This window comes from Bacillus sp. FG16, from assembly GCF_057809515.1.
Map to the genome: position 1 here is coordinate 1 of NZ_JBMDKC010000030.1, position 57,142 is coordinate 57,142.

The 57,142-nt window shown below is 36.5% G+C and carries 61 protein-coding genes, 3 pseudogenes and 1 other annotated feature (1 of these 65 cut by a window edge); of the genes and pseudogenes, 44 read left to right on the forward strand and 20 right to left on the reverse strand.

Going from position 1 to position 57,142, the window contains the following annotated elements:
• The 9 genes and pseudogenes from ACODS7_RS13230 to ACODS7_RS13270 all read left to right on the forward strand — a co-directional run.
• A pseudogene (locus ACODS7_RS13230) lies at positions 1-1,804 on the forward strand (DNA translocase FtsK); the annotation flags it as partial.
• Positions 1,805-1,865: 61 nt separating this feature from the next.
• Positions 1,866-2,984, forward strand: coding sequence for a nicotinate phosphoribosyltransferase (locus ACODS7_RS13235; protein ID WP_016080041.1), 1,119 nt, complete (start codon positions 1,866-1,868; stop codon positions 2,982-2,984).
• Positions 2,985-3,236: 252 nt separating this feature from the next.
• Entirely contained in the window at positions 3,237-4,547 is a 1,311-nt protein-coding gene (gene murC / locus ACODS7_RS13240; RefSeq protein ID WP_029443433.1) for a UDP-N-acetylmuramate--L-alanine ligase, read from the forward strand.
• 170 nt (positions 4,548-4,717) lie between these two features.
• Positions 4,718-5,131, forward strand: a complete 414-nt coding sequence (locus ACODS7_RS13245; RefSeq protein WP_000276601.1) for a MerR family transcriptional regulator — start codon at positions 4,718-4,720, stop codon at positions 5,129-5,131.
• Positions 5,121-6,026: a DMT family transporter gene (locus tag ACODS7_RS13250; RefSeq protein WP_243168325.1), complete on the forward strand. Its 906-nt coding sequence runs from the start codon at positions 5,121-5,123 to the stop codon at positions 6,024-6,026. The genes ACODS7_RS13245 and ACODS7_RS13250 overlap by 11 nt, the downstream gene beginning before the upstream one ends.
• Before the next feature lie 57 nt (positions 6,027-6,083).
• A complete protein-coding gene (locus tag ACODS7_RS13255) occupies positions 6,084-6,632 on the forward strand; it encodes a GNAT family N-acetyltransferase (RefSeq protein ID WP_243168326.1) in 549 nt (182 codons plus the stop codon).
• Positions 6,629-7,120 carry a GNAT family N-acetyltransferase gene (locus ACODS7_RS13260; protein WP_243168327.1) on the forward strand — a complete coding sequence of 164 codons (492 nt, stop codon included), beginning with the start codon at positions 6,629-6,631 and terminating at the stop codon, positions 7,118-7,120. The genes ACODS7_RS13255 and ACODS7_RS13260 overlap by 4 nt, the downstream gene beginning before the upstream one ends.
• 76 nt (positions 7,121-7,196) lie before the next feature.
• Positions 7,197-7,601: a PH domain-containing protein gene (locus ACODS7_RS13265; RefSeq protein WP_016080047.1), complete on the forward strand. Its 405-nt coding sequence runs from the start codon at positions 7,197-7,199 to the stop codon at positions 7,599-7,601.
• Positions 7,598-7,780 carry a hypothetical protein gene (locus tag ACODS7_RS13270; protein WP_048563696.1) on the forward strand — a complete coding sequence of 61 codons (183 nt, stop codon included), beginning with the start codon at positions 7,598-7,600 and terminating at the stop codon, positions 7,778-7,780. Before ACODS7_RS13265 ends, ACODS7_RS13270 begins: the two co-directional genes overlap by 4 nt.
• A 48-nt stretch (positions 7,781-7,828) precedes the next feature.
• Here ACODS7_RS13270 and ACODS7_RS13275 read toward each other — a convergent pair whose 3' ends face one another.
• On the reverse strand, positions 7,829-8,944 hold the full coding sequence (locus tag ACODS7_RS13275; protein ID WP_000654729.1) for an aminopeptidase: 1,116 nt from the start codon (positions 8,942-8,944) through the stop codon (positions 7,829-7,831).
• A gap of 187 nt (positions 8,945-9,131) precedes the next feature.
• Between ACODS7_RS13275 and ACODS7_RS13280 the strand changes: the two genes are divergently transcribed.
• The 5 genes and pseudogenes from ACODS7_RS13280 (at position 9,132) to ccpA (ending at position 13,721) form a co-directional block, all read left to right on the forward strand.
• Positions 9,132-9,644 carry a DUF948 domain-containing protein gene (locus tag ACODS7_RS13280; RefSeq protein ID WP_001197721.1) on the forward strand — a complete coding sequence of 171 codons (513 nt, stop codon included), beginning with the start codon at positions 9,132-9,134 and terminating at the stop codon, positions 9,642-9,644.
• Positions 9,644-9,970 carry a bacillithiol system redox-active protein YtxJ gene (gene ytxJ, locus ACODS7_RS13285; protein WP_001057469.1) on the forward strand — a complete coding sequence of 109 codons (327 nt, stop codon included), beginning with the start codon at positions 9,644-9,646 and terminating at the stop codon, positions 9,968-9,970. The genes ACODS7_RS13280 and ytxJ overlap by 1 nt, the downstream gene beginning before the upstream one ends.
• A 117-nt stretch (positions 9,971-10,087) precedes the next feature.
• Positions 10,088-11,110: a CamS family sex pheromone protein gene (locus tag ACODS7_RS13290; protein ID WP_016080048.1), complete on the forward strand. Its 1,023-nt coding sequence runs from the start codon at positions 10,088-10,090 to the stop codon at positions 11,108-11,110.
• Positions 11,111-11,275: 165 nt separating this feature from the next.
• Positions 11,276-12,230: pseudogene (locus tag ACODS7_RS13295) on the forward strand (bifunctional 3-deoxy-7-phosphoheptulonate synthase/chorismate mutase).
• A 492-nt stretch (positions 12,231-12,722) separates the two neighbouring features.
• On the forward strand, positions 12,723-13,721 hold the full coding sequence (gene ccpA / locus ACODS7_RS13300; RefSeq protein ID WP_001103303.1) for a catabolite control protein A: 999 nt from the start codon (positions 12,723-12,725) through the stop codon (positions 13,719-13,721).
• Between the two features lie 34 nt (positions 13,722-13,755).
• Here the strand turns inward: ccpA and ACODS7_RS13305 are convergent, their stop codons facing one another.
• The 3 genes from ACODS7_RS13305 to dhp61 all read right to left on the reverse strand — a co-directional run bounded on the left by ACODS7_RS13305 (position 13,756) and on the right by dhp61 (position 14,725).
• Complete coding sequence (locus tag ACODS7_RS13305) at positions 13,756-14,118, reverse strand: DUF4288 domain-containing protein (RefSeq protein ID WP_029443429.1); 363 nt, start codon at positions 14,116-14,118, stop codon at positions 13,756-13,758.
• A gap of 1 nt (position 14,119) precedes the next feature.
• Entirely contained in the window at positions 14,120-14,356 is a 237-nt protein-coding gene (locus ACODS7_RS13310; RefSeq protein ID WP_000637902.1) for a DUF3949 domain-containing protein, read from the reverse strand.
• An 81-nt stretch (positions 14,357-14,437) separates the two neighbouring features.
• Positions 14,438-14,725: a protein Dhp61 gene (dhp61, locus tag ACODS7_RS13315; protein WP_088114657.1), complete on the reverse strand. Its 288-nt coding sequence runs from the start codon at positions 14,723-14,725 to the stop codon at positions 14,438-14,440.
• 148 nt (positions 14,726-14,873) lie between these two features.
• On the opposite strand from dhp61, the gene ACODS7_RS13320 reads away from it, so the two are divergent.
• A complete protein-coding gene (locus tag ACODS7_RS13320) occupies positions 14,874-15,146 on the forward strand; it encodes a DUF3917 domain-containing protein (protein ID WP_000636589.1) in 273 nt (90 codons plus the stop codon).
• Between the two features lie 48 nt (positions 15,147-15,194).
• Here ACODS7_RS13320 and mscL read toward each other — a convergent pair whose 3' ends face one another.
• The 3 genes from mscL to ACODS7_RS13335 form a co-directional block, all read right to left on the reverse strand.
• The gene (gene mscL / locus ACODS7_RS13325) at positions 15,195-15,593 is read right to left on the reverse strand and encodes a large conductance mechanosensitive channel protein MscL (protein ID WP_000267015.1); all 399 of its coding nucleotides are present in this window, start codon (positions 15,591-15,593) and stop codon (positions 15,195-15,197) included.
• Positions 15,594-15,721: 128 nt separating this feature from the next.
• The gene (locus ACODS7_RS13330; protein ID WP_243168328.1) at positions 15,722-16,648 is read right to left on the reverse strand and encodes a Gfo/Idh/MocA family protein; all 927 of its coding nucleotides are present in this window, start codon (positions 16,646-16,648) and stop codon (positions 15,722-15,724) included.
• 79 nt (positions 16,649-16,727) lie between these two features.
• Entirely contained in the window at positions 16,728-17,408 is a 681-nt protein-coding gene (locus tag ACODS7_RS13335; protein ID WP_050844588.1) for an ankyrin repeat domain-containing protein, read from the reverse strand.
• Between the two features lie 149 nt (positions 17,409-17,557).
• Between ACODS7_RS13335 and ACODS7_RS13340 the strand changes: the two genes are divergently transcribed.
• From ACODS7_RS13340 to ACODS7_RS13350, 3 genes are all read left to right on the forward strand, one after another.
• Positions 17,558-19,012: a HAMP domain-containing sensor histidine kinase gene (locus ACODS7_RS13340; RefSeq protein WP_243168329.1), complete on the forward strand. Its 1,455-nt coding sequence runs from the start codon at positions 17,558-17,560 to the stop codon at positions 19,010-19,012.
• Between the two features lies 1 nt (position 19,013).
• Complete coding sequence (locus ACODS7_RS13345; RefSeq protein WP_003280338.1) at positions 19,014-19,703, forward strand: response regulator transcription factor; 690 nt, start codon at positions 19,014-19,016, stop codon at positions 19,701-19,703.
• Between the two features lie 120 nt (positions 19,704-19,823).
• Complete coding sequence (locus ACODS7_RS13350) at positions 19,824-20,111, forward strand: hypothetical protein (protein WP_000502928.1); 288 nt, start codon at positions 19,824-19,826, stop codon at positions 20,109-20,111.
• A gap of 66 nt (positions 20,112-20,177) precedes the next feature.
• Here ACODS7_RS13350 and ACODS7_RS13355 read toward each other — a convergent pair whose 3' ends face one another.
• From ACODS7_RS13355 to acuA, 4 genes are all read right to left on the reverse strand, one after another.
• Complete coding sequence (locus ACODS7_RS13355; RefSeq protein ID WP_141542549.1) at positions 20,178-21,053, reverse strand: alpha/beta fold hydrolase; 876 nt, start codon at positions 21,051-21,053, stop codon at positions 20,178-20,180.
• 122 nt (positions 21,054-21,175) lie between these two features.
• Positions 21,176-22,342, reverse strand: coding sequence for an acetoin utilization protein AcuC (acuC, locus tag ACODS7_RS13360; protein ID WP_080990846.1), 1,167 nt, complete (start codon positions 22,340-22,342; stop codon positions 21,176-21,178).
• Positions 22,339-22,983: an acetoin utilization AcuB family protein gene (locus tag ACODS7_RS13365; RefSeq protein ID WP_016080058.1), complete on the reverse strand. Its 645-nt coding sequence runs from the start codon at positions 22,981-22,983 to the stop codon at positions 22,339-22,341. The genes acuC and ACODS7_RS13365 overlap by 4 nt, the downstream gene beginning before the upstream one ends.
• Before the next feature lie 17 nt (positions 22,984-23,000).
• On the reverse strand, positions 23,001-23,633 hold the full coding sequence (acuA, locus tag ACODS7_RS13370; RefSeq protein ID WP_000581388.1) for an acetoin utilization protein acetyltransferase AcuA: 633 nt from the start codon (positions 23,631-23,633) through the stop codon (positions 23,001-23,003).
• Between the two features lie 176 nt (positions 23,634-23,809).
• Between acuA and acsA the strand changes: the two genes are divergently transcribed.
• From acsA to ACODS7_RS13400, 6 genes and pseudogenes are all read left to right on the forward strand, one after another.
• On the forward strand, positions 23,810-25,528 hold the full coding sequence (gene acsA, locus ACODS7_RS13375) for an acetate--CoA ligase (protein WP_000862047.1): 1,719 nt from the start codon (positions 23,810-23,812) through the stop codon (positions 25,526-25,528).
• A gap of 80 nt (positions 25,529-25,608) precedes the next feature.
• Complete coding sequence (locus ACODS7_RS13380) at positions 25,609-26,169, forward strand: maltose acetyltransferase domain-containing protein (RefSeq protein WP_029443422.1); 561 nt, start codon at positions 25,609-25,611, stop codon at positions 26,167-26,169.
• A gap of 16 nt (positions 26,170-26,185) precedes the next feature.
• Positions 26,186-26,362, forward strand: a pseudogene (locus ACODS7_RS13385) (RNA polymerase sigma factor); the annotation flags it as partial.
• Complete coding sequence (locus ACODS7_RS13390) at positions 26,343-26,588, forward strand: hypothetical protein (RefSeq protein ID WP_029443419.1); 246 nt, start codon at positions 26,343-26,345, stop codon at positions 26,586-26,588. The pseudogene ACODS7_RS13385 and the gene ACODS7_RS13390, both read left to right, overlap by 20 nt.
• Positions 26,589-26,665: 77 nt before the next feature.
• Positions 26,666-26,894: a binding site (T-box leader), on the forward strand.
• 70 nt (positions 26,895-26,964) lie between these two features.
• The gene (tyrS, locus tag ACODS7_RS13395) at positions 26,965-28,221 is read left to right on the forward strand and encodes a tyrosine--tRNA ligase (RefSeq protein WP_000512075.1); all 1,257 of its coding nucleotides are present in this window, start codon (positions 26,965-26,967) and stop codon (positions 28,219-28,221) included.
• Positions 28,222-28,348: 127 nt separating this feature from the next.
• A complete protein-coding gene (locus tag ACODS7_RS13400) occupies positions 28,349-28,477 on the forward strand; it encodes a hypothetical protein (RefSeq protein WP_000050940.1) in 129 nt (42 codons plus the stop codon).
• A gap of 87 nt (positions 28,478-28,564) precedes the next feature.
• Here the strand turns inward: ACODS7_RS13400 and ACODS7_RS13405 are convergent, their stop codons facing one another.
• Entirely contained in the window at positions 28,565-29,713 is a 1,149-nt protein-coding gene (locus ACODS7_RS13405; protein ID WP_029443418.1) for a type I restriction endonuclease, read from the reverse strand.
• 212 nt (positions 29,714-29,925) lie between these two features.
• Positions 29,926-30,528 carry a 30S ribosomal protein S4 gene (gene rpsD, locus ACODS7_RS13410; protein WP_000135320.1) on the reverse strand — a complete coding sequence of 201 codons (603 nt, stop codon included), beginning with the start codon at positions 30,526-30,528 and terminating at the stop codon, positions 29,926-29,928.
• Between the two features lie 400 nt (positions 30,529-30,928).
• Between rpsD and megL the strand changes: the two genes are divergently transcribed.
• The gene (megL, locus tag ACODS7_RS13415; protein WP_029443417.1) at positions 30,929-32,104 is read left to right on the forward strand and encodes a methionine gamma-lyase; all 1,176 of its coding nucleotides are present in this window, start codon (positions 30,929-30,931) and stop codon (positions 32,102-32,104) included.
• A 62-nt stretch (positions 32,105-32,166) separates the two neighbouring features.
• Here the strand turns inward: megL and ACODS7_RS13420 are convergent, their stop codons facing one another.
• Positions 32,167-32,646, reverse strand: a complete 480-nt coding sequence (locus tag ACODS7_RS13420) for a GAF domain-containing protein (RefSeq protein WP_000494340.1) — start codon at positions 32,644-32,646, stop codon at positions 32,167-32,169.
• Positions 32,647-32,793: 147 nt separating this feature from the next.
• Here ACODS7_RS13420 and refZ point away from each other — a divergent pair, with 147 nt between their 5' ends.
• Positions 32,794-33,432, forward strand: coding sequence for a forespore capture DNA-binding protein RefZ (gene refZ, locus ACODS7_RS13425; RefSeq protein ID WP_016080064.1), 639 nt, complete (start codon positions 32,794-32,796; stop codon positions 33,430-33,432).
• Between the two features lie 11 nt (positions 33,433-33,443).
• Here refZ and ACODS7_RS13430 read toward each other — a convergent pair whose 3' ends face one another.
• Positions 33,444-34,388 carry a DMT family transporter gene (locus tag ACODS7_RS13430; RefSeq protein WP_029443416.1) on the reverse strand — a complete coding sequence of 315 codons (945 nt, stop codon included), beginning with the start codon at positions 34,386-34,388 and terminating at the stop codon, positions 33,444-33,446.
• Positions 34,389-34,512: 124 nt separating this feature from the next.
• Here ACODS7_RS13430 and ACODS7_RS13435 point away from each other — a divergent pair, with 124 nt between their 5' ends.
• From ACODS7_RS13435 to ACODS7_RS13470, 8 genes are all read left to right on the forward strand, one after another.
• The gene (locus ACODS7_RS13435) at positions 34,513-35,352 is read left to right on the forward strand and encodes a LysR family transcriptional regulator (RefSeq protein ID WP_048563689.1); all 840 of its coding nucleotides are present in this window, start codon (positions 34,513-34,515) and stop codon (positions 35,350-35,352) included.
• A 210-nt stretch (positions 35,353-35,562) separates the two neighbouring features.
• The gene (gene ezrA / locus ACODS7_RS13440) at positions 35,563-37,275 is read left to right on the forward strand and encodes a septation ring formation regulator EzrA (protein ID WP_016080067.1); all 1,713 of its coding nucleotides are present in this window, start codon (positions 35,563-35,565) and stop codon (positions 37,273-37,275) included.
• A 378-nt stretch (positions 37,276-37,653) separates the two neighbouring features.
• On the forward strand, positions 37,654-38,796 hold the full coding sequence (locus ACODS7_RS13445) for a cysteine desulfurase family protein (RefSeq protein WP_043935397.1): 1,143 nt from the start codon (positions 37,654-37,656) through the stop codon (positions 38,794-38,796).
• A gap of 6 nt (positions 38,797-38,802) precedes the next feature.
• On the forward strand, positions 38,803-40,017 hold the full coding sequence (gene thiI / locus ACODS7_RS13450; protein ID WP_016080068.1) for a tRNA uracil 4-sulfurtransferase ThiI: 1,215 nt from the start codon (positions 38,803-38,805) through the stop codon (positions 40,015-40,017).
• Between the two features lie 80 nt (positions 40,018-40,097).
• Positions 40,098-40,292, forward strand: coding sequence for an alpha/beta-type small acid-soluble spore protein (locus ACODS7_RS13455; protein ID WP_000168890.1), 195 nt, complete (start codon positions 40,098-40,100; stop codon positions 40,290-40,292).
• Between the two features lie 175 nt (positions 40,293-40,467).
• Positions 40,468-42,054 carry an acyl-CoA synthetase MbcS gene (gene mbcS, locus ACODS7_RS13460; RefSeq protein ID WP_000817726.1) on the forward strand — a complete coding sequence of 529 codons (1,587 nt, stop codon included), beginning with the start codon at positions 40,468-40,470 and terminating at the stop codon, positions 42,052-42,054.
• A gap of 102 nt (positions 42,055-42,156) precedes the next feature.
• On the forward strand, positions 42,157-42,588 hold the full coding sequence (locus tag ACODS7_RS13465) for a VOC family protein (RefSeq protein ID WP_016080070.1): 432 nt from the start codon (positions 42,157-42,159) through the stop codon (positions 42,586-42,588).
• Between the two features lie 69 nt (positions 42,589-42,657).
• Complete coding sequence (locus tag ACODS7_RS13470) at positions 42,658-44,226, forward strand: amidohydrolase (RefSeq protein WP_098138641.1); 1,569 nt, start codon at positions 42,658-42,660, stop codon at positions 44,224-44,226.
• A gap of 152 nt (positions 44,227-44,378) precedes the next feature.
• On the opposite strand, the gene ACODS7_RS13475 is transcribed toward ACODS7_RS13470, so the two are convergent.
• Positions 44,379-45,182 (reverse strand): NAD kinase, encoded by an 804-nt coding sequence (locus ACODS7_RS13475; protein ID WP_098138643.1) that lies wholly within the window; start codon positions 45,180-45,182, stop codon positions 44,379-44,381.
• Between the two features lie 205 nt (positions 45,183-45,387).
• Here ACODS7_RS13475 and ACODS7_RS13480 point away from each other — a divergent pair, with 205 nt between their 5' ends.
• The 5 genes from ACODS7_RS13480 to ackA all read left to right on the forward strand — a co-directional run bounded on the left by ACODS7_RS13480 (position 45,388) and on the right by ackA (position 49,748).
• Positions 45,388-46,026 (forward strand): DUF2953 domain-containing protein, encoded by a 639-nt coding sequence (locus tag ACODS7_RS13480; protein WP_029443410.1) that lies wholly within the window; start codon positions 45,388-45,390, stop codon positions 46,024-46,026.
• A gap of 12 nt (positions 46,027-46,038) precedes the next feature.
• A complete protein-coding gene (gene ytfJ / locus ACODS7_RS13485; RefSeq protein ID WP_000350007.1) occupies positions 46,039-46,434 on the forward strand; it encodes a GerW family sporulation protein in 396 nt (131 codons plus the stop codon).
• A gap of 134 nt (positions 46,435-46,568) precedes the next feature.
• Positions 46,569-47,069 carry a thiol peroxidase gene (gene tpx, locus ACODS7_RS13490; protein ID WP_000024527.1) on the forward strand — a complete coding sequence of 167 codons (501 nt, stop codon included), beginning with the start codon at positions 46,569-46,571 and terminating at the stop codon, positions 47,067-47,069.
• 199 nt (positions 47,070-47,268) lie between these two features.
• Positions 47,269-48,255 carry a class I SAM-dependent methyltransferase gene (locus ACODS7_RS13495; protein ID WP_000084365.1) on the forward strand — a complete coding sequence of 329 codons (987 nt, stop codon included), beginning with the start codon at positions 47,269-47,271 and terminating at the stop codon, positions 48,253-48,255.
• Between the two features lie 299 nt (positions 48,256-48,554).
• Positions 48,555-49,748 (forward strand): acetate kinase, encoded by a 1,194-nt coding sequence (gene ackA, locus ACODS7_RS13500; RefSeq protein WP_243168990.1) that lies wholly within the window; start codon positions 48,555-48,557, stop codon positions 49,746-49,748.
• Between the two features lie 23 nt (positions 49,749-49,771).
• Here ackA and ACODS7_RS13505 read toward each other — a convergent pair whose 3' ends face one another.
• A complete protein-coding gene (locus ACODS7_RS13505; RefSeq protein WP_029443409.1) occupies positions 49,772-50,206 on the reverse strand; it encodes an NUDIX hydrolase in 435 nt (144 codons plus the stop codon).
• Between the two features lie 70 nt (positions 50,207-50,276).
• Entirely contained in the window at positions 50,277-50,912 is a 636-nt protein-coding gene (locus ACODS7_RS13510) for a DUF1796 family putative cysteine peptidase (RefSeq protein WP_029443408.1), read from the reverse strand.
• Between the two features lie 137 nt (positions 50,913-51,049).
• On the opposite strand from ACODS7_RS13510, the gene ACODS7_RS13515 reads away from it, so the two are divergent.
• Entirely contained in the window at positions 51,050-51,883 is an 834-nt protein-coding gene (locus ACODS7_RS13515) for an EcsC family protein (RefSeq protein ID WP_001256853.1), read from the forward strand.
• A gap of 32 nt (positions 51,884-51,915) precedes the next feature.
• On the opposite strand, the gene ACODS7_RS13520 is transcribed toward ACODS7_RS13515, so the two are convergent.
• Entirely contained in the window at positions 51,916-52,578 is a 663-nt protein-coding gene (locus ACODS7_RS13520) for a YitT family protein (RefSeq protein ID WP_001244515.1), read from the reverse strand.
• 853 nt (positions 52,579-53,431) lie between these two features.
• Between ACODS7_RS13520 and ACODS7_RS13525 the strand changes: the two genes are divergently transcribed.
• A complete protein-coding gene (locus tag ACODS7_RS13525) occupies positions 53,432-53,626 on the forward strand; it encodes a hypothetical protein (RefSeq protein WP_000910273.1) in 195 nt (64 codons plus the stop codon).
• 28 nt (positions 53,627-53,654) lie between these two features.
• On the opposite strand, the gene ACODS7_RS13530 is transcribed toward ACODS7_RS13525, so the two are convergent.
• Positions 53,655-53,972, reverse strand: a complete 318-nt coding sequence (locus ACODS7_RS13530; RefSeq protein ID WP_243168989.1) for a radical SAM protein — start codon at positions 53,970-53,972, stop codon at positions 53,655-53,657.
• Between the two features lie 166 nt (positions 53,973-54,138).
• Between ACODS7_RS13530 and ACODS7_RS13535 the strand changes: the two genes are divergently transcribed.
• The 3 genes from ACODS7_RS13535 to ACODS7_RS13545 form a co-directional block, all read left to right on the forward strand.
• Entirely contained in the window at positions 54,139-55,344 is a 1,206-nt protein-coding gene (locus ACODS7_RS13535) for an argininosuccinate synthase (protein ID WP_000412315.1), read from the forward strand.
• Positions 55,341-56,729, forward strand: a complete 1,389-nt coding sequence (gene argH, locus ACODS7_RS13540; protein WP_050844579.1) for an argininosuccinate lyase — start codon at positions 55,341-55,343, stop codon at positions 56,727-56,729. The genes ACODS7_RS13535 and argH overlap by 4 nt, the downstream gene beginning before the upstream one ends.
• Before the next feature lie 98 nt (positions 56,730-56,827).
• On the forward strand, positions 56,828-57,142 hold the 5' portion of the coding sequence (locus ACODS7_RS13545) for a DUF3139 domain-containing protein (RefSeq protein WP_016080084.1). Its footprint extends 39 nt past the window's final position; 315 of the gene's 354 nt are visible here — the first part of the coding sequence; it begins with the start codon at positions 56,828-56,830; its stop codon lies off the right edge, out of view.

Genomic DNA, 57,142 nt, shown 5'->3' on the forward strand with positions numbered 1-57,142 from the left:
AGAGCAACCAATGCAACAGGTGGTAGTAGAATCACAAGTGGAAGAGCAACCAATGCAGCAAGTGATAGTAGAACCACAAGTGGAAGAGCAATCAATGCAGCAAGTGGTAGTAGAACCACAAGTGGAAGAGCAACCAATGCAGCAAGTGGTAGTAGAATCACAAGTGGAAGAGCAACCAATGCAACAGGTGGTAGTAGAATCACAAGTGGAAGAGCAACCAATGTAGCAAGTGGTAGTAGAACCACAAGTGGAAGAGCAACCAATGCAGCAAGTAGTGGTAGAGCAAGTACAAAAGCCAATTTCAAGTACAGAACCAAAAGAGAAAGCATATGTTGTCAATCAAAGAGAGAACGATATGCGAAATGTATTGCACACACCACCGACATATACTGTTCCGCCATTAGCGTTGTTGTCAATTCCACAGCAATCAACACTAGATAATACAGAGTGGTTAGATGAGCAAAAAGAATTATTAGATACAACGTTTAATAATTTTCATGTTGGAGCACATGTTATTAATGTATCGCAAGGGCCAGCAGTAACTCGTTTTGAAGTACAACCAGACCCAGGCGTGAAAGTAAATAAAATTACAAATTTAAGTGATGATATTAAGTTAAGTTTAGCTGCGAAAGATATTCGTATTGAAGCGCCGATTCCAGGAAAGAGTGCGATTGGAATTGAAGTTCCAAATAAAGAAAGTAAGCCGGTATTTCTTCGTGAGATTTTAAGAAGTCCTGTATTCACAAAGAGTGAATCGCCACTTACTGTTGCGCTTGGACTTGATATTTCAGGTGATCCAATTGTAACGGATATTCGGAAAATGCCGCACGGACTTATTGCGGGTGCAACGGGTTCAGGTAAAAGTGTGTGTATTAACGCGATTTTAACGAGTATTTTATATAAAGCGAAACCACATGAAGTAAAGTTAATGTTAATTGATCCGAAGATGGTTGAGCTTGCGCCATACAATTCTGTTCCGCATCTTGTAGCACCTGTTATTACGGATGTAAAAGCAGCGACAGCTGCGTTAAAGTGGGCAGTTGATGAAATGGAGCGTCGTTATGAATTGTTTGCTCATGCTGGTGCTCGTGATTTAACTCGCTATAATACAATTGTAAGCGAGCGAGATATTCCAGGTGAGACATTACCTTATATCGTTATCGTTATTGATGAGTTAGCCGATTTAATGATGGTAGCACCGGGTGATGTTGAGGAAGCGATTTGTCGTATTGCGCAAAAAGCACGTGCTTGTGGCATTCATTTATTAGTTGCGACGCAGCGTCCATCTGTAGATGTTATTACAGGTTTAATTAAATCAAATATTCCAACGCGTATTGCGTTTACTGTATCATCTCAAGTTGATTCACGTACGATTATCGATATTGGGGGCGCGGAAAAATTACTTGGCCGTGGTGATATGTTATTTTTAGGGAACGGCACATCTAAGCCAGTTCGTGTACAAGGTGTATATGTATCGGATGATGAGATTGAAAAAACAGTTGATCATGTGAGAAAGCAAATGAAGCCGAATTACTTATTTAAGCAAGAGGATTTATTAGCGAAAACAGAACAGGCTGAGTCGGAAGATGAGCTGTTCTTTGATGCATGTCAATTTGTTGTAGAACAAGGGGGAGCGTCCACATCTTCTGTACAGCGAAAATTCCGTATTGGTTATAATCGCGCAGCACGTCTCATTGAAGAGATGGAATCGCAAGGGATTATTTCTGAAGCGAGAGGAACTAAGCCGAGAGATGTCCTTATTTCTGAGGATGAATTTGCTGCTATGCAGGAAACGAATGTATAGTCCACGGTTTTGCTGTATACTAATAGAAAATGTTGGATAGTAAAGTAGGGAGTAAAGCGACATGAAAGAAATTGAATTAAAATTAAAAGGTGAAATAAATCGACTAACAAATAAAACATTTAAATTTGACGAACGCGTTGGGGAAGGTTGGTTCTCCGCCGTTTACTTTTTAAAAACTAGAGAAATTATTGAAGAATTTCGCCCGAAAAGTGTTGTAACGATGCAATTTTTCCAAAAAGAAAATGCAGTCCTTTGCGGAACAGATGAAGTGATTGCATTGCTGCAAACATTCGCTAAAAATCCTGAGGAACTTGAGATTCACTCTTTAAAAGATGGCGATAAAATTAGTCCATTTGAAACAGTGTTAACAATTCATGGTCCTTATGAGAATTTCGGATTTTTAGAAGGTGTAATTGATGGGATTTTAGCTCGTCGTACATCGGTTGCAACAAACGTATATAATGTTGTCCAAGCTGCACGTAGTGTAGATAAAGAAAAACCAGTTATTTTCATGGGAGATCGTGACGATCATTATACACAACAAGCTGGTGATGGTTATGCAGCATACATCGGAGGTATGAGCGCACAAGCGACGCATGCGATGAATGAATGGTGGGGCAGAAGTGGTATGGGAACAATGCCTCACGCATTAATTCAAATGTTTAATGGTGATGTTGTAGAAGCGGCAAAAGCATATCATAAGAAATTCCCAGAAGATGAATTAGTTGTACTCATTGATTACAATAATGATGTTATTACAGATGCACTTCGTGTAGCGCGTGAATTTGGATCAACATTAAAAGGTGTGCGTGTAGATACGTCTCGCACAATGATTGATCAATACTTTATTCGCCACCCAGAAGTACTTGGAACATTTGATCCACGTGGTGTAAACCCATCGCTTGTATTTGCACTTCGCAAGGCGCTTGATGAAGAAGGATTCCAGCATGTAGACATCGTTGTAACTGGTGGATTTGATGAAAAGCGTATTCGTGAATTTGAAGCTCAAAAGGTACCTGTTGACATATACGGGGTAGGAAGTAGCTTGTTAAAAATGAATATTGGCTTTACTGGTGATAATGTAGAGTTAAATGGGAAACCAGAAGCAAAAGCTGGTCGTAAATATCGTCCAAACCCACGTTTAGAGCGTGTTCAATTAGAAAAAAGAGAAGATATGTAAAAGAGAGAAAAACTGATAGGTGATTGACCCTATCAGTTTTTCTGTTATCATAGTATAGCGGCTTCTTTTTTGCTATAATGGACTTGTTATGGACATATAAAGAAGTACGTACGAGTTTATCCTGATAAGTGAAGGGAAAGAATAACTTCACTACATCAAAAATGTATGATGATTACCAAAATAAGAAAAGATTCATATACTGTCTTATAGATAGGCCGTTGTATTAGTTCGAAATGTTGGAGGTTCTTTAAGATGACAGTTTACCATTTTGTAGGAATTAAAGGAACAGGAATGAGTTCATTAGCGCAAATTCTTCATGATATGAAGCATACTGTTCAAGGGTCTGATTATGAAAAGCGTTTCTTTACACAAACAGCGTTGGAAAAGCGTAGTATCTCGATCCTTCCTTTTGATAAGAATAATGTAGAAGAAGGACAAGTGATTATTGCAGGAAATGCATTTCCTGATACGCATGAAGAAATCGTAGCAGCAAAAGAATTAAACATCCCAGTACATCGCTACCATCACTTCTTAGGTGACCTGATGAGCCAATACACAAGTGTTGCTGTAACTGGTGCACATGGAAAAACATCAACAACAGGTTTGTTAGCCCATGTAATGCAAGGCGCACATCCGACATCTTACCTTATTGGAGATGGAACAGGGCATGGGGTAGAAAATAGTAAGTATTTTGTATTTGAAGCTTGTGAGTATCGTCGTCATTTCTTGTCTTACAATCCAGACTATGCAATTATGACGAATATTGATTTTGATCATCCAGATTATTTTACAGACATCAATGATGTATTCAATGCATTCCAAGAGATGGCATTGCAAGTGAAAAAAGGCATTATTGCATGTGGAGATGATGAAGAACTTCAAAAAATTCAAGCGAAAGTACCTGTTATTTTCTATGGATTTGGAGAAGATAATGATTTCCAAGCACGTAATATCCAAAAGAGAACAGATGGCACGATATTCGATGTATTCGTTCGTAATACGTACTATGACACGTTCAAAATTACAGGATACGGCAATCACAGCGTATTAAATGCGTTAGCAGTAATCGCGCTTTGTCATTATGAAAACGTTGATGTAGAAGCAGTTAAGCATCAGCTAACAACTTTTGAAGGCGTAAAACGTCGCTTTAATGAAAAGCCAATGGGAGAGCAAGTTATTATCGATGACTACGCACACCATCCGACAGAAATTAATGCAACGATTGAAGCAGCTCGTCAAAAGCATCCAGAGCGTGAAGTTGTCGCTGTATTCCAGCCGCACACATTCTCACGTACAGAAAAGTTCTTAGATGAGTTCGCTGAAAGCTTAAGCAAAGCTGACCAAGTATACTTATGTGATATTTTCGGATCAGCACGCGAAAACAAAGGTGAATTAACAATTGAAGATCTGCAAAAGCGTATTGACGGTGCAGAACTAATTACAGATACAACAACGGATGTATTAAAGAAACATAAAAACGGCGTTCTAATTTTCATGGGCGCAGGCGACATCCAAAAATTCGAAGCAGCTTACGTAAAAGAAGTTCAAGTTGCAGAGAAATAATAGAAAAGACGCATAGCTTGGCTGTGCGTCTTTTTTTGTTGTGTTCAACTTTTATCCCGCATTAACGGGCAGTAAGACCCCCACTGATTAAAGTTTCACTTTATTTATGTATTGACCTAGAGCTAACTCTAGGTTGTAAGATGAAAATGTAAAAACAAGGGGGAGAGAACATGTATAAAATCGGCGAAGTAGCAGAGTTAACCGGGATGGGCATTCACACTTTGCGCTACTATGAGAAATTAGGTTTATTACCACCACCAACGCGAAATAGCGGTATTCGTCAATATACAGAAGGCGATGTACGTCTATTAAAATTTTTATATTCATTAAAACAAACTGGGATGTCATTAGAAGAGATGGCTGAGTTTGCAAGTGATGGGTGCATTATAGAGGAAATTAGGCAGAAGAAAGAGGAAGTACCAGCGAAAGTAAAAAAGAGAATTTCCATTTTAACAACTCACTTGGAGCGATTAAAAGAACAGCAGGAACAATTGCAAAAAGTTGTTCAGCTAACGGAGGAGAAGTTAGAAATTTATTACGGTTTTCTAGAAGAAAAAGACTTGGAGGCCGGCAATGAAAAATAAAGTATATGCGCAGTTATTAGGTTTTGCGATATTTACTGGTGGGACATTTAATGCTTCGAAATATGCGGTGCAGTATTTCGAAGCAATTCATATAGCAGCATGGCGTTTTGGGATTGCTGCATTTGTGATGTTATGTTTGTTAAAAATACGAAAAGATTTTGATTTGGAAGTATGGATGCAGAATAGGCTCTATTACCTTTTACTAGGTATTGTTGGTGTATTCGGCTTTAACTTCTTTTTCTTTTCAGGAATGAAATATACAGAAGCTATTAATGGTGCGCTTATTATGGCGACAAATCCTCTCGTTACGACGCTGTTAGCAAGTGTCATTTTACGAGAGAAAATAGTGAAGCGCCAAGCAATTGGAATGTTACTTGCACTAATTGGCGTTGTTTTTGTACTTACACAGGGTTCGTTTACAATACTACAACATTTATCATTTTCAAAAGGGGATTTTTATATTTTATTAGGGAATATCTGCTGGGCGTTATACGGCGTGCTAGGCAGAAGGTTTATTAAAACTGGTAATCCAATGCAAACGACGACATATACGATGACTATTGGTACACTTGCCTTTATTATCATATCTTCTACACAAAAAAGTATAGTACCAGTTTTAGAAATTCCTTTGTTGGCATGGTGCGCGATTCTCTTTATGGCAATTGGAATGAGTGTGTTTGGCTACTTATGGTGGAATAATGGAATTGCTCAAATTGGGGCAGCGAGGACATCTTTATTTTTTAATCTAGTGCCTGTTGTTACAATGCTTATTTCTTTTATTGAAGGAGTCAATATAACACCTGCACAATCTGTAGGAATGATATTAGTTGTTACGGGAGTATTGTATTCTTCTGGTTTTATACAAAGAAAATCAAAAGAAAGTGTGAACATTTAACATTTTTTATCCATAAATGTTAGAATAATAAGAAAACTAAAAAGGGGACTAAAAAGCATGTTCACACTCCGAGTAGATGACGAAATCGAACTACAATTACTAGAAAAACATCATAAAGAGGAATTATATCAATTATTAGATCAAAACCGTAATCATTTACGAAAATGGCTCCCTTGGGTAGATGGGACAAAATCTGCTGATGCTTATGATGAGATTTTTCCGATGTGGTTAAAAAAGTTTGCAGAGGGAGACGGTTTTGAAAGTGGTATACGTTACAAAGGAAAGCTCGTTGGGATGGTAGGCATTCATCCAGTGAGCTGGGGGAAGAAAGCGACGAGTCTTGGGTATTATCTTGCAGAAGATACTGGCGGGAAAGGTATTATGACGCGTAGCGTAAAGGCTGTACTTCACTATGCATTTGAAAATTTAAAGCTGAATAAAATTGAAATTCGTTGCGGTGTTGGAAATGCGAAAAGCCGCGCAATTCCAGAACGTTTAGGATTTAAGTTAGATGGTATTTTACGAGATGAAGAATGGTTATATGATCATTTCCATGATGTCGCTGTATATAGTTTATTAGCTTCAGAGTGGAAAGAAATTCGATGAACGAGAAAATTCGTATTGTTCCGTATGAAAGTACGTTTCAAGAGGAAGTAGTAGATCTTATCGTTCATATTCAGCAAAAAGAGTATAATGTTCCCATTACGAAAGAAGAGCAACCTGATTTACTTGAAATAGAAACATTCTATCAAAAGGATCACGGAAACTTTTGGGTAGCAATTTATGATGGGAAAGTAGTTGGAACAGTAGCTTTATTAGATATTGAGAATCTTCAAGTAGCGCTAAGAAAAATGTTCGTGAAGAAAGAGTTTCGCGGAAAAGAATGGTGCGCGTCACATATGTTGCTTCAAACAGCAATTTCATGGGCTGAGGATAAAAAATTGAAAGATATTTACTTAGGAACAACAGTAAAATTTTTAGCGGCACATCGTTTTTATGAAAAGAATGGTTTTCAAAGTGTGAATATAGATCAGTTGCCGAAAAATTTTCCAGTGTTACAGGTAGATAAGAAATTTTATAGGTACATTGTGTAAAAGGTCATTTAGAAATGGCCTTTTTCTATGAACTAAAATGGAAATAGTGGTATAATTTGGATTAGGGGGTGTAGGTATGAACTTTCCAATTCAAAGAAGTAAGTCAGTAGTCATTTTTGTTTGTCTTACGTTAGCTTTTATGTTTATATATCCAATTGTCATGCTTTTTACTAATAAAGCGCATTGGATATCGGCGTTGATTGGGATGGGTTTATGCTTCATTGTAAATGTCCCGCTCGTTTGGGAAGTATTTATTAAAAAACATAAAGTAGAAAATGGTGTATTAAAGTACGGTGTTTTAAATGACGATATTGTATTGAAAGAGATAAGAATAATTCGTCAAGTTGGGAAATCACTTGAAATTACGACGAATGCATATAAAGTACATATAATTGCGATGCCACAAGATATGAATGAATTTTTAGCGCTTATCGAGAAAGAAAATTCACATGTTAAAATAGAAATGGCAGGTAAGAAATGAAATATATAAAACCTTTGTTTTGCTTGGAAATTTTGCTGGTGTTTGCTATCTGCACTAGGGTAAATATGAAATGGAACCTGCCTTTATATGTACCAATATTAATAGGTACTATCGCAGTGGCACTTTTATATTATTTTCATTTTCAGCAAACAAAAAGTAAGAAAAGTGGCTCGACATAGAGTGAGGATAATAAAAAAACGCTCGGATATAATTCCGAGCGTTTTTTATTATTTTAAGTTCTCTGGGTTTAAAGCTTCTAGTTCAGGTACAACGAAGCGTCCGTCTTTACGGATTAGTACGTCGTCGAAGTAAATTTCGCCGCCGCCGTATTCAGGGCGTTGGATGCATACTAAGTCCCAATGGATGTTCGAGTTGTTACCATTCCATGCATCGTCGTAAGCTTGTCCAGGAGTGAAGTGGAAGCTGCCATCGATTTTTTCATCGAATAGGATATCTCCCATTGGATGTAAGATGTATGGGTTTACGCCGATTGCGAACTCACCAACGTAGCGTGCGCCTTCGTCTGTATCGAAGATTTTGTTAATGCGTTCTGAATCGTTTGCAGTTGCTTCAACGATTTGACCGTTCTCGAACTTAAGTTGTACATTTTCAAATGTATAACCGTTGTAAGGAGATGGTGTGTTGTAAGAAACTGTACCGTTAACAGAGTCACGAACTGGTGCAGAGTATACTTCACCATCTGGAATGTTTAAATGACCTGAGCATTTAATTGCTGGAATGTCTTTAATAGAGAATGTTAAGTCAGTTCCAGGGCCAGTTAAACGAACTTTATCTGTTTTATTCATTAATGTAACAAGGCTATCCATCGCCTTATCCATTTTACCGTAGTCTAAGTTACATACTTCAAAGTAGAAGTCTTCGAAAGCTTCTGTACTCATTTTAGCAAGCTGTGCCATAGAAGCATTTGGGTAGCGAAGAACAACCCAGCGTGTTTTTGGAACGCGAATGTCTCTATGAACTTTTTTACCAACTGTTTGGCCATGAACTTTCATACGCTCACTTGGAACGTCAGCTTGTTCATTAATATTATCGCCAGAGCGAAGACCGATATAAGCGTCCATGTCTTTCATTACGCTTGCTTCATACGCAGCGATTTGTTCGAAATGTTCTTCAGTAGCACCCATTAATAAAGAGCGATCTACTTGATGATCTTTTAAAGAGACGAATGGGAAACCACCAGCTGCATATGCTTCTTTTACAAGTGCAGTTACAAGTTCTTTTTGTAAGCCAAAGTTTTCAATTAATACTTTTTCACCTTTTTGTAAGCGGATAGAGTAGTTAATTAAATTGTATGCTAACTTTTCAATACGTGGATCTTTCATATGTAAAGCCTCCCTACTAATTATGTATCCTCTCCTATTGTAACCTACTTAGTGGAATTTGTTGAATGATTTATGTTACAGTTAACGAATAAGTATGAAAATTCTAATGATGAGATAGGGATTAGAATGAAACGGAAAATGATTGTATAATAGGGGAAAGTATGAAAAAGATAAAGGAAGTGATGAAATGCAAGTTCTTTTATATGTAAGTGCGGCTATTATCGCGGTTGCTTTCGCAGTATTAGTAGTGTATGTATGCAGAACGTTGTTATCGGTTCAGAAGACGTTAGAAAACGTTGCAAGCACGTTAGAAGGTTTAGAAAAACAAATGCAAGGAATTAGCGTAGAGACAGAGCAATTATTACATAAAACGAATGCGTTAGCTGATGATATTCAACAGAAGTCACAGTCATTAAATAAAGTGGTAGCGGGTGTAGATGGGATTGGAACGACAATCCAATCTTTAAATACGAAGCTTCGTAATGTATCAGACTCTGTAACGGACGAAATTGAAAATAACGCTGATAAAGTAGCGCAAGTTGTACAGTGGAGCAGTGCGGCGATTGAAGTATACAATCATTACCGTGCGTCGAGACAAGAGAAGAAGGTTGAAAAAGAAGAGCGTAAATTAGAAAGAATTGAGAAAAACGCTGAAAAGAAAGAGAAGCGCTCTAGATTTCGTATGAGAGGTGAATCGTGATGAATATGACAAAGCTTGAAACAATTGAAGAGCTTGAAGTCTTAGTAGAAAAGAATGAGCCGTATGTTCTTTTTAAACATAGTACGACATGCCCGATTAGTCACGGTGCATACACAGAATTTCAAGCGTATTGCAGTGAAGAAAGAGAAGTACCAGCGTATTACTTATACGTACAAGATGCGAGAGATGTGTCAAATCGTGTTGCAGAACAATACAGTATTAGACATGAATCACCGCAAGTGCTATACATAAAAGATGGGATGGTAGTATGGAATACGTCTCATTGGAATATTAAAAAAGATGCTTTAGAAGAGAATATAAAGTAAAAAGAAGCAAGCTAAAGGTGCTTGCTTCTTTTTTTTGTTTTTGTTGAAATATATTTAGTGGTACACTATTAATAGTTCAAACTAAATAACTAGATTGTTGAAAGTAGGTTTTAAGTAATGAAGAAAATGGCATTATCCTTCGCAGTCGTAAGTTTATTACTGGGAGCTTGTAGTAACAATAGTAATACGATTAGTAAGAAGGATGAAGTTATACAAAAAGATACAAAAGAAAAAAGTATGATTCCGAGAACTGCTGTTTCTAAAGATTATTATAGAACTGTTATTCCTTTAAAAGAACAAAAGGTTATAAATACAGCTAATATAAAAACAAATTCTAAATTAGATTTAGCAGAGTATGAAAATGGTTTAATAAATATTGCAACGCAGCAATTTGATACAGAGAGTCACGTACTGCAATTAAATCAGTATATTCCAGAGAAACTAATTGATGAACTAGTTGCGAAAGTAGAAGCGCCAGTTTTGACGAATATTATAGAACAAGACTATTTCGGAAAACAGAATTCAAATGAATTAAGTTTATCTGGTGTTATGATTGGCCTAGCTATGTCTTCAAGTGTATCTAATGAAGAAGCTATGTCTAAAGGATCTGAAGTTGCTAAACAACTTATTGAAGCTATTAACAAAAATGATAAATATAACAAATCTCCAATTACGTTTGCTATCTTTAAGCAAGAAAGTACTAGTTCTTTAAAAAATGGTACGTATATCGCTAGTGCTACTGTTCAAAAGAATGATACGAACCTTGGAAATTGGAGTACAATTGATGAAAAGTCGTATTCATATCCTTCTGATGAATTTACACAAGCACATGGAGAAGATAATACAAAAATAACTAACTTTGCTAAGGAAATAAAAGGTTTTTCTACTGGAGATTTTATTCCAGTCAACGCAAAAGTTTCTTATAAGAAAGATCAAATGGATACATTAAATATGAATATTGTTATTAAATATAACGGTAAAACAGAATTAATGGCTCTTACCCAATTGGCTGCTCAAGGTATGTTGGACAAATTGCCTAAAGATGCGAAAGTACAATTACAGATTAAGTCCGAGAGTAAAATTGAGGCCGTTATTATAAAAGAGAAAAACAGTGATAAACCGTTTGTTTCCTTCTTGTAAAAAAGACAGTATGTAAACTGTCTTTTTTTTATTTTAAATGAAAATATACAACGTTTTTTGATGGTAATTCATTGCTGTATATCGTGTGACAATCGTATATGTATCAGCTATGATAAGTTATCTTAAAAAAGTAATATATAGGAATTTGAAAGAGGTGGCTTTCTTATGACATCACAACAACTAGGTCGTTTACGTTCTGAAATTGATCAACTTAATTTACAAATATTAGAGTTACTAAACGAAAGAGGTCGTCTCGTACAAGAAGTTGGTACTTTAAAAGAAGTATAAGGTGTGAAACGTTTTGATCCTGTACGTGAAAGAAATATGCTGGATTTAATTGTAGAGAATAATAATGGTCCATTTGAAACTTCGACTTTACAACATATTTTCAAACAAATTTTTCAAGCTGGTTTAGAGTTACAAGAAGATCATCGTAAAGCACTACTTGTGTCTTGTAAGAAAAAAATAGAAGATACGATTGTTGAAATTAATGCGTGGTGGTGCATTCAAGCCACATACTTCACCGTATGATTTTCAAGGTCTTGGATTAGCAGGATTACAAATTTTACGCCAAGTAGCAGATGAATATGATTTGGCTGTTATTAGTGAAATTTTAAATCCAAATGATATTGAGATGTCATTAGATTACGTTGATGTTATTCAAATTGGCGCTCGCAATATGCAAAACTTTGATTTGCTAAGGGCAGCCGGTGCTGTAAATAAACGAGTATTATTAAAACGTGGTCTATCAGCAACGATTGAAGAATTCATTAATGCGGCAGAATATATTATGGCAAAGGGAAATGGGAACATTATTTTATGTGAACGAGGTATTCGCACGTATGAAAGAGTGACGCGTAAGACGCTTGATATTTCCGCTGTACCGATTTTAAAGAAAGAAACACATTTACCTGTTGTTGTCGATGTAACGCATTCTACAGGGCGACGTGACCTTCTCTTATCAACTGCAAAAGCAGCGATGGCAATTGGTGCAGACGCAATTATGGCTGAAGTACATCCAAATCCCGCTGTAGCTTTATCAGATCCGGCGCAGCAAATGAATATTCCGCAGTTCAATGATTTTATGAATGAATTAAAATTATTTGGAAGCAAATTATAAAAACTTTTAATGAGCTGTTCCAAAAAGGCATTTTGGAACAGCTTTCTCTTATTGTATAGAGACTGTCATTGTCGGTTTTTGTTGGTAAGTTGATATATTTAAAAAATCGCTGATATAATTAGAGTTGTGGTCGATATATTTGGAAAATCGCTGATATATTTCGAGTTACGGTTCATATATTCGAAAAATCGCCGATATAAATTTCATTTACTATCGTACTGCTTAAAATAAGATTTCTACTTAGGAAACATCTATTTTTTTACAAAAAATGCTCTTTTTTCATAAAAAATACGAAAATACGAGAAAAGAAGCGAATTTTTTCGAAACTTTTGCGGGAAAATATTGTATGAGCCTGCGTTTTTATCGTATCATTAGTAAAAGGAAGAACTCGGGACGATTGGTGGCATCTGCAAATAGAGTTGATGTCTTTTTTTCATTCAAGTAACCGATACATAAAAATAGATAACAAAAATAGAAGGAGTGTGCGATGAGATGAACGTAACAATCTATGATGTAGCGCGCGAAGCGAACGTTTCAATGGCTACCGTATCACGCGTTGTGAACGGTAACCCAAATGTAAAGCCTACAACAAGAAAGAAAGTATTAGAAGCAATTGATCGTTTAGGATACCGCCCAAATGCGGTAGCACGTGGACTAGCAAGTAAGAAGACAACTACAGTAGGTGTTATTATTCCTGATATCTCAAATACGTTTTATGCAGAACTTGCACGTGGAATTGAAGATATCGCAACAATGTACAAATATAACATCATTTTAAGTAACTCTGACCAAAACAAAGAGAAAGAGTTCCATTTATTAAATACGATGCTTGGAAAACAAGTGGACGGAATTGTTTTCATGGGTGAAGATATTACAGACATTCACATTGAAGAATTTAAAAAATCTCCAGTACCAATTGTATTAGCAGCGTCATTCGATGAGCAAAATGAAACGCCATCAGTAAATATTGATTATACACAAGCAGCTTACGATGCAATGAAGCACTTTATTGAGCAAGGACATAAGCGTATCGGTTTCGTCTCTGGTCCATTCATTGATAAAGCGGGAAGCGCGAAGAAGTTACAAGGTTATAAAAAAGCTTTAGAAGAAGAAGGTATTTCATATGATGAAAATCTTGTAATCGATGGAGATTACACATATGACTCAGGTATCGAAGCATTCGAAAAGCTTTGGAGCAATGATGAAAAGCCAACAGCAATCTTCGTATCTTCTGATGAAATGGCACTAGGTGTAATCCATGCAGCACAAGACGCTGGATTAAACGTACCAACTGATGTAGAAGTACTTGGTTTCGATAATACACGCCTTGCATTAATGGTTCGTCCGCAACTTTCAACAGTTGTACAACCGATGTATGATATCGGTGCAGTAGCAATGCGTCTATTAACAAAGTATATGAACAAAGAAAAAGTGGAAGATCACACTGTTATCTTACCTCACCGTATCCAATTTAGAGATTCAACGAAGTAAGTATAAAAAAGCTCACAGCGATTGCTGTGAGCTTTTATTCATATTCAGGATAATATTTTTCAATTACTGTATCTACAGTTTCATTTTTCTTAACGTGTAAAAATCTTGCGTACAATTCTTTTCCAGTTTCAAATGGCGTATCGTCTAATTCAAACACATGTAACACTTTTCGGAACGTCCATGTGATTTGCTCATCATACATATTATCGTATGTGTGCTCCGATTGTATAGCTATCTTTTCACTTAGTTCATGAGCTTCTTCTAAACTGTTTGCTTTAACAAGAATAATACTTTCTTCAAAAAGTGTATCGTGATTCTCTTCATAATGCTCATCAATTTTCGTAGGATCAGGCTCACCAGAATGAACAGACTCAAACAATAATTTTACAGCGTACATATTATGCTGCATGTTTCACTTTATAAATAATACTCGCGACAAGCGAAGCAGGTATTGTAAATACGTTACTTTGATAATGGTAATGTACTTGGGATTCTTCATAAGACATGTTGTCATATAGTTCGTTTTGTGAGACACTCATTTTTTTCTGTTTTTCTTTGAGCATTTTAATGTAGTTGTACTGTATTGGGACGAGAATGATGAAATAAGCTAATACGATTAGTGAAATCCAAATCATTATGAACACTCCCTTACAAAGAATATTTGTATATAGTAATTATATCAATTTATATGAAAAATATCCATATTTTCCTGGTGGTCAATTTCCTTTCCAAAATGCAAAAAGTGCTTCAGGACTTCGTAAATTATGTTCAAGGCATGTTTGTGCAGTGCGTTTAAAGCTTTGTATTAATTGTTCTAACCTAGAAGGATCATAATTGCCAGTAATAATAGTTTCATCTTTGTCTAAGTTAAGTGATACTTTTAGCAAAGTTAAATTTGTTTCTATTTGTACAACTTCCATGTAAAAAAACTTTTTGTCTAAGTCAATTGTAATATAATCATATCGCTCTACTTGTTTAAAGTATCCTACAATATTATCTTCCAATTGAAATCCTCCCTAGTATATCGCTTATTTGGAAGATTTCTCTATAGATTGTATGATTCCTTGTTATATGTCACATAAGTGCAAATTTAGCTATTATAGGGCAATGTCATGTATAATAGAAGAAAAGGCTTGTGAGGGGGGAGAAGAGATGATCGTTCTTTGGATAATTACGCTTTGTATGACTGCTATTTTTGCATATATGACGTTAAAACAAAATGGCTTAAAGCGGTTTGTTCCAGGAAGTATTCTTGCAGGAATTGCCCTTATCACGTATGTAATTTCTATTTTTATTGAAAGTGTATCAGTAGATATGAGCACAAGTTTAATGTTTATTGGTATTACACTATTTGCAGGTAGCATTATGGTACTTATGGTTGCTGGTATTATTTTATTTATTCATATGAATTCGGAAACGTTATAACATATAGAAAAGGCATGTCCCTTGGGACATGCCTTTTTATCCGTTCAATTATGCTCTATCTTTAGAAGAATTTTGTTGCTTTAATAAGTCGCGAATTTCGCCAAGAAGAACTTCTTCTTTTGTTGGTTCTGGAATTTCTTCCTCTTTTTCGTCTTCTTTTTTAGATGTTAGTTTGTTGAAAACTTTAATAAACATAAAGATAGAAGCTGCGATAATCAAGAAATCAAAAATTGTTTGGATGAAGTTACCATACATAACAGCTGATTTACCATATCCAAAGTGTAAGTCTGTAAAGTTAACGCCACCTAATACCATACCAAGTAATGGTGTAATAATGTCTTTTACTAAAGAACTAACGATTTTACCGAATGCAGCACCGATTACAACCCCGACAGCTAAATCAACGACATTCCCTTTGAAAGCAAACTTTTTAAACTCGTTCCACATGTGTTAATCCCATCCTTTCCACGATTCATTATGAAATTTATAATTCCTATCAACATATTCTATAGAAATTTACGAGAGAAATAAAGAGGAAATGGGAATGAAAGTAAATTCTGAAAAATGTATCCGTTTTAATTTTTGTTTACATCATCTAGTAAAGATTGTAGCATTTGCTGCGTTTTTAATCCTTCTAATCCATCTACAACAGGCTTTGTATCTCCGTGTACACACTCAATAAAATGATGAACAGCATCTTCAAAACCACGTTGTTTTAACGTTGTATCCCATGATGGAGAACCACTTTGTGAAACTGAGTTTTCCTGTTCAATTTCAAATGTATTCATATTTTTTACGCGAATGATTTTCCCTGGCGTTACAAGTTCAATTTGTTCTAAATTTGTACCGGCATGGCGATGCATTGCAGTAGAAAGTAACAGTCCACTTGGAGTTGTATATATATGATGTCCGTAAAGAAGTTCATTTTTTTCATTGATTTGCATCATATTGTGGACGGCGTTAAGGTCATCATTAGCTAACCAGCGAGCAGTATCTACAATGTGTAAATAATCATCTAACATAGTGAAGTCGTACGTATATGGCCCAACTTTATTTGTACGATGCTTTTCAATTCGAATCCATGAAATATCATTAGCCTGTTCTTTGGCAGCGACATACATAGGAACGAATCTGCGATTAAATCCGACCATTAATTTTCGGTTATACTTCTCGCTCAACTCAACTAGTTGCTCAGCTTGTTCCACTGTAGCTGCTAGCGGTTTATCAACATAAACGTCGATTCCTTTTTTCAGAAGTTCAGAAACGATTTCATAATGCGATGCAGTTGAACTATGAACGAAGATTGCATCGCATTCTGAAGCTAACATTTCAATAGAGTGAAAGTCTTGAATCCGGTATTGCTGGCAAACTTGTTTTCTTTTCTCCGCGTTAGGTGTAAACGCCCCTACAAAATTCCAATCTGTTTCTTTTGTAAGTGTTGGAAGATAGGCCTTTTGCGCAATACTTCCAAGTCCAAACATCCCAATTTTAGGTTTGTTCATTTTTATTCCCACCCTATTAATAGTAATGTAACGGCTTAAATGTAGCATAGGGTGGGGGAGGAAGGCAAAAAATAACTTTTTACTTACGTCCTTCTAACAAAATCTTCTCTATCTCTTCAAAGTGATGAGCGCGAGCATGCTCTAACGGGGTAACACCATCATTGTCTGGAATATTTACATCTGCACCGTGCTCAATAAGAAGGCGAATGACTTGTTGCTGTGTTTCGTTTCCGTTACTTAGTACGATGGCTTCCATTAAAGCTGTCCATCCGAGGTTATTTACATGATTTACATCAATATTTGTTCGAGCGAGGAGTTCTTTTATAACGTCAATATAGCCATGTTCTGAGGCTGGGATAAGAGCTGTTCCACCGTAACGATTTGTAATCGTAGGATCTGCACCAGCATCAATTGTTAGCTTTAAAATGTCTAAGTAACCTTCCGCACCGGCGTATAGAAAGGGATTGTTTTTCATGTCATCTTGGATGTTTACGTCAGCACCAGCTTCGATAAGCGCTTTTGCGGTTTTTACATTATTTTTGTATGTTGCAATCATAAGCGGAGTGCGTCCTTGATTATCCGTCGCATTTATATTTGCACCTTGTTTTAGTAAAGATATAACAGTATTCGTTTCATTTTTTTCAGTAGCTGCTAGTAGTGCAGTCTCCATGTTTGTCATCTCCTTTTTTACTTCTTGTTCTTGCGAGCATCCTTGTAAAAAAATTACGCAACATATCATACTGAATGTTTTTTTGAACATGGAATTTCAACCTCCTAATTTCAACTGTAAAATAGGAACATTAAATTTTTATAAACTGACGCTAAAATTACTATAAAATCGCTTGAGTATTTGAACATATATTTTTATGCTTATGAATATGAAGGATGGGTAAAGTGAGGATGTAAATGATGTCTATTAAAACAAGGTTTTTATTTTCTTATATTGCTGTAATTCTCGTTTCTATTACGCTCATATTAGTCGCGGGATTTTTAATTGTTTTTTCGATAACAGGTGACTTGGAAGCAGTGAAAAATTTCTATAAAAGTTCTTACATTCAAAAGCCGCTTACACCAGAAGAAGAGAATGCCTATCTTGAATTAAAATTAGTGGCAAAGCAACATCAATCTCAATTATTAGATGAATCGTTCGTTTCATCGATTGAAAAAGAAGGCGTGAAAATAATTGTAAGAAAGGGAGAAAACATTTCTTATGCTACAAAGGGTTTTGAAAGTTCGACTTTAACAGAAGCCCTTCCGAAATTTGAAGCGGCAAATATTAATAGTCGTGGTACAACGGAACTAGGCGATACATTTTATCGATATGTAAAATTTGATTTTTATTTTCCAGAGAAAGAAGAAGGGAGTATATTTGTACTAAAAAAGCAAAGTTCATTTGTAGATCTTACACAAAAATTATTTCCAATCTTATTCGTATCGCTTTTACTACTAGCCATTTTACTCATTGGGTTATTAAGTTATCTCGTTTCAAGAAGTGTAATAAAACCAATTTTTGTATTGAAAGGCGCAACAGAGAAAATTAAAGAAGGAAATTTAGATTTTCAAATGCCAGTTACATCGCACGATGAAATAGGTCAATTAAATCAAGGGTTTGAGGAAATGAGGAAGAAGTTAAAAGAATCGATTGAAGTACAAACGCAGTATGAAGAAAATCGAAAAGAACTTATTTCAAACATATCGCATGATTTAAAAACACCGATTACATCTATTATCGGATATGTAGAGGGAATAAAGGATGGGGTAGCAAATACGCCAGAAAAAATGGATAAGTATTTAACGACAATTCATACGAAGGCAAAACATATGGACACACTCATTGATGAGCTCTTTTTGTTTTCGAAGCTCGATTTGAATCGAGTTCCATTCCAATTTGAGACAGTTGAATTAAATACGTTTATGCAAGAATTAATAGAAGAGATGCAGATGGATTTAAGTGAAGAAGGTATAGAAGTTAACTTACAATTACATTCATCGCCATTATATGTAACGGCCGATTGCGAAAAGATAAATAGAGTTATATCAAATTTAATTCATAATAGTGTGAAGTACATGGATAAAGAAGAGAAGAAAATTACTGTAACAGTATCGAGTGATAACAATAAAGTTATTGTGAAAGTGATGGACAATGGATCAGGTATAGAATCTAATACGCTACCGTATATCTTTGAACGTTTTTATCGTGCAGAACAATCGCGGAATTCTAGCACAGGTGGAAGTGGACTTGGTTTAGCAATAGCGAAGCAAATTGTTGAAGAACATGGCGGGGAAATTTGGGCGGAAAGCGAGCTTGGTAAAGGCACAAGCATTTTCTTCTCATTGGAAAAAGTAGAGGAATGTGGTGAGTAAATTGAAAAGAATTTTACTAATAGAAGATGAAGTAAGTATTGCAGAATTACAGCGAGATTATTTAGAAATTAATGATTTCCAAGTTGATGTAGAGCATTCAGGAGAAACAGGTTTACAAATAGCCCTGCAAGAAGACTATGATTTAATTATTTTAGATATTATGCTCCCGAAAATGAACGGATTCGAAATTTGTAAACAAATACGTGCTGTAAAAGATATTCCGATTTTACTTGTTTCAGCAAAAAAAGAAGATATAGATAAAATTCGCGGACTCGGATTAGGAGCGGATGATTATATAACGAAACCGTTTAGCCCAAGCGAATTAGTCGCAAGAGTAAAAGCGCATATTGCTCGTTATGAAAGATTATCAGGAAATGTAAGTAAGCAACGTGATACGTTATATATTCACGGAATTTCTATCGATCAACGAGCGAGGAAAGTTTTTATAAACAATGAAGAAGTGGCATTTACAACGAAGGAATTTGATTTATTAACATTCTTTGTCACACATCCAAACCAAGTATTAAATAAAGAACAGTTATTTGAACGCATTTGGGGATTAGATTCCGCTGGTGATTTAGCCACTGTTGTCGTCCACATTAGAAAGCTACGTGAAAAAATTGAAAGAGACCCTGCCCACCCGCAATATATTGAAACAGTGTGGGGAGCTGGTTATCGTTTTAATGTGTAGGAAACCTGCCGAGTTATTGGTAGGTTTTTTTGTATGTGATCAAAAGGGGATAATAGGTAATTTATGTTAAAATATAAAGAGAGATAAAACATAGGAGAGTGTGAGAGGGCGTGCTACATTTTGGGGGATACATTAAAAGATAATAAATCAAACAAGGTTTTAAAGATTGTAACTAATATCGTACTTATCTTATTAATTATTGGTGCAATACAAATGTTTTATGATGAAGATTCTACGAATGATCATTTCGGCTGGTTATTTATGATGGTCTTTTTTGCAATTAAAATAATTTCTAGTTTTATGATAAGTTTAAAAGAAGGAGATAAAAAGTCAGTATTTATTGATTTAGGTTTAGTGATTTTTTCTGTTCTTTTTTTGGTTGTTACTAGTGTGAAATATTTCTTTTGAAAAAGCTCATAGTCTTATAGAGGCTGTGAGCTTTTTGTTGGAAAATTAGCTTGCGACCTTAACATACTATTTTAGAGTTCCTTGTTGCAATGATTTATAAAATGTTTGAGTAGTAGAAGTAAACTGAGCAGCCTCTTCTAAAAAAGGATAATGGTTGCTGTTTTCAAATGGAATGAAGATAGAATTACGTATCCCATCATGCATCTCGATAGAATACTGAATTGGGCACTGTACATCATATCTTCCGCATATAATAAGTGTCTTTGTTTGGATGGAAGGTAAATACTCTCTTAAATCAAATGAAGGATATTCATTGGCGAAAGCGTTCATCCGGCTAGCGGACATTGTTTTTACAATTGATTTAAAAAAATAAGAGTTGTAGTTTTCTGGTTTATACAATGATAATTTTGTTCTCTTAGTAGATAGTTCTTTCCGTTCTTCACTTGTAAGGTGAAGGCTTTTTAAGTTTTCGATGAGCTCTTGCATATAATGAAATTGTGAATGTTCGGGATGATAAATGCAAAATGGTGTTTCGGTATAGTTACTTGCTGCAGCTCCTGCTACGACTAATGATTGTAAGGGATTTGGATATGTAATCGCATATAAAAGTCCAAGCATACCACCTGTTGAATGACCAGCGAAATGCCATGTTGGAAGTTGTAATGCTTCTCGTATTGCTTCTAAGTCGTGGATTGTTTCAATCATGCTTAATTCGTTTTCTGACTGGGCGGTTACAGAGCGACCAGTATCCCGTAAATTAATGAGAAATACACGATGCGTAGCAGTAAAAACATCTGCAAAGTAATCACCAGTTTCATTAAATTGTGAATAGTGATGTGTAATACAAAGCGATTCGCCATCTCCTTTTGTAAAGAGTTCAAATGTACCACGTTTCGTGTGGATCATTTGTCGTTTCCACATAATATCACTACCTTTTCTCATAAAAGTTGGGCCAGGCTGTTATGAAATGAAAATATATCAGCGATTATTAGAATATATCGACTTACCGACAGAAACCGACAACAAATAAAAGGAGGCTATTCAAAAACGAGCCTCCTTTTCGTTTAGTACAAAGATTTTGTCATATTATTCCGAATAATTTCAAGGGATTTCGCTACAGTTAATGCATTTTTTTCTTCAATTTCTGGTTTACGGGGGATAGGTTTATACATGTTGTCTGGATCTTCCCATGTGAGGGGAAGTTCTGTTTCTGCTTGTCCTTTCCAAGCTTCAATCCATTCTGGAGGGAGATAACCTGAGATGTTTTGGATGTTGTTCATTTCGAGCCAAATGAGCGCCCAAGCTCTTGGTACGACACGCCAATGGTCATAGCCGCCACCGCCGACAGCGATCCAGCGACCGTCGCAATATTCATTAGCAATTTCACGAGCGAGCTTCGGTATTTCGCGGTAAATATTCATGGTCGCACAAAGGTGTGTAAGTGGGTCGTAGTAATGTGCGTCAGCACCATTTTGCGTTAAAATAATATCCGGTTTAAAGTATGCTGCAACTTCTTTTACAACAGTTCGATATGACTCTAAGAACGATTCATCTTCTGTAAAAGCATCGAGTGGAACGTTGAAAGAATAACTATAGCCATTGCCTTGTCCGCGTTCATTTACAGCGCCAGTTCCAGGGAATAAATAACGCCCAGTTTCATGTAATGAAATAGTGCATACGTTAGGATCGTCGTAAAAAGACCACTGAACACCATCACCGTGATGAGCGTCTGTATCAATATATAAGACGCGTAAACCGTATTTCTTTTGAATATATTTCATTGCGATAGAACTGTCGTTATAAATACAAAAGCCAGATGCTTTACCACGGAAGCCATGATGTAAGCCGCCTCCTAAGTTAAGCGCGTGTTTTACTTTTCCGGAAAGAACAGCATCGACAGCTGTTAATGTACCACCAACGAGCAATGCGCTTGCTTCGTGCATATTTGGGAACATCGGTGTATCTTCTGTTCCAAGTCCATATGTCATCGCAATTGATTTTTCTAACTTTCCTTCTCCAGCACGTTTTACCGCATTTATGTACTCCTCTGTATGAACGTAGGCAATTTCTTCATCTGTAGCCATCCGTGGTGAGATGATTTGGGAAGGAGAGATGAAACCGCCCTTTTGTAATAAATCATACGTAAGTGTGATGCGCAGTTGGTTAAAAGGATGATCAGGGCTAAATGAATAGCCCCGAAAGTCATCCGAATAAATAAACGCGCTACTCATGATTGCATCCCCATGATGTTCGGCCATAATACGCGGTAGCCTTCTGCTTCAAGTGCATCAATCACTTTTAGAGGATTCATCGTTTGAATGCGGAAAACGAGTACTTTATCATTCTCATCTTTTGCTGGGTAGACGAGAACGCTCACGATATTTATTTGTAAGTCACTAAAAATAGCAACGACTTTTCCAAGAATACCAGGTTCGTTTTTTACTTGAATTTCAATTTGTGAACTTGGTTGATGTGCCCCTGTTAATTTCACTAACGTGTGCAGTACTGTAGATTCAGAAATGATTCCAACTAACTTTCCAGCCTTTGTAACAGGAAGACAGCCAATTTTATTTTCAAAAAATAAAGTAGCAATTTCCTCAACGAAATCGAGAGGATGGCAAGTCATAACAGGATGTTTCATAATAAGTTCAAGCGGTTGCTGTAGCATATCGAGTGAAACTTGTTCATCTAGAATAGACGGACTTGCATCTCTTACATCCCGATCAGAAATAATGCCTACGACGTGATTATTTTGATCGACAATTGGAATGTGCCGAATGCCTTTCGTGCGAATCGTTCGGATTGCTGTTTCGATTGTATCGTTTGGATGTAGTGTAACTACATTTTGATTCATAATTTCTTCTACAATCATTCCAGTTGCCCCCTTTATTAATACATAAAACGATTGTGAAAACGTAGACGATCAAAAGCTTGAATAGAATCCGTATCAACGCGTTTACCGATGCGGACCATTAAACAGTTGGCGGGATGTGAACAAATTTCAGGATCGTCTGTAGCCATCCATTGTAACCCGCCGGCATTCATCATCTTTTCCATTACTTTTCGGTATTCCCACACATTCAATCCTGTTTGTTTCAAATCCCAGTGCCAATAATATTCAGTCGTCAATATAATGTAATCTTCCATATAATCGTCCATCATAGAAACCTCTAGTAAGTTCTTTCCGACAGAACTCCCGCGGAAGGCTGGGACTACTTCAATTGCCCCAAGCTCAATTAAGTTTTCCATTTTTCCTTCTGACCATCGTTCAAGTGGATCAGGATACAAGTATGTAACATATCCAACAATTGTTTGGTCATGTCTAGCAATAATGAGACGAGCTTCTGGTAATTTAGAAATTTCGACAATTGCTTTATATTGTTGCTCGGCAGGACGAAACGCAATTAAGTCTGGATGGAATTCATACATTTCAAGATTATGTGTAGAGACAGGACCTTCAATAATTAAAGTGCCTTTCGCTGTTTTTAAGTTTCTAGCATTGTATATTTTTTTATGAATCAATGTATTGCTCACCACCTTGAGGGTTTGTGAATCTATTAATATCGTACTTTATAATATATGCGATGTGAATCGAATTTTGTCATTAAAAATTTGTCTAAAAATCAACAAATATACTGAAAATTTTAAATAATATCATTATAATAGATAATAGAATACATAGGAGGGGGATGTAAAGTATGAAAGTAGAAACGCTTCCTGTCATTAAAGGAGAAAATAATTTGCCGAATTATGATGAGGCATACGCGAATTTTAACTGGGAAGAGGTTAATAAAAACTTTACTTGGAATGAAACAGGCCGAGTGAATATGGCGTATGAGGCAATTGATAAGCATGCGAAATCCGATCGAAAGAATAAAGTAGCTCTTTATTATCAAGATGGATCGCGAAAAGAGAAATATACATTTAAGGAAATGAAGGATTTTTCTAATAAAGCAGGAAATGTCCTGAAAAATTATGGCGATGTAGAAAAAGGCGATCGCGTTTTTATTTTTATGCCACGTTCTCCAGAATTATATTTCGCACTTCTGGGTGCGGTGAAATTAGGAGCAATTGTTGGACCGTTATTTGAAGCATTTATGGAAGGTGCGGTTCGCGATCGTTTAGAAGATAGTGAAGCGAAGGTGTTAATTACAACGCCTGAGTTATTAGAGCGTGTACCATTAAATGATTTACCTGCTTTAAAAACAGTTTTTCTTGTTGGAGATAATGTAGAAGAAGGCGGTAAAACGGTAGCGTTCAATCCTTTATTTGAACAAGCTTCAAAAGAATTACATATTGAATGGTTAGGCCGTGAAGATGGTTTAATTCTTCACTATACGTCTGGTTCTACTGGTAAGCCAAAAGGTGTGCTTCATGCGCAAAATGCAATGGTTCAGCACTATCAAACGGCGAAATGGGTATTAGATTTAAAAGAAGATGACGTATATTGGTGCACAGCTGACCCGGGCTGGGTAACTGGAACTGCTTACGGTATTTTCGCACCGTGGTTAGTTGGAGCGTCAAATGTTATTTTAGGTGGGCGATTTAGTCCGGAAGCTTGGTATGAAGCACTGCAAGATTACGGTGTAACAGTTTGGTATAGTGCACCGACAGCGTTCCGTATGTTAATGGGAGCTGGACAAGATGCAATTAAAAAATATGACTTATCACAAGTTCGTCACGTATTAAGCGTTGGTGAGCCGTTAAATCCAGAAGTAATTCGCTGGGGTATGAATGCATTTGGACTTCGTATTCATGATACGTGGTGGATGACAGAAACAGGTGGACAAGTTATTTGTAACTACCCTTGTATGGAAATCCGTCCAGGTTCAATGGGTAAACCAATTCCAGGTGTAAAAGCAGCGATTGTTGATAATGAAGGAAATGAAGTTCCTCCATACACAATGGGTAACTTAGCAATTGCGAAAGGTTGGCCATCTATGATGCGTGCAATCTGGAATAACCAGCAAAAGTATGAATCTTATTTCATGCCGGGAGATTGGTACGTATCAGGTGACTCTGCCTATATGGATGAAGATGGATACTTCTGGTTCCAAGGACGTATTGACGATGTAATTATGACGTCAGGTGAGCGCGTTGGTCCGTTTGAAGTAGAAAGTAAATTAATCGAGCATGCTGCTGTTGCAGAAGCTGGTGTAATTGGTATTCCTGATCCAGTGCGTGGCGAAATTATTAAAGCATTTATCGCACTTCGAGCAGGATACGAACCATCTGATGAATTAAAAGAAGAAATTCGTCAATTTGTAAAGAAAGGCCTAGCAGCTCATGCAGCGCCACGACAAATTGAATTTAGAGATAAATTACCGAAAACGAGAAGTGGTAAAATTATGCGCCGCGTATTAAAAGCGTGGGAGCTGAATTTACCAACAGGTGACTTATCAACGATGGAAGATTAAGAGAGGAAGGTCTGAACGAAAAATGTTCAGGCCTTTTTTATGTTATCATTAACTTATATATATAAGTTAATGGGGGTAGTATGATGAAAACAGAAAAAGAAAAGATGATACTAGGAGAAATGTACATACCGGCTGATCCAGTTTTAGTACAAGAAAGAGAGCAAGCACGTATATTAACGAGAAAATTAAATGATACGCCAGAAGAGCAATTAAAAGAGCGTAGCGAAATCGTAAAAGAATTATTTGGAACGACTGGAGATAACATTCATCTTGAATCTTCTTTTAGATGTGATTACGGTTATAACATTCACGTTGGCGAAAATTTTTACGCGAACTTTGACTGTACAATTTTAGACGTATGCTCGGTGACAATCGGAGTGAATTGTATGTTAGCTCCAGGTGTTCACATTTATACAGCAACACACCCGCTTGATCCAGTAGAGCGCATAAGCGGATCAGAATACGGAAAACCAGTCACAATTGGCGATAACGTATGGATTGGCGGGAGAGCGATTATTAATCCAGGTGTCACAATTGGAGACAATGCGGTTATCGCATCTGGCGCCGTTGTAACGAAAGATGTGCCTAATAATGTAGTAGTTGGCGGAAATCCTGCAAAGATTATAAAAAAACTAAAATAATATTTGAACGAAGTGCCTTCCTCAAGAGCAAAGAGCGGTCCTAATTCTTTCTTATTATCATGACATGCAGCAAAAAGAAATTGCAGAGATATTAAACATTCCGATTGGAACAGTGAAGTCGAGACTCCATAACGGGATAAAGAAATTGAAACAATTGCTGGAGGTGGACGAAATTGAGCGAAAATCCCTTTAAGAGTGAATATAAGTTACAGCAACATTTAGATAGTGATCATGTAGAAATACCAGACTTTCCAAAAACGGTAAGTCGCTTCGATCGATTAATCGGATTTCTTGGTTCCCCGGCGAAAGATCCTGTGGAGGCGACGATTGGCAATGATTTATCGGTTGTATTTCATGTGTCGTTATTAGTTGGGGTTCCAATTCTTTCTCTTATTACGATACTCTTTATGGCGTTGTAAAGGATTGGAAAGAAGAGAAATCCGGCCCTTATTTGACACGCCTATATAAATGATGGTATAAAGAAAAGTATATGAATAATTGAGCGTGGAAAGGGAGAAGTAGTGATCATTTCCCTGTTTTAGAGAGCTGATGGCCGGTGCAAATCAGCACATAGATGATCGCGAATTACGCCCCTAGAGCATCTTTTTTCGATTGAATTGTATTCAAAAGGGAAAAGACGGTGCTAAGCCGTTATGTAAATAAGGTGGTAGGCTTTTTTTGCCTGCAACTAGGGTGGTAACGCGATAATCAAAATCGTCCCTTATTTGAAGGGGCGATTTTTTTATGTTTTCAACCTTCACGCCAGTAATGAACTTAAAGGAGAGTATGTAGGATATGGGTATTTTACAAGATCTTGAATTTCGCGGTCTAATTAATCAGCAAACAGATGCTGAGGGCCTTGAGCAATTATTAGAAAAAGAAAGCGTTAAATTATACTGTGGTTTCGACCCGACAGCGGATAGCTTACACATCGGTCATATGTTACCAGTATTAATGTTACGTCGTTTCCAATTAGCTGGTCACCAACCAATCGCACTTGTTGGCGGTGGTACTGGTATGATCGGTGACCCAAGTGGTAAAAAAGCAGAGCGTACATTAAACACGAAAGATACAGTTGCTTACTACACAGAAAGCATTAAAAACCAACTTTCAAACTTCTTAGAGTTCGAAAACGTGGACAACCCAGCAACGATGGCTAATAACTATGATTGGCTTGGTAACTTAGATGTTATTTCATTCTTACGTGATATCGGTAAAAACTTCGGTTTAAACTATATGTTAGCAAAAGATACAGTAGCCTCTCGTTTAGATACTGGTATTTCATTCACTGAGTTTAGTTACATGATTTTACAATCATACGACTTCTTAAACTTATACCAAAACCATAATTGCCGCTTGCAAATCGGTGGTAGTGACCAATGGGGTAACATTACAGCTGGTCTGGAATTAATCCGTAAATCAGAAGAAGATGCGAAAGCATTCGGTTTAACAATTCCACTAGTTACGAAATCTGACGGTACGAAGTTTGGTAAAACAGAAGGCGGCGCAATTTGGTTAGACCCAGAGAAAACAACTCCTTACGAGTTCTACCAATTCTGGATTAACACAGATGACCGCGACGTTGTTAAATACTTAAAATACTTCACATTCTTATCTCATGAAGAAATTCTTGAGCTTGAAAAGCAAGTAGCTGAAGCACCAGAAAAACGTGCAGCACAAAAAGCATTAGGTTCTGAAATGACAAAACTTGTTCACGGCGAAGAAGCATTAGAGCAAGCGATTAAAATTTCAGCTGCATTATTTAGCGGTTCTGTAGCAGAACTAACTGCAAGCGAAATCGAGCAAGGATTCAAAGACGTACCATCTGTAGAACGTACTGCAGAAGATACAGTATTAATCGACTTACTTGTAGAAAGCAAAATCTCTCCATCAAAACGTCAAGCACGTGAAGATGTAACGAACGGCGCAATCTACGTAAACGGTGAGCGTACACAAGCATTAGACTACGTTGTAACAGAAAACGACCGCATCGAAGGTAAATTCACAATCATTCGCCGCGGTAAGAAGAAATATTTCTTAATTCGTTACTAATAAATAAAAAGCTTTGAGGAATTTCCTCAAAGCTTTTTTGTTTTAATCTCCTTTTCGAGTTCATACGGAAATCACATGTAAGCGGTATGATAAACGTATAACAATTAGAAAGGAGTGGTAAAACGAAATGTCACTAGAAGCGTTGATTATTTTTTCTTTGCTAAATGCGGGGCAACTTGCAGAGAATTCGAAGGTTGATATACATAAAGAGCAGAAAGATGCTTATGTATATGTTCAAAAAGAGGAAAATAAATAACTTTATTTTATATATAAACTTCAAAAGCCAATCCATTGGATTGGCTTTTTGTCAGGTTGTTGGAAAAAGAGCGTACATTTTTCTCTTTTAAACATTAGCTAAAATTTGATCATAGCACGAAGTAATAAGTGCTTCCAGATCTTTTAAGTCATTAACGTTATCAATAAAAATTCTACTCACTCCCTGTGATTTTGGGGCTTGTTCAACCACAAAATTAGGGCATAGCTGTTTAGTAGCTTCTAAATCGAGTCTTACAACTAAGGATTTTGCATCGCCATCAAGGAAGAGACGTATAAACCATTTTGTAATTACACGATTCATGATACAAAAATAACTAATAGTATCTTTATATTTGAGGTTACTGATATCTCTTTGATTCTCAGTTAAAATCTCTTTAACAATGTTAAATGCGGTTAGTTCATTTTCTGTAGTGAAAACTCTATCTGCTTTGTCGTCTTTATTAATGTCTTCAATTATTTCGATAGAAGCAGCTGCAACTAGGCTTGTTTCTATTTTCTCCGATGTTTTTGTTTCTTTTGGTGTTAAACCATCACTGATTATTTCTAATAGTGTTCGATTAATTGCTTTTTTAACGATTGGTCGGAATCGCTCTAAAACGTTATTTGTAATTCTAGTTGAGCTAAAGTCTCTAATTAGAAAACGAAGGAAGTCATCTGAAGGATTTTTAAATAGTTCTTTAATTGTAGAGTTTAAATTGGTCATATAAATAAGCTCTTCAGCATATTTTACGATTTCTTCAGCTTCAAAATTTTCTTTTGTAAAAGTTTCAATCGTTTCAATATCTAAATTCGTTAAATTATCCATACTGAATGTGAAGAAAGGTTTTTCATCCATCACATTGTCATTTGTTAAATCAGTATAAAACTTGTATTCTACACCATTAGTTAGTACCCCTACCTTGATATCAGGTAAGGCATTGAAATATCTAGATAGTTGCGCATCGTGTTTAAGGAGATTTTCTGTTACAGATTTTGCCTCGATTAAAATAATTGGAACTCCATTTTTAAAAACCGCATAATCGACTTTTTCTCCCTTCTTAGTTCCGAAGTCTGCAACATACTCAGGTCTAACTTCTAAAGGATTAAAAACGTCATAACCTAGTTTTTGAAGAAAAGGAATAATTAATGATTGCTTGGTCATTTCTTCATTAGTTATGTACTCTGTTCGTTCTAAAATTTGGTTAGCTATTTTGTTTATGTCATTTCTGAATTCCATATCAATGTCTCCTCGTTATAAAGTTTAAAAATCTTTAATATTATTGTTATTCCGTGAAAATTCATAATATAACAGAGTTCTTTATGGAAACAGGGAGGTTATTCTTTTTGTTTTAGATGGGAGTATAGGGTATTGGGATTTTTATGTTATGTAGGATATAAAAAATAATGGGGAATTGAAAAAAGCCAATCCACAGGATTGGCTTTTTGTCATTAACGAGAGTAGAACTCTACGATTAATGCTTCGTTGATTTCAGCTGGTAACTCAGCACGCTCAGCGTGACGAGTGTAAGTAGCTTCTAATTTGTCAGCATCGAAAGTTAAGTATTCTGGTACGAAGTTGTTAACTTCGATCGCTTCTTTAACAACAACAAGGCTGTTAGATTTTTCGCGAACGCTGATAGTTTGGTTAGGTTTTACACGGTAAGATGGGATATCTACGCGAGCGCCATCAACCATGATGTGACCGTGGTTTACTAATTGGCGAGCTGCACGACGAGTGCGAGCTAAGCCCATACGGTAAACTAAGTTGTCAAGACGAGCTTCAAGAAGGATCATGAAGTTTTCGCCGTGCTTACCAGGCATTTTACCTGCTTGGTCAAATGTGCGACGGAATTGACGCTCAGTCATGCCGTACATGTGACGAAGTTTTTGTTTCTCTTGTAATTGTAAACCGTATTCTGAAAGTTTCTTACGTTGGTTAGGACCGTGAGGACCTGGTGCGTAAGGGCGTTTTTCTAATTCTTTTCCTGTGCCGCTTAGAGAGATTCCAAGACGACGAGACAGTTTCCAAGCTGGACCTGTATAACGAGCCATAGTTGACTCCTCCTTTAAAAATGTTTTTATTTACGTAAAATAAAAACAGACGTAATCGATATTTACGGGCATTTTGTTTTCATGTACCTTCGCTCCAGCAGCAGGGAGTTACGAGATACACCTCCGTAGAGGAACAAAATACAAACGATAAACTCACATTACAAGGCTGCCTTTTTATTTTACACAAACGCTATTATATCTTTTACCCAGAGTTTCGTCAAGCGAGTACGTTTTTGTTTTATGCATATAAATTTTGGAAATTAATATAAGAAGGAATTTAAAACAATATAAAAGAAGAGATAGAAACACAAATAAAACGCTTACATAAAATGTAGTAAAAACGTTCATCAGTTTTTTACTGGTGAATATGCGGTAATAAAAACATAAAGGGGATGTTTTTATGAAAAAGAAGCATATGGAGACAGCGTTAATTCATCACGGTTATACACCTGAGGAACATAAAGGAAGTTTAACACCACCTTTATTTCAAACCTCTACGTTTACATTTGAGACTGCGCAGCAAGGAGAGGCGAGTTTTGCAGGATTGGATCCATCTTATATTTACTCAAGGCTTGGAAATCCGACTGTGAAATTATTTGAAGAACGTATGGCGGTGTTAGAAGGAGGAGAAGAAGCACTTGCCTTCGGATCTGGTATGGCAGCTATTTCAGCAACTTTAATCGGTTTTTTAAAGGCTGGAGATCATATTATTTGTTCAAATGGATTATATGGGTGTACGTACGGTTTTTTAGAAGTGTTAGAAGAAAAATTTATGATTACGCATTCGTTTTGTGAGATGGAGACAGAGGTTGATATTGAAAATAAAATTCGTCCAAATACAAAGCTTATTTTCGTTGAAACACCGATTAATCCAACAATGAAATTAATCGATTTAAAACAAGTTATTCAGGTTGCGAAGCAAAATGGTTTACTTGTCATTGTTGATAATACGTTTTGTTCACCTTATTTACAAAGACCGCTTGAGCTTGGCTGTGACGCTGTTGTGCATAGTGCGACAAAATATATTGGTGGTCATGGCGACGTTGTGGCGGGTGTAACGATTTGTAAAACGAAAGCGTTAGCTGAAAAAATTCGCCCGATGCGAAAAGATATCGGCGGCATTATGGCGCCGTTTGATGCGTGGTTATTATTACGCGGATTAAAGACGTTAGCGGTAAGAATGGATCGTCATTGTGATAATGCAGAAAAAATTGTATCGTTCTTAAGAAAACATGATGCGGTAGAAGGTGTTTGGTATCCAGAAGGGGAGTTAGCATCTCGTCAAATGAAACGCGGGGGCGGCGTTATTTCTTTTTCAGTAAAAGGTGGAAAAGAAGAGACGCAAGCATTTATTAATGATCTGCACTTTATTACAATTGCGGTGAGTTTAGGAGATACAGAAACGTTAATTCAGCATCCAGCAACGATGACGCACGCTGCGATTCCGGCTGAACTAAGAAAAGAAATGGGCATTTTCGATAATTTAATACGCTTATCAGTTGGTTTAGAATCGTGGGAGGATATCGTTTCTGATTTAGAGCAGGCATTAAAGAAAATATCTACTGTTAATCAATAAAAAAAGAGTGAGCTATCGGTTTTGTACAGGACGTACTAAATCGATAACTCACTCTTTTCTTTTTACATATGTTTTAGGAGTGTTTCCACAAACTTTTCTAAATAGCGCTGATCTACTTCATCAAAACGATTCTTTTCAGGACTATCAATGTCAAGTACACCAATGACAGCTCCTTCTTTCACAATCGGTACAACGATTTCTGAATTAGAAGCACTATCGCAAGCGATGTGACCTGGGAATTGGTGAACGTCCGCTACAAGCTGCGTTGTTTTCGTTTCAGCTGCTACGCCGCAAACGCCTCGTCCAAATGGAATGCGTACGCAAGCAGGCATTCCTTGGAACGGTCCAAGGACAAGCTGATTTCCTTCTGTTACGTAAAAGCCAACCCAATTAACGCGATCTAAAAATTGGTTTAATAATGCGGATGCATTTGATAAGTTTGCGACTACGTTTGATTCGCCAGTTAATAACGCATCCAGTTGTTTAATTACGGTCTCATATTGCTGCACGCGAGATCCTGCATAACTTTCTTTAGTAAACATGGAAACAGCTCCTTTTTTATCGAGATGTGTAAAATATTAGCAAAATACGATGTATTTCACATGACTTTGTCGATAGAAAATTAAAGGAATTTGTCTTAAAAGTCAAGAAATTTAAACTATAGCTGTTCATTGAGAGGAAGTGAGCGCATGAAGCAGACGAAACAAAAAGTAATTGATGCGGCAATATCGTTGTTTAATACGAAAGGTTATGATGGAACGTCGGTGCGAGACATTGCAAAGCGAGCGGATGTGAATGTAGCGAATATTTCATATTATTTTGCTGGGAAGCAAGGTTTATTAGAACAGCTTATTACTGATTTTTTAGAAGGGTATATTCATGTGATTGAAATTTCGTTTGAACAGAGAGAGTATTTGTCGGCTAAAGATGTGATGGTGCAAATGGTGCGTGGGATGTTACGATATCAATTTGAAAATAGAGAACTAACACGTTTCTTCTACCGAGAGCTTTCGCTTGATACGACATTAATTCGTGAAGTGATGACCGTTTATTTTTCTAAAGAAAGATATTATATAGAGCAAATTATTAGACAAGGACAAATGAAACAAGAATTTCAGAAAGTATCATTTACAATGTTTATGACGCAATTAAAAGGCATGATAAATATGCCGTTTTTATATCCACAATATATATCAGAAGTACTGCATTCTTTCCCGTCTGAGACATTTTTCATAGAAATATACACGAAAGAGATTGAGCAATGGATGGAACAAGCATTATGTAAAGCAAATATGTACCATGAATGGCCAAGAGCTGTTCATATGTGAAGAATCCCCACCTAACGAACTGAGGTGGGGATTTTTATGTTTACTTTTCTTTGCCATAAATTGTTACATAATAGCGCGATAATTGTTAATGCAGCTCCAGCAATTTCGATTTTATCGACTGTATAACCTCGAAAGATAGAACCAATCAGTGCAAGGATAGGGACTAAATTCATAAATAATATGCCGTTAATAGATGAAATATAGCGATTTCCCATATTCCAGCAAAATACAGCGATAACTCCTGCGATAATCGACATATAAAGGAGCTCAAAACGAACGCTAACAACTGTACGCAGTGACGGCATAGTAACTATATTTGTGTACGTTAAGAAAGTAACAATAACGATGAGTGAAATGGAGCCAAATAAACAAGTTAATGTCGTATATCGAAGTGGTGACCAAGATTGAAAACGAGCACCCCCGTTTGTATAAATGACCCAGCAAGTAACACCGCATAGCATTAATATATTTGTCGATAAGTGACTTGCAGCTCCAAATAATAAGTGAATATTTCCTTTTGAAATGACAAGCATAACACCGAGTAATGCAACGAACATACAAAGAAATGTGTAGTTTTGAGGGCGACGATTTTTCGTTATCCATTGCAGTGATAAGGCGATTAGAGGCATAAGGGACTGAATCATAGCTGCATGAATTGCTCCGGAAGGTCCAGCAAGCTGTTGTCCGTAGAAAACGAGAAAACCATATCCTGCGAAACCGACTGTCCCGTAAAAGAACAGAGAAAGTGTTCTTTTTTCTAAGCGGAGTGAAGTCTTCCCTTCAGTAATTAATAGCAAAATAAGAAAAATAATAGCTGCTGATCCATAGCGAATCGTTGTGAAGAAGAACGGATCGATAAATTGCAGGGCATTTGCCATTACAGGAAACATAAATCCCCAGGCAGTGACGGCGAGTAAGCATAGAAAGGATCCGATTAGCATTTGTTTTTTGTTCAAGAGTATCTTTCCCCTTTACATTTCGTTATAGTAAGTTGATGAAATAAGTATAAAGAGTAATTGTTTATAGGAGGAAATATCGATTTCTTATAACGGTTATAACTTTTTGTTAGAGGTGTGTACGATGGATTTGGAGGCAGTACGATCGTTTATCGAAGTGAAGCATACGCGAAGTTTATCAAAGGCAAGTAAGATTTTACATATATCTCAACCAGCGCTTAGTAAACAAATTCAAAAGTTAGAAGCGGATTTAGAGGTTACTTTACTTAAGCGTTCTGCGCAAGGAGTGGAGTTAACGGAGGCAGGAGAGTTATTTATAAAAAGAATGGTACCGATTTTGGAACAAATAAATGAAGCAAAAACAGAAATGAGGGGGTATCAAGAGAACCGAAAGTTTTCAATTGGTATACTACCGAGTTTAGCGGAGCATTACATATTAGAATGTAAAGATGTGTTAGGTGATGAGTTCGAAGTAGAGTGGCAAATCGGACATACGGAAGTATTAAGAGATTTATTTAAAGCGCGGGAGATTGAAGCGATGTTCATCGATTCAGTAGTAGAAGGTGCTACGTATATAAAAGAAGTGCAACAAGAGAAAATTGTTTGTGTCGTTTCAAATAATCATCCGTATAAAGAGAAGAAAGTCATTCAAATAGAAGAGCTGCAAAATGAAAAATTAATTGTATATCCAGAAATATGCGATGTAAGGAAAATGATTATGAACATGTTTCATGAGATAGGTGTAAAACCAACTATAGCTGTGGAAACATCTTACGCAGAACCGATGCTTACAATGGTAAAAGCTGGCCTTGGTATCACGTTACTTCCAGAAAGGGCAGTAGAGCAGTCTGTAAGGCAGGGGAATGTATATGTAATTTCTGTTGAACCACCACTCATGCGGAAAATTTATTTCGTATCTCATACGAAAGATTGTTTGTTATTACAATCATTTGAGGATAGGTAGTGAGGTAGGCGGAATATTGAGAAAGATTACAATCTCATTGAAAGAAACATGAAATTTTAAAAAAAACTAGGTCAAAAACAAGCCATTACATGGTATGATTAGTACATTGTTAGTTGTTAAATATAGGGGAATTCCCTTTTTATACATAATGCCTTCCATTTCATAAACGGAACGGACAAAAAAAGAGATATAACTAGGAGGCTTTTTTGCATGGATTCTATCCTGACGATCGTTATCATTGTAGTAAGCTCTATTCTAGTGCTGCTCATGATAGAGCTTGTGATAAGAAATCGTTCATATAAAGATATTGAAGCACTGGAGCAGTGGAAACAAGAGATAAAAGATAAACCTGTGGCAGATGAACTAAAACGGGTAAAAGATTTAAACATGACGGGTCAAACAGAAGAACTGTTTGGTAAATGGCGTGAAGAATGGGATGAAATTGTATCAACAACCCTTCCGAAAGCTGACAAAGATTTAGCGCAAGCGCGAAAATTCGCCTCGCAATTCTCCTTCCGAAAAGCAAAGCATGCGATGAACGAATCCATAAGTGGTTTAGATGACGCTGATAATCGTATTACAGGTGTTTTAAATGAATTACAGCAATTGTTAGAAAGCCATGAGAAAAATAGCTCGGAAATTGAAGGGTTACGTGATACATATCGTAGTATGAAAAAGAGTGTTCTTGCTCATAGACATATGTATGGAGCAGCAGAGCAGAAAATCGAAGAGATGCTAGATGCTGAATCTAATAAATTTAAAAGCTTTGAAGAAGCAACAGATAATGGTGACTACTTAAAAGCGAGAGAAATTGTTATTAGTTTAGAAGAAGGTTTAGCAAGTTTAGAAATCATTATTCACCAAATTCCAGATTTATTAGTAGAGTGTCAAGCGACGCTACCAGTTCAACTGGAAGATTTATTACACGGACATAATGATATGGTAAGACAAGGTTATGTATTAGAGTATTTGGAAATCCCTAAAGAAGTTCGCGATATGACGACACAACTAAACACATGTTTAATGGATATACAGGAGCTTCATATAACAGAAGCGGCTGAAAAAGTGGAAGACTTAAAAACTCGTTTAGATGGTTTCTATGATCAACTTGAGCAAGAGGTGCATGCGAGACATTATGTGGAGCAAAAAACACTTTCTGTTTATGAAGACTTAGAAGAAATACGTATCGAAACGATTGAAACGAAAACAGAAACACAACTTGTGAAACAAAGCTATCAATTGCAAGATAAGGATATTGAATCTCAAAAAGTAATTGAAAAGCAAATGCACATTTTAACGAAACGTTTTGAAATGCTACAATTACGCGTTGCTGAACAAGATATTGCCTTCTCTATTATTCGTGAGGAACTAGAAGAGGTTTATGAGCAATGTGAAACGTTAAAAGTACTTCATGCAGAATATAAAGAAATGCTGCAAACGATGCGTAAAGAAGAATTTGAAGCGCGTGAGAAGTTACAAGAAATGCGAAATACTATTTTCGAAACGAAACGCTTTATGCAAAAGTCGAATTTGCCAGGTCTTCCAGAGAGTATTATGGAAGATTTAAAAAGAGGGCAAATGGCAATGCAAGCTGTATATGAACAATTAGAAGTGAAGCCGTTAAACATGAACGCTGTAAATAGCAGTTTAGAAGAAGCATACACAACTGTGAACGGTGTAGCTGAAATGACAGAAGAGTTAATTGGACAAGCGTATTTAGTTGAAAAATTAATTCAATACGGTAACCGTTACCGCAGTCATGATGAAAGCCTTGCAGAAAGCTTAAATTATGCGGAGAAATTATTCCGTGAATATCAATACGATGCAGCTTTAGAACAAGCCGCTTCTGTACTAGAGCAACTTGAACCTGGTGTTGTTCAAAAAATAGCTGAATATGTAGACAATGAACAAACCCTTTCATAAAAGGGTTTGTTTTTTTGTGTAATTTTGCAGGCGATGTTGCTATAATGAATAGCGGAATACAGTAAGGTTATTCGTTTCAAAATAAAGTGAAACTGTAATCAGTGGGGGGATTCATCCCTACTGATTACTAGTTGAACCAATCGGGCATTTACGGGCAGTTGATCTCCCACCTAACTTCTTTGCTCTAGTTGAACTTTGAGGTGAGAGTCTTACTGCCCGTTAATGCGGGGTAAAGTGAAACTGTAATCAGTGGGGGGATCTCACTAATTATTATTCTTCACTAATCGGGATAAAACGGAACCTTTGCGTAGTCTTAGCGTAATGACACGTATTTATGATATGATTATATGATGTGATAGCGCTGAAAGGGGAAGAACGATGATCTATTTTGATAATAGTGCGACGACGAAGCCATATCCAGAAGCTCTTCAATCGTACGTGACGGTTGCTGGGAAATATTTTGGTAATCCTTCTTCTATTCATTCGCTTGGAGGAGAGGCAGAGCGTCTATTAACACAATCAAGAACGATTGCAGCGCAGCTTCTTCACGTTAAACCTTCTGAAATTATTTTCACATCAGGTGGAACGGAAGGGAACAACCTTGCGATTAAAGGGATAGCAATGAGGAATCGTTCGCGCGGCAAACATATCATTACAACAAATATTGAACACGCGTCTGTGTTTGAGGCATATAAGCAATTAGAAGAACTCGGATTTGATGTAACATATTTACCGGTTAACGAGCATGGTGTTGTATCGGTAGAGGATGTAAAACGAGCACTTCGTGAAGATACGATTCTTGTATCAATTATTCATGTGAACAACGAAACTGGAGCAATTCAGCCCGTTGCTGAAATTGGAACGTTATTATCGAATCATCCGAAAATAAGATTCCATGTAGATCATGTACAAGGGATAGGAAAAGTACCGCTTGATTTATATGCTTCTCATATTGATCTTTGCTCAATATCTGGACATAAATTCCACAGTGTAAAAGGAACGGGTCTTCTTTATATACGTGATGGCGTAAGATTAGATCCGATTTTATCAGGTGGTCAACAAGAGCTTAAGTATCGCTCTGGTACAGAGAATTTACCTGGCATTGTAGCAATGGTGAAAGCACTTCGCATGACAATGGAACAAGTGAAAGAAAAGGTAGCTCATTTGCAAAGTTTACAAGCAGAGCTTGTCAGCTTCTTTAAAGAGATGGAAGACGTGACGATTAATACATCGCTTGTATATGCAGCGCCGCACATTTTAAATGTATCATTTGTTGGTTTAAAACCAGAAGTAGTCGTTCATGCTTTAGAAGAGCACGGTGTATATGTATCGACGAAGTCTGCCTGTTCTTCAAAAGCAAATGAAGTGAGCAGAGTGTTAGTGTCAATGGGAGTGCCGCATGCAGCAGCTGCAAGCGCTATTCGTATTAGTTTGGCACCAGACAACACGATGGAAGAAGTAAAACAATTTGAAGGTATTGTAAAAGAGACGATGCCAAAATTATATGAAGTGATGAGGTAAAGAAATATGATGACATATGAATATATTTTAGTGCGTTACGGAGAAATGACGACAAAAGGTAAAAACCGTTCTAAATTTGTAAGCACATTAAAAGATAACGTGAAGTTCAAACTGAAAAAGTTTCCAAATATTAAAATTGATGCAACGCATGACCGTATGTACATCCAGTTAAATGGTGAAGATCATGAAGCAATCTCTGAAAGATTGAAAGACGTATTTGGTATTCATAAGTTTAACTTAGCGATGAAAGTACCATCAGAATTAGAAGATATTAAAAAAGGTGCATTAGCAGCTTTCTTACAAGTAAAAGATGATGTGAAAACATTTAAAATTACAGTGCACCGTTCTGATAAGCGCTTCCCAATGAAGACGATGGAGTTACTTCCAGAAATTGGTGGGCATATTTTAGAAAATACAGAGGATATCACAGTAGACGTCCATAATCCAGATGTGAATGTACGTGTAGAAATTCGCAGTGGTTACAGCTATATTATGTGTGGTGAGCATATGGGAGCTGGCGGTTTACCAGTTGGCGTTGGCGGAAAAGTAATGGTACTTCTTTCTGGTGGTATTGATAGCCCAGTAGCAGCGTACTTAACGATGAAACGCGGCGTATCTGTGGAAGCAGTTCACTTCCATAGCCCACCTTTCACAAGTGAGCGTGCAAAACAAAAAGTAATCGATTTAGCACAAGAGTTAACGAAATACTGTAAACGTGTAACGCTTCACCTTGTTCCGTTTACAGAAGTGCAAAAAACGATTAATAAAGAAATCCCATCTAGCTATTCAATGACGGTTATGCGCCGTATGATGATGCGTATTACAGAGCAGATTGCTGAGGAGCGTAACGCACTTGCAATCACAACTGGTGAAAGTCTTGGACAAGTAGCAAGCCAAACATTAGATAGCATGCATACGATTAACGAAGTAACAAACTACCCAGTTATTCGTCCGCTTATTACGATGGATAAATTAGAAATTATTAAAATTGCTGAAGAAATCGGCACGTATGATATTTCAATTCGTCCATACGAAGATTGCTGTACAGTATTCACACCAGCTAGTCCAGCGACGAAACCGAAGCGTGAAAAAGCAAATCGATTTGAAGCGAAATACGATTTCACACCATTAATTGAAGAAGCTGTAGCGAACAAAGAAACAATGGTATTACAAACGGTTGAAGTAGTGGCGGAAGAAGAAAAATTCGAAGAACTTTTCTAAAACCATAAATTACCATATCTAAAACATGTATGAAGTCATGTTGTTTATCACACTCTATACTCACAAGGAGGTGATACAATATGGCAAGCACAAATAAATTAGCAGTGTCTGGTGCTCAAGCAGCATTAGATCAAATGAAGTACGAAATCGCTCAAGAGTTTGGTGTTCAACTTGGAGCTGATGCAACATCTCGCGCTAACGGTTCTGTTGGTGGCGAAATTACAAAACGTCTAGTTTCACTAGCTGAGCAACAATTAGGCGGTTTCCAAAAATAATCCCATATACGATGGCTTAGAAAGAGCGGGTTTTCCCGCTCTTTCTTTTTGTTGTTCATATTAGTATAAATTCATTTCGACAAAAGCATAAAAAAATTGTCAAAAGAAGAGGGTTCAAAATTTACTGAAAATTCTTTATTATATAAGGGAGGCATAAAGAAAAAGGAGGATGTTTATGAAGAGAGAGGAATTGTTGGCACCACCATCTTATAATTTAGTTTCAGAAATAGAGAAATATACAGACGATAAAGAGAAGCTTGCTTTAATTTGGCAAGATGATAAAGGGAATAGACGAGAAGTTACATATTTTGAATTAATGCAAGGTGCAAATAAAATTGGAAACGCTTTTATAAAAAGTGGCTTACAAAAAGGGGACAAGCTCCTTATTATGATGCCGCGCTTAATTGAAGCGTACATGACGTATATCGCTGCGATTAAAGCGGGATTTGTCGTAATTCCAAGTTCGGAAATGTTGCGTAAAAAAGATATCGAATATCGAATTGGACATGGCGAAGTAAAAGCGATAGTAAGCTATGAGCCGTACATTGGACAGTTTGATGATATAGAAGCAATGGAATCTCTTCAAAAATTCGTCCTGAGCGAGCAGTCAGTAGACGGATGGATCAATTTAAAGACAGCATTAGAAACAGAAAGTGACATGTTAGAAATGGCGAAAACAGATAAAGAAGATATGGTCTTTTTATCTTACACGTCAGGGACGACAGGAAACCCGAAAGGTGTCGTTCATACGCACGCGTGGGCATACGCTCATTTACGTACAAGCGCCCCAAATTGGCTCGGAATTGAAGAGAATGATGTTGTATGGGCAACGGCTAGCCCAGGGTGGCAAAAGTGGATTTGGAGCCCGTTTTTAGCAACTCTCGGTTCAGGGGCAACAGGATTTGTATACAACGGTAAGTTTGAACCGAAAACGTATTTAAATTTATTAGACGATAATAAGGTGAATGTGCTTTGTTGTACACCGACTGAGTATAGATTAATGGCAAAGGTAGAAGATTTAAGCGAGTACAATTTAGAGGCGTTACATAGCGCTGTATCCGCAGGTGAGCCGTTAAATAGAGAAGTCATTGGAACATTCCAAAAGCACTTTGATATTACAGTAAGAGACGGCTATGGGCAAACGGAAAATACACTACTTGTTGGTGTAATGAAAGGGATGGATATTAGACCAGGATCAATGGGGAAACCAACGCCAGGTAACCATGTCGATATCGTAAATGAGGAAGGTATTCCAGTTAAAGTAGGCGAAGTTGGTGATATTGCAGTTCACATTGAAACGCCGGCCCTCTTTAAACAATATTATAAAGACGATGAGCGTACAGCGATGCAATTCCGCGGTGACTATTATATTACAGGTGATAAAGCGAAGAAAGATGAAGACGGCTACTTCTGGTTTGAAGGGCGTGGTGATGATATCATTATTAGCTCTGGTTATACAATCGGGCCGTTTGAAGTAGAGGATGCGCTTGTAAAACATCCTTACGTAAGAGAATGTGCGGTTGTCGCAAGTCCTGATGAAATTCGCGGAAGTGTCGTGAAGGCATTTATCGTATTAAGAGAGAATATAGAAAAGAACGAAGAAACATTAATTCCAACACTCCAACAACACGTCAAAGAACTCACTGCACCATATAAATACCCTCGCAAAATTGAATTTGTAGATGAACTACCAAAAACGATTTCTGGAAAAATTCGCCGTATTGAACTTAGAAAACAAGAGATGGAGATTCCGTCAAAATAATTTTGAAAACAGTGAAGTAAATAGTTGAATGAAATGCAAAACAATGATAATATAAAAACGAACACAAGTTCGATTTTATAAACTTAAAAAAGAGGTGTCCGTATGATTTTAGGTATTAATCCGTACTTAGTTTTAGATGGTAGTGGGCAAGAAGCTGTACAGTTTTATAAAGAGGCTTTAGATGCAAAAGTAGAAGTCATGCAAACTTTTGGTGACATGCCTGAAAATCCAGAATACCCGATTCCAGCTGAAGCGAAAGAGCGCGTTTTACACGCTACTTTAAAAGTTGGTAATACGGATCTTATGATTTCTGATACATTCCCAGGTCAAGGGCATGCAATCGGATCTCAAGTAACAATCGCAATTCAAATTAGTAATGCAGAAAAAGCAAAAGAAGTATTCGATAAGTTACAAGAAGGTGGAGAGGTTATCATGCCACTCCAAGAAACATTCTGGAGCCCAGCATACGGACAAGTAAAAGATAAATTTAATATTGAATGGCAAATTACAACGAACCCTACTGAACAAAATTAATTTTTGGAAAAGCACCATGTTTTGAAATGGTGCTTTTTTCTATACAATAAAGTAGAGGAGATGAAATATATGGGAGAAATTTGGTACGGCGGCACTATTTACACGATGAAGGAAGAAACTGAAACAGCGGATGCGATTTACGTTGAAAACGGCATAATCGTTGATATTGGGAGTAAAGAAGAGCTAGAAGCCCAATATTCGGTGGGGAAATTGTATGATTTAGAAGGCAAAACAATGATCCCAGGTCTCGTTGATAGTCATATGCATCTTATTGGTCATGGAGAGAGGTTACTCCGTCTAGATTTATCAAATTGTACATCTTACAAAGAAGTGCTTACTCTTGTCCAGAAGCGAGTGGAAGAAGCTCCAAAGGGATCTTGGATTATTGGAGAAGGATGGAATGAAAATAACTTTACAGATACGAAAAATGTTCATGCGCGTGATTTAGATGAAATTTCGAAGGAACATCCCATTTTATTAAAGCGAGTTTGTCGTCACGTTACATGGGTGAATTCATACATACTGCAAGAAGCGAACATAACAGAAGCGATGCAAAATCCAAAAGGCGGGAAAATCGGCAGGGATTCCTCAAATAAGTTAACAGGACTTTTATATGAACAAGGACAAGAATTAATTAAACATGTTCAGCCTGAAATTGATGAAGCGTATTTACAAAGAGCTTTGCAAACAGCGATTAAAGATTGTTGGCAATACGGCCTCATTGGCGGGCATACGGAAGATTTAAATTACTATGGTGGTTTTAGAAAAACGCATAATGCGTTTTCTCATGTTATAAAAGAAATGCCATTTAAAGCCCATTTGCTCGTTCATCATGAAGTAGCACATGAACGAAAAGAATATGAAAATGAACATTATATTGAATTTGGGGCAATGAAAATCTTTTCTGACGGCTCTTTTGGCGGAAGAACAGCATTATTAAGTGAACCGTATGAAGATGCGAAGGAAACGAATGGGGTTGCAATTTTCTCACGTGAAGAACTTGCAGAATTAGTGAAGAAAGCACGAGACTTACATATGCCAGTTGCGATTCATACTATCGGTGACTTATCGCTTGAATATGTCATTGATGCACTCGAATTATATCCACCAGCAGAAGGGTTACGTGACCGCATTATTCATTGTCAGCTTGCTCGTGAAGAGTTGATTGAAAGAATGAAAAACTTGCAAGCCATTATTGATATACAGCCAGTCTTTCTTTCATCAGATTTTCCGTCAGTCATTGAAAAACTGGGAGAACACCGTCTTCGTTATGCGTATGCTTGGAAGACATTACTGGAAGCAGGACTACATTGTAATGGTGGCTCAGATGCTCCTATTGAACAAGTAAATCCGTTTTTAGGCATATATAGCGCTGTTACACGTAGAAGTTTTATTGACGGTGTATGCTATATGCCTGAGGAAAGATTAACGGTATATGAGGCTGTTTCTTTATTTACAACAGGAAGTGCTTATGCAATCGGAAAAGAAGAGAAGCGAGGGCAAATTACAAAAGGATATGAAGCAGACTTTACAATATTAGACCGCAATATTTTTGAAATTGAGGCAGAAGAAATAAAAGAAGTACAAGCAGAAATGACCGTAATAGATGGCCAAGTTGTCTATAGAAAAGATGCGTAAAAATATATCAGCGATTATTAAAATATATCGACTTACCGACAAAAACTGACAAGGGTAGCGGCTGGATATTAAGAGATTGTTGTCCGCGCCAATCGTGGTAAATAAATAACCGCAGAATTATGGGATCCCATAATTCTGCGGTTATTTTAATCCTATAAAAACGTTCTCTGTACTTTTTCCCAGAAAGAATTGTTTTTTAATTTAACTGTTTTAATTTGTTTATCGCTTAAGCGTACAACAGCTTTTTCAACTTGTTTAATGCTAAGCGCTTCGTTATCCATGCCGATAACAGGATAATCGTTACCGTCTGGTCTTAGTTTTAAAGTTAATGTACGCTTATGATTTAAAATGAACGGTGAACCGAGCGTACGGTAAGTGTTGTTGTTTAAAGATGCTAGTTCGCTTACTTGGAAACATGGAATAAGTGGGTCAACAACTGCACCATGCAATGATTTATTGTAAGCTGTACTTCCTGTTGGGGTAGAAACAACTAAACCGTCCCCTCTAAATGTTTCGAAGTATAAATCATCAACGTGAACATCTACAACGAATGTTTTAATAATGCTAGAACGTAATGAGAACTCATTTAAACAATGGAAAGATGTACTGTGATCTACATCTACCTGAATTGTTGGATATTTTCGCACTTCAATTTCATTTTTTGTAATTTCTTGAAGGGCTGTATCAACGTGATCAATGTGGAAATCGCAGTAGAACGAAGTTTCATCTTTCGTAGAAATCCCTGCGTATAAGCAATCTTCCCTAAAACCAGTTTTACGAACGGCTTGTAAGAAGGTTGCATCATCTCCAACACTGACGATAGCGTTTGCATTTTTTGGATGATCTAATATGGTAAATCCATTCTCTTCTAAAATACGATAGATTGGTTTCATTTTTTCAACGAGCGTTGCTTTGTCATCACCATAAAAGAAAAATAAATTGCGACGATCTGCCATTATGTATCCCTCCACTGCAGTTAAATTTTCTGTTTTTCGTGCTACATATCATTAGAGTCCGTTCCCTGATGATATGTTCAAATAATATATTTCGATACAAATTGTCAAAATACCTTTTTATTTTTAGAAAAATTTTTATATTCAATCTTATGGAACTCTGTTTAATGATGAATAAACTTGTCGATAATGGGTACGGAGTGAAAGGATGATACGTATGAAGTGGCTCGTAATTGGAATAATAATTCTTCTCCTTTTTATTTTGCTTATACTATTGTCGAAAATATCGCTTAAGGTGACATTTTTATATTCAGAAATGGAAAAGCAATGTTTATTTCAAGTGAAAATATGGATGATTCGATATACATTTGACGTGTTGGAAAGAATTGAAAAACAGCAGAAAAAGACGGGACAAAAAATCGAAAAAGCTGAAAAGGACGGCGGACTAGATAATAAAATTATGGCGCAACTTGACAGCATAGGTGAACTGATAAAAAAGCTTCAAGACGTTCATACTATCGTTAAAGATTTTCTCAAACGAGTGAAAATCAATGGTTGGAGATGGCATACACAAATTGGAGCAGGCGACGCAGCTAGTACTGGAATTGTCACTGGATATGCATGGGGGACAAAAGGAATGGCTGCTGGAGTTGTCGGACAATATATGCATATTGTTGACGTACCAGAATTTGAAATTACACCTGTTTTTCAAGGGAAGGGATTTGCATCGAGATGTGAGTTAACAGCATCTTTTCGTATATTCCGTACTGTAAAAACAGCGGTGAAATTACTCATATTTATGAGGCAGCAAAGATCTGGCATGGAAAAAAACTCTGTTCAAGCATAGGGGGGATATAGAATGGACCATCCAATTCAAGGTTTAATGACAACCGCAATGCAGCATTTAAAACAAATGACTGATGTAAATACAATTGTTGGTGACCCAATTAAAGCGGCAGATGGAAGTGTAATTCTTACAGTTTCGAAAGTAAGTTTCGGATTTGCTGCTGGTGGAAGTGAATTTGGTAGAGTAGAACATTCAGGCCGTCATCCATTTGGCGGAGGAAGTGGAGGAGGAGTTTCTATTAATCCTGTTGCCTTTCTTGTTATAAATGGAGATGGTGTGAAAGTATTGCACTTAGATAAACAAACACATGTCATCGATAAAATAATTGAATTAGCGCCACAAGCTGTTGATAAAGTGAAAGAAATGATGGATAAACGAAAAGAAGATGATCCTGAATTTCAAATTTAACGAATAAAGAAGCTAATCAATAGGTTAGCTTCTTTTATTTTTTTGTAAATAAAGCGATTTTATTTGCATTATCGATAGGGACAAACTATCATTTACATTGTACATATTTTGTTTAAATAAGGGAGGATTTTCAAGTGGCAAACGTAACTTTTAAAGGTAATCCAATGACTTTAGTTGGAACAGAAGTTAAAGTTGGCGATCAAGCGCCAAACTTCCAAGTATTAGCAAACGACTTATCTCCAGTAAGTTTAGAAACATACAAAGGCGAAGTGAAATTAATTAGTGTTGTACCTTCAATCGACACAGGTGTGTGTGATGCACAAACACGTCGTTTTAACCAAGATGCAGCAGGTATTGAAAACGCGAAAGTATTAACAATTAGCGCTGATTTACCATTCGCTCAAAAACGCTGGTGTGCAGCAAACGGTTTAGAAAATGTTGTAACACTTTCTGACCACCGTGACCTTTCATTCGGTGAAGCTTACGGCTTAGTAATGAAAGAACTTCGTTTACTTGCTCGTGCAGTATTCGTAGTAGATAGCAATGACAAAGTAGTTTACGTAGAATACGTAGGCGAAGGTACAAGCCATCCAAACTATGAAGCAGCATTAGAAGCAGCTAAATCTGCAAAGTAATGTGAAGGAAATGACCTCTTATAAAGAGGTCGTTTTTTCTCATATATCGCTGCGTAACGGTGCCGATATATGAGAAAAAACGTTATATCATATATAACTTGAGAGGGAGCTCTTTACAGGAGGTCGCTTTTTCTTTTTGGAAAAAATCACTTTGTGGTATGATATAAGTTATGTGTAAAAGAGAGAAGGAGGAATGTACGTGAGTCAGACAGTGGAAACATTATTTTCTATTTTTGATTCTTCTGCGGTAGTTTTACGTAAAGAATTAGATGTGACATATTTAGAGGCGCTTGTAGAAACAGGTGATAACTTGTTTGAGGGAGCGATTTTACAAGAGGAATTATCCGAATCAGCAATTGAAAGGCTGAATCGTGAATATAGTACGTTTAATGAAGAAACATATAAAGGTGAAGAAATTCGTAAAGCATTTCAGTTAGCCATCTTAAAAGGAATGAAAGAAGGCGTACAAGCCAATCATGAAATGACGCCTGATGCAGTTGGGATGTTCATGAGTTACTTATTCCATAAATTTATGCAAGGTCAAAACGAAATTACAGTTTTAGATCCTGCAATTGGAACAGGAAATTTAATGACTACAGTGTTTAATAGCGCCAAAGAAGGACTAACAATGAGTGGATTTGGTGTAGAAGTGGATGAAGTGCTAATTAAACTTGCTTTAGTAAATGCAAATTTACAAAAGCATGCAATCGAATTCTTCCATCAAGATGGACTAGCACCACTTTATATCGATCCAGTTGATGCAGTCGTTTCAGACTTACCGATTGGTTACTATCCAAACGAAATCGGTGCAAGTGAATATAAATTAAAAGCAGATGAAGGAATGTCGTATGCCCATCACTTATTTATTGAACAAAGTGTGAAACATACGAAAGAGGGCGGGTACTTATTCTTCTTAGTACCAAACTTTATTTTTGAAAGTGACCAGGCACCAAAATTACATGCATTTATTAAAGAAACATGCTTTATTCAAGGGTTATTACAGCTTCCTGTTTCCATGTTTAAAAACGAGAAAAATGCAAAAAGTATATTTGTTCTCCAAAAGAAAGGCTCTAATGTAACAATGCCAAAACAGGCGTTATTAGTGGAGTTGCCTAAATTCTCTAACATGAAGGCGATGGAGAATATTATGGATCAATTAAATACTTGGTTTGCAACACATAAATAAAGCTGGGTATATGTAACAGAGTTAGTGATTTATGTAGTACAGTTTTATATAATATGTCATATTTTTAAATATATACTAGATTTAACTGAATTTTTTTGAAATCTGTAATATATATTTTTTCTTGGTGTTACAATTTTTTCACTTGAAATATATGTCGGACGATGTTTAAATTAAAATCGTGAGTATAAAATTTGCTAATGATGAAACGTTTTCATATTTAGTAAATTTGATTAGATAAAATCGAGCGGTTTGTGGAAACATCCACACAACTACCAAGAGAAAAAGGGGCGAAAGACTAGATGTCAAAAATCATCGCGATTAACGCAGGAAGCTCTTCCTTAAAATTCCAATTATTTGAAATGCCAAGTGAAACAGTATTAACAAAAGGTTTAGTAGAACGTATCGGTTTAGAAGATAGTATCTTCACTATTACTGTAGATGGCGAAAAACAAAAAGAAATTACAAACATTCCAGATCACGCAGTAGCAGTTAATATGCTTCTTAAAAAATTAACTGAAAACGGAATCGTTAAATCTCTAGATGAGATTGGCGGTATCGGTCACCGTGTTGTTCACGGCGGCGAAAAATTTGCTGACTCTGTTTTAATTACTGATGAAGTATTAGCTGATATCGAAGAATTAAGCGATTTAGCACCACTTCATAACCCAGCAAACGTTGTTGGTATTAAAGCATTCAAAGAAGTATTACCAAACGTACCAGCAGTAGCAGTATTCGATACAGCATTCCACCAAACAATGCCGGAATCTGCATTCCTATACAGCTTACCATATGAGTACTATGAAAAATTCGGCATCCGTAAATACGGTTTCCACGGAACTTCTCATAAATATGTAACTGAGCGTGCGGCTGAATTATTAGGTCGTCCAATTGAAAGCTTAAGCTTACTTTCTTGTCACTTAGGTAACGGTGCAAGTATCGCAGCAGTAGAAGGCGGTAAATCTATCGATACTTCTATGGGCTTCACTCCACTTGCTGGTGTAACAATGGGTACACGTTCTGGTAACCTTGACCCTGCGTTAATTCCATACATCATGGAAAAAACAGGCCAAACAGTAGAAGAAGTAGTTAACGTATTAAACAAGAAGAGTGGTATGTTAGGTCTTACTGGTTACTCTAGTGACCTACGTGACATCATTGCGAAAGAAGAAGAAGGCGACCACCGTGCGAAAGTAGCACTTGATGTATTCGTAAGCCGTATCCACAAATACATCGGTTCTTACACAGCTCGTATGAAGGGTGTAGACGCAATCATCTTTACAGCTGGTGTAGGTGAGAACAGTGCGATTATTCGTGAGCGTGTATTAGAAGGCCTTGAGTACATGGGCGTATACTTCGATGTAAAACGTAATAACGTATTCGGTGAAGAAGCATTCACCAGCTTCCCACACTCTCCAGTAAAAATTATCGTAATTCCAACTGACGAAGAAGTTATGATTGCTCGTGACGTATTACGTCTTGGAGATATTGGTTAATATATGAAAAGAAAGACGAGATCCTACAGGATTTCGTCTTTTTTCTTTTGGATGTATTTTAAAACTCCATCTGGATATAGTATTTTTTCTTTCTGAATGAATGCCGTAATAGGAATCCATTTCGCATACGCTACTGTTTGCTCATCTTGTATATTTAATATTTTCATTTCATATAGTGATGTGTCCAATAAACGCAAAGAATATAGTTGAATGATTTCATGACCAATGCCCCCATCTAGATGAAAGACATTTTCTAAACAACCTAAATAATTGATGATTTCTATCTCCGTATGAAGCTCTTCTTTAAACTCCAGAATAACAGTATGTGCTGATTTTTCACCAAGTTCAATGGAACCGCCAAGAGGACGATAATATGTTTCGCCTTCTGTATGATATTCTTGTACGAGAAGGCGATCCTGATGTACAGCAAGACCGAAAGCCTTTGCACGTGGATACATATAGAATCACTCCTTATTTGTTTCGTATAAGGACGATTATAATGTATGGTGTGATAAAAGTATCGTGTATTTAAGTGTGCGGTCTAACTGTAATTCCATCAAATAACTCTTTCCAAAATGCTTCATTGTATTGGTATACATCCATAATAGGACATTTCATAACGCAAGTATGTTGTAATCCCCAATCTTCTTGGGTGATAGTTGGTATATCGGCAGGAATTAGTAATAGGACAGAGAATGTATGTGTAACGATTTGAGATAAAATTTGTTCTAGGGAACATGCTTCTTCATATGTTCCTCCAGTTCGAATAAACAATATGGATTCTGCCGTTTCAATTGTAGTTAGAAAACGATTAATTCGATGTTCATAGTTTAACTTAATTTCTGTATAAGAAGGCCAAGAAGTTGGTGTGTTTACATCTGTTTTAAAGTCATGACAGGAGTCAATTTCATAAAGGTTGTCCCTTAATCTTAATTTGGCATCATCATCCCAAAATGAGATGAAGGATAGATTTTCGAAATTTAAAAAACGGTCAAATCGATTTTGTAATAATAAATTTACTTTCGTTAATGAAGGACTTAGCATAAAATCAATAACGCCAAAAAATGGTGATAATTCTAATTGATATAATGCCCAAGCAGGCCAACAGTTTTGTCCTAAGCTGAATACTGCGTTATAATTTTGTTTTAGATTGGATAGATTCATGTGAAGCATCTCATCCTTTTTGCCATTATTTTATGTCACTCATAAAGGTTATGTGAAAAGAGATATACAAGCATATTTGTAAAGAATAAGCAGAAATATGTTACAATAGAAAAAAATCGAACGAGGTGGTTGTTACGATGCGATCGAAGCGAGAACAAGCCATTTTAGACAATATAAAAGAATGGGAAGCGCAATTAGTTGAGCAAGAAGCGACCGATTTTCAAAAAGTGTTTGATAAATGGTTACATACTACAGTTGCGAAATTACCTGAGAAAAAGCGAAAAGAATTCTTTACGAAAGCAGATGGATGGCTCTTTCATTTGCATGCATTTATTCAAAGTTCACAAGCACAGTTAGATGCACGTAATCGGATTTTAGGAACATCGAGATTATTTGATGAATCGATTGAACAGCTTGAAGATTTGAAAGCATTGTCTATTGATCAGTTAACATACATAGCAGAGCAGCAAACAGCACGTCATCGTCTATATTCATTTGTGCAAGGCGGGGCGACAGGTGCTGGAGGTTTATTATTATTAACGGCGGATTTTCCGGTTATGATCGCGTTAAATGTGAAGGCGGTCCAACTTATTGCAACATCATTTGGGCATGATGTGAACAAGCCATATGAAATGATGCTTGCGTTAAAGGTGTTTCACGCGTCATTACTACCAGGAAGACTTCAGCAATACGCATGGTACAATTTATTGCAAGAGCTGGAACAAGAAGATTCGTTCTTTTATGAAGGAGACGAAGCAGTGTTACAAACAGCTTCTACTGAAGTTGTGTTAAAACAAATTTTGAAGACATTTTCGATTTATGCTCTTCGTCGTAAATTATTCCAAGGTATTCCGGTAATTGGAATGGCAATTGGATCTACAGTGAATTATCGTTTAACAAGAAATGTTACTGAATTTGCAAATAGATTTTATCAAGTGCGCCATATAGTCGAGAAAGAAAAAAGAGCATAAAAAAAAGCGAGAGGCCGAAGCCTTTCGCTTTTTTAATTTGTTGCATGTTTTTTGGACATTGGAACAGATACTGGCTGCTTTTCTGCTGTTTTTTCTGTTTTTGGATAATAAATTAAATCCAATGTTTTTGCCTGTACGGCAATCGAAAGAATAGTAAAAGCAATTTCTGTCCAATTTAAATAATATAATGAAAGCGCAAGAACAATCGCGTCAAAGACGAAGAAAATTTGCCCAATTGTAAAACGAGTTCGTTTACTTAATACAATTGTTAAAATATCGTCTCCACCGGTTGCACCGCCAAATCGCAATATAAAACCGAGTCCAATACCAGCTAACGCACCGCCAACTACTGCAGCTATAAATAAGTTATTTGATAAATCTACCGTAAATGGAGAATAATTTTCCATAAAGGAATAAAATACTCCGAATGAAATTGAACCTAAGAATGAGTAGCCAACCATTTTTCTACCTAAAAATGAAGCACACAGTAAAATAATTGGGATATCCATTAATACAGTTGAAATAGATGGTGAAATATCATAAAAGTTTTGAATGAATAGTGCAATTCCTACAAAGCCACCTTCTGTTAAGTGGTTTTGGAAGTGAATGTGATATAGCGCTGCTGCTAAAATAAATGAACCGATTAAAACCATAAAAATTTCTTTAATAATTTGCCGACTTTGGATGTTCCTCATCGTTATTCCTTCTTTCCGTAGTTAGTAGTCCTTTTTGTGTTGTAAACTAACTACGAGCTCACATGTAGCTTTCAGTTAGTTTACGAAAAAACTAACTACGCTATATGTCGCTGAAGAAATAACGAATAATCCTCTCGTCCATCAATTCTCCCTACCTTCGTTTTAGTTTAAGTCTTAAAACGACTAAACAAAACGTGGAGTAGGATTCGTCATTTAGCAATCCTGCTCTTCTTTGTTTTGTTTAGTTAGTAACAATTAAGTCCTAAACAAAACGCTATGTGTAAGAAGAGTCTTTTTTTTGCCAAATTATCCTTCGGGCAATCATAATTTCCCCACTCTCGTATTTTTTTCGCTAGACTAAAGTATCTGAGCTGAAAAATACGCTACGTGTATGATTCGTCAATACGATGCCACATGCTCCTTCGAGCGATCATGATATCAAAATCCCTTCCTTCAAGATTTATACTATTATATCATACTTTTAAAAAATGTATGCGGATGGAAACCGACAATAAACGGAGGGAATCTACAAAAAATGTTATGTTTAAATATTTTTGTAGAAAAGCCTAAGTTATTTTGGAGGATTGGACAGTTTGTAAAGGTTTGTCCAATAAGTAAGAAAAAAGGGTTTTATTCAGTTGTATTCTTTTCATCATTTTTATCTTTAAAAAACGCATCCCAACTAATCATACTTAAAAAAGTTAAAGCGATAATAACGAAAGCGCGCATAGGTTTGAGACCTCCTTTTGTACATAGTATATGAAGCATTCGATTCGGAATGTGTCATTTTTTTACAATCCTTAACTATTATGAGAGTATATTAATATAGATAGATGAAGGGGAGAGTGAAGAGATGCTAAAAGACATGTTCAAAAGAAAAGAATTAATATGCATTTCATGTCAGAAAAAAATTCAATATGAAGAAGAGCTTGTTGCTTTTGTAAAGTTGCCGAAAGAAAGAAGTATATTAGTTGGTCCATTTGATGTATGTTTGGCGAAAACAGCACAAGAGATATATTGTAAATCTTGTTACGACAAAAAAGCATGACCCAAAGTAATTGAGGGGCATGCTTTTTTCATTGGTGTGCTTTCCCCTCAGATACATTTTGAGTGAGTCGATACCAAAGCCAAAGGTCATTAATGATAGAAGCAAGATCGGCAATTTCTGAATTTAGTTTACAAGAAACTTCGAAGTCTTCTTCATTATTTAAATAATGTTGTTTTGTATTAATATAGTGCTCAAGTTCTTTTATACGATCAGGAATTTTCCCGCGAACTTGTTCCCATTTTAGTAAAATAGCATGTTGCATTCTTTCGGGGATTTCTTCCCAGTCTTCTTGTAAATGTGGAATTTCAATTCCTAGATGTTCATCGTATAAGAAATACTTTTCCATAAGTTCACCCCCGTTTTCCTGCTTATATTGTACAGAAAAACAGAAAGAAGTTCGACGAAATTGTTTGAAAAAATTTGAAAATGACTCTTGATACATTTTGTGAAAGGTGGTAAAGTGTGAATTATTATAAGATAAAATGAATATTTATTCTTTAGGGGGATGCAAAATGGAGAAGAAAAAAGTTGTATTAGCATATTCCGGAGGTCTTGATACTTCCGTTGCAATTAAATGGTTACAAGAGAAGAATTATGATATTATCGCGCTTTGTTTAGACTTAGGGGAAGGTAAAGACTTAGCATTTGTAAAAGAAAAGGCACTTTCAGTAGGTGCAATTAAATCATATATGATTGATGTTCAAGAAGAATTTGCAAACGAATATGCATTGATGGCGATGCAAGCACACACATTATACGAAGGGAAATACCCTCTTGTCTCTGCATTATCTCGTCCGCTTATTGCGAAGAAATTAGTGGAAATCGCAGAACAAGAAGGCGCAACTGCAGTTGCACACGGATGTACAGGGAAAGGAAATGACCAAGTTCGTTTTGAAGTTTCTATCCAAGCATTAAATCCTTACTTAGAAGTGATTGCGCCTGTACGTGAATGGAAATGGTCACGTGAAGAAGAAATTGCATATGCAAAAGAAAACGATGTACCAATTCCGATTAATTTAGATAGCCCGTTTTCAATCGATCAAAACTTATGGGGACGCAGCAACGAATGTGGAATTTTAGAAGATCCATGGGCAGCGCCGCCAGAAGATGCATATGAGATGACATTGGCATTAGAAGATACACCGAATAAACCAGAGTTTGTAGAAATCGGATTTGAAGCAGGAGTACCGACTACTTTAAATGGCACTGCATATTCACTTGCAGAATTAATTAAAACGTTAAATGCGCTTGCTGGAAAACACGGCGTTGGACGTATTGATCACGTAGAAAATCGTCTTGTCGGTATTAAATCTCGTGAAGTATACGAATGCCCAGCAGCAATGACGTTAATCACTGCGCATAAAGAGTTGGAAGATTTAACACACGTAAAAGAAGTAGCACATTTTAAACCAGTGATTGAACAGAAAATAACAGAACTTATTTATAATGGTTTATGGTTCTCGCCTTTAAAACAAGCACTTCATGCATTTTTACAAGAAACGCAAAAGAATGTAACAGGTACAGTGCGTGTGAAATTATTTAAAGGTCATGCGATTGTAGAAGGACGTAAATCTGAATACTCTTTATACGATGAAAAATTAGCAACATATACTGCTCAAGATGAATTTAATCATGATGCAGCAGTTGGATTCATTTCATTATTCGGTTTACCGACGAAAGTATACAGCCAAGTGAATCAAAAGAAGGTGGAAGCGTGAGCAAACTTTGGGGCGGACGTTTTACAGAAGAAGCCGAAGCATGGGTTGAAGAGTTTGGAGCATCCATCTCCTTCGATCAACAATTAGTAAATCAAGATATAAACGGGAGTATTGCACACGTAACGATGCTAGCAAAGCAAGGCATCGTGACGAAAGAAGAAGCAGAGAAAATAAAGATAGGTCTTCAATATTTATTAGAAGAAGCGAAACAAAATAAATTACATTTTTCGGTTGAAGCTGAAGATATTCATTTAAATATTGAAAAGATGTTAATTGAAAAAATTGGTGAAGTAGGAGGGAAACTTCATACAGGCCGAAGTCGTAACGATCAAGTGGCGACAGATATGCATTTGTATTTAAAAGAAAAGGTAGAACATATTATAAAAGCTACAAAACAATTGCAAACTGTTCTTGTTCATCAAGCAGAAAATAATATTGAAACCATTATGCCTGGCTATACGCATTTGCAACGTGCTCAGCCGATTTCATTTGCTCATCATATTCTTGCTTACTTTTGGATGTTAGAGCGTGATGTGAATCGTTATGAAGATTCATTAAAGCGTATTAATATCTCCCCATTAGGAGCAGGAGCGCTAGCTGGGACGACATTCCCGATCGACCGAGAATATAGTGCGGAACTTCTTGGATTTAATGGAATTTATGAAAATAGTTTAGATGCAGTAAGTGATCGTGATTTCATACTAGAGTTTTTAAGTAATTCATCTATGCTTATGATGCACTTATCACGCTTTTGTGAAGAACTTATTTTATGGAGTAGCCAAGAGTTTCAATTTATTGAAATGAGCGATCAATACGCGACAGGAAGCAGCATTATGCCGCAAAAGAAAAATCCGGATATGGCGGAACTAATCCGTGGGAAAACTGGCAGAGTATACGGTAATTTATTCAGTTTACTTACAGTAATGAAAGGATTACCACTCGCTTACAATAAAGACTTACAAGAAGATAAAGAAGGAATGTTTGATACAGTCAAAACAGTAGAAGGATGCCTTCATATTATGGCGGGCATGCTTGAAACGATGACTGTAAACAAAGAAAAAATGGGGCAAGCTGTGACGCAAGATTTCTCCAACGCAACAGAAATTGCCGACTACTTAGCAAACAAAGGACTACCATTCCGTCAAGCTCATGAAATTGTTGGGAAGTTAGTGCTACATTGCACACAAAAAGGAATTTATTTATTAGATGTCCCGCTTGAAACATATCAAGAAATGAGCTCTTTATTTGAAGAAGATTTGTATGAAGTTCTTTCACCATATGCGGCTGTAAAGCGTCGTAACAGTGCTGGTGGGACAGGGTTTGAACAAATCAAAAACGCTTTGGAGAAGGCGAAGGGGTTAACGAAAGAAGTTATTAAGAATTGAGTTGGGAAGTACGCCAGTCTAGTAAAGTCTGGCGTACTTTATTTTTTACTAGCATTTAAGTTACAATATAGTAAAAAATAACAATTTAGGGGAAGTCTATGAAAAAAATAGTGTTTATCATTGTACTGTTAATTAGCTTAATTGCAAATGCTAAAGTGTTTCTTTTGGACAAATATATGTATGTTGGTGAAAAAGAAAAGCGAGAGGAAGCGATTATCGCAACGATGTGGCATTTGCAAGATAAAGGATATAAAGAAAGTGATATTTTATATATAAAACCGGCCTTTTATAGCAAAATGGATTCATATGGTATGAATGTACAGTTTAAAGATGAACCAAATGAATCATATACATATAGAGTTTTAAAAGATACGAAAACAAATAAACTAACTGTACACCAAGATAGCAATGAA

What these genes read in the sequence shown, in the direction of transcription:
- ACODS7_RS13235 (WP_016080041.1), top strand. Translation starts at nt 1,866, where the DNA reads ATGAAAGAAATTGAATTAAAATTAAAAGGTGAAATAAATCGACTAACA.
- murC (WP_029443433.1), top strand. Translation starts at nt 3,237, where the DNA reads ATGACAGTTTACCATTTTGTAGGAATTAAAGGAACAGGAATGAGTTCA.
- ACODS7_RS13245 (WP_000276601.1), top strand. Translation starts at nt 4,718, where the DNA reads ATGTATAAAATCGGCGAAGTAGCAGAGTTAACCGGGATGGGCATTCAC.
- ACODS7_RS13250 (WP_243168325.1), top strand. Translation starts at nt 5,121, where the DNA reads ATGAAAAATAAAGTATATGCGCAGTTATTAGGTTTTGCGATATTTACT.
- ACODS7_RS13255 (WP_243168326.1), top strand. Translation starts at nt 6,084, where the DNA reads ATGTTCACACTCCGAGTAGATGACGAAATCGAACTACAATTACTAGAA.
- ACODS7_RS13260 (WP_243168327.1), top strand. Translation starts at nt 6,629, where the DNA reads ATGAACGAGAAAATTCGTATTGTTCCGTATGAAAGTACGTTTCAAGAG.
- ACODS7_RS13265 (WP_016080047.1), top strand. Translation starts at nt 7,197, where the DNA reads ATGAACTTTCCAATTCAAAGAAGTAAGTCAGTAGTCATTTTTGTTTGT.
- ACODS7_RS13270 (WP_048563696.1), top strand. Translation starts at nt 7,598, where the DNA reads ATGAAATATATAAAACCTTTGTTTTGCTTGGAAATTTTGCTGGTGTTT.
- ACODS7_RS13275 (WP_000654729.1), bottom strand. Translation starts at nt 8,944, where the DNA reads ATGAAAGATCCACGTATTGAAAAGTTAGCATACAATTTAATTAACTAC.
- ACODS7_RS13280 (WP_001197721.1), top strand. Translation starts at nt 9,132, where the DNA reads ATGCAAGTTCTTTTATATGTAAGTGCGGCTATTATCGCGGTTGCTTTC.
- ytxJ (WP_001057469.1), top strand. Translation starts at nt 9,644, where the DNA reads ATGAATATGACAAAGCTTGAAACAATTGAAGAGCTTGAAGTCTTAGTA.
- ACODS7_RS13290 (WP_016080048.1), top strand. Translation starts at nt 10,088, where the DNA reads ATGAAGAAAATGGCATTATCCTTCGCAGTCGTAAGTTTATTACTGGGA.
- ccpA (WP_001103303.1), top strand. Translation starts at nt 12,723, where the DNA reads ATGAACGTAACAATCTATGATGTAGCGCGCGAAGCGAACGTTTCAATG.
- ACODS7_RS13305 (WP_029443429.1), bottom strand. Translation starts at nt 14,118, where the DNA reads ATGTACGCTGTAAAATTATTGTTTGAGTCTGTTCATTCTGGTGAGCCT.
- ACODS7_RS13310 (WP_000637902.1), bottom strand. Translation starts at nt 14,356, where the DNA reads ATGATTTGGATTTCACTAATCGTATTAGCTTATTTCATCATTCTCGTC.
- ACODS7_RS13320 (WP_000636589.1), top strand. Translation starts at nt 14,874, where the DNA reads ATGATCGTTCTTTGGATAATTACGCTTTGTATGACTGCTATTTTTGCA.
- mscL (WP_000267015.1), bottom strand. Translation starts at nt 15,593, where the DNA reads ATGTGGAACGAGTTTAAAAAGTTTGCTTTCAAAGGGAATGTCGTTGAT.
- ACODS7_RS13330 (WP_243168328.1), bottom strand. Translation starts at nt 16,648, where the DNA reads ATGAACAAACCTAAAATTGGGATGTTTGGACTTGGAAGTATTGCGCAA.
- ACODS7_RS13335 (WP_050844588.1), bottom strand. Translation starts at nt 17,408, where the DNA reads ATGTTCAAAAAAACATTCAGTATGATATGTTGCGTAATTTTTTTACAA.
- ACODS7_RS13340 (WP_243168329.1), top strand. Translation starts at nt 17,558, where the DNA reads ATGTCTATTAAAACAAGGTTTTTATTTTCTTATATTGCTGTAATTCTC.
- ACODS7_RS13355 (WP_141542549.1), bottom strand. Translation starts at nt 21,053, where the DNA reads ATGAGAAAAGGTAGTGATATTATGTGGAAACGACAAATGATCCACACG.
- acuC (WP_080990846.1), bottom strand. Translation starts at nt 22,342, where the DNA reads ATGAGTAGCGCGTTTATTTATTCGGATGACTTTCGGGGCTATTCATTT.
- ACODS7_RS13365 (WP_016080058.1), bottom strand. Translation starts at nt 22,983, where the DNA reads ATGATTGTAGAAGAAATTATGAATCAAAATGTAGTTACACTACATCCA.
- acsA (WP_000862047.1), top strand. Translation starts at nt 23,810, where the DNA reads ATGAAAGTAGAAACGCTTCCTGTCATTAAAGGAGAAAATAATTTGCCG.
- ACODS7_RS13380 (WP_029443422.1), top strand. Translation starts at nt 25,609, where the DNA reads ATGATGAAAACAGAAAAAGAAAAGATGATACTAGGAGAAATGTACATA.
- tyrS (WP_000512075.1), top strand. Translation starts at nt 26,965, where the DNA reads ATGGGTATTTTACAAGATCTTGAATTTCGCGGTCTAATTAATCAGCAA.
- ACODS7_RS13400 (WP_000050940.1), top strand. Translation starts at nt 28,349, where the DNA reads ATGTCACTAGAAGCGTTGATTATTTTTTCTTTGCTAAATGCGGGGCAA.
- ACODS7_RS13405 (WP_029443418.1), bottom strand. Translation starts at nt 29,713, where the DNA reads ATGGAATTCAGAAATGACATAAACAAAATAGCTAACCAAATTTTAGAA.
- rpsD (WP_000135320.1), bottom strand. Translation starts at nt 30,528, where the DNA reads ATGGCTCGTTATACAGGTCCAGCTTGGAAACTGTCTCGTCGTCTTGGA.
- megL (WP_029443417.1), top strand. Translation starts at nt 30,929, where the DNA reads ATGAAAAAGAAGCATATGGAGACAGCGTTAATTCATCACGGTTATACA.
- ACODS7_RS13420 (WP_000494340.1), bottom strand. Translation starts at nt 32,646, where the DNA reads ATGTTTACTAAAGAAAGTTATGCAGGATCTCGCGTGCAGCAATATGAG.
- refZ (WP_016080064.1), top strand. Translation starts at nt 32,794, where the DNA reads ATGAAGCAGACGAAACAAAAAGTAATTGATGCGGCAATATCGTTGTTT.
- ACODS7_RS13435 (WP_048563689.1), top strand. Translation starts at nt 34,513, where the DNA reads ATGGATTTGGAGGCAGTACGATCGTTTATCGAAGTGAAGCATACGCGA.
- ezrA (WP_016080067.1), top strand. Translation starts at nt 35,563, where the DNA reads ATGGATTCTATCCTGACGATCGTTATCATTGTAGTAAGCTCTATTCTA.
- ACODS7_RS13445 (WP_043935397.1), top strand. Translation starts at nt 37,654, where the DNA reads ATGATCTATTTTGATAATAGTGCGACGACGAAGCCATATCCAGAAGCT.
- thiI (WP_016080068.1), top strand. Translation starts at nt 38,803, where the DNA reads ATGATGACATATGAATATATTTTAGTGCGTTACGGAGAAATGACGACA.
- ACODS7_RS13455 (WP_000168890.1), top strand. Translation starts at nt 40,098, where the DNA reads ATGGCAAGCACAAATAAATTAGCAGTGTCTGGTGCTCAAGCAGCATTA.
- mbcS (WP_000817726.1), top strand. Translation starts at nt 40,468, where the DNA reads ATGAAGAGAGAGGAATTGTTGGCACCACCATCTTATAATTTAGTTTCA.
- ACODS7_RS13465 (WP_016080070.1), top strand. Translation starts at nt 42,157, where the DNA reads ATGATTTTAGGTATTAATCCGTACTTAGTTTTAGATGGTAGTGGGCAA.
- ACODS7_RS13470 (WP_098138641.1), top strand. Translation starts at nt 42,658, where the DNA reads ATGGGAGAAATTTGGTACGGCGGCACTATTTACACGATGAAGGAAGAA.
- ACODS7_RS13475 (WP_098138643.1), bottom strand. Translation starts at nt 45,182, where the DNA reads ATGGCAGATCGTCGCAATTTATTTTTCTTTTATGGTGATGACAAAGCA.
- ACODS7_RS13480 (WP_029443410.1), top strand. Translation starts at nt 45,388, where the DNA reads ATGATACGTATGAAGTGGCTCGTAATTGGAATAATAATTCTTCTCCTT.
- ytfJ (WP_000350007.1), top strand. Translation starts at nt 46,039, where the DNA reads ATGGACCATCCAATTCAAGGTTTAATGACAACCGCAATGCAGCATTTA.
- ackA (WP_243168990.1), top strand. Translation starts at nt 48,555, where the DNA reads ATGTCAAAAATCATCGCGATTAACGCAGGAAGCTCTTCCTTAAAATTC.
- ACODS7_RS13505 (WP_029443409.1), bottom strand. Translation starts at nt 50,206, where the DNA reads ATGTATCCACGTGCAAAGGCTTTCGGTCTTGCTGTACATCAGGATCGC.
- ACODS7_RS13510 (WP_029443408.1), bottom strand. Translation starts at nt 50,912, where the DNA reads ATGAATCTATCCAATCTAAAACAAAATTATAACGCAGTATTCAGCTTA.
- ACODS7_RS13515 (WP_001256853.1), top strand. Translation starts at nt 51,050, where the DNA reads ATGCGATCGAAGCGAGAACAAGCCATTTTAGACAATATAAAAGAATGG.
- ACODS7_RS13520 (WP_001244515.1), bottom strand. Translation starts at nt 52,578, where the DNA reads ATGAGGAACATCCAAAGTCGGCAAATTATTAAAGAAATTTTTATGGTT.
- ACODS7_RS13525 (WP_000910273.1), top strand. Translation starts at nt 53,432, where the DNA reads ATGCTAAAAGACATGTTCAAAAGAAAAGAATTAATATGCATTTCATGT.
- ACODS7_RS13530 (WP_243168989.1), bottom strand. Translation starts at nt 53,972, where the DNA reads ATGGAAAAGTATTTCTTATACGATGAACATCTAGGAATTGAAATTCCA.
- ACODS7_RS13535 (WP_000412315.1), top strand. Translation starts at nt 54,139, where the DNA reads ATGGAGAAGAAAAAAGTTGTATTAGCATATTCCGGAGGTCTTGATACT.